Here is a 56439-nt window from a genome sequence, read left to right as displayed (position 1 = left end):
AGGCAGGTCACCATCGGCCCCATGAACGAGCGCGAGTTACGCGACGCCATCGAGAAACCGGCGCTCAAGGCCGGCGTCGAACTCGAAAAGGGCCTGGTCGAGCTGGTGCTGCGCGAGGTCGCGCCACCCGGCGGCGGCAACGGCGAGGCGCACGAGGCCGGCGCCCTCCCGCTGGTGTCCCACGCCCTGTGGTCCACCTGGCGCAAGAGCCAGGGACGCAGGCTGACCATCGCCGCGTACCACGAGGCCGGCGGCATCGACGGCGCCGTCGCGGAGACCGCCGGCAAGGTCTACAAGTCGCTGACCGAGCCGCGACAGGCCCTGGCGCGGCGGCTGTTCCTCACCCTGGCCCACATCGCCCCCGACACCGCGATCACCCGCCGCCGCCTCCGGCTCCCCGAACTGCTCGCCGAGCTGCTCCCGGGCCCGGACGACGGCGCGCAGGCCGCCGAGATCGAGGACGTGCTCGACCGGTTCGTCGCCGAACGCCTGATCACGGCCGACGCGGAGAGCGTGCGGATCAGCCATGAGGCGCTGCTGTCCGCCTGGCCCGAGCTGAGATCCTGGCTGGAGGAGGACCGGGCCGGGCTGACCGTCGGACGCGACCTCGCCGCCGCCGCGTCCACCTGGCACCGGGCCGAACGAACGCCCGACGTCCTGTACCGGGGGACGCGCCTGGCCGTCGCCCGCGAATGGGCCGAACGCGTCGGCGGCCACACCGCACCCGGCCGGCTGGCCCGCGAGTTCCTGGCCGCCTCCCTGACCCTGGAGCGCGCGCAGGCGGACGCCGAGCGCCGCGGAGCCCGCCGCCTGCGCCTGCTGGCCGCCGTCCTGGCCGTGCTACTGGTCCTCACCGGCACCGCCGTCGTGGTCGCGGTGCGCCAGCAACTGCTGGCGGGCCGGCAGCGCGACACGGTGCTGTCGGGCAAGGTGGCCGGCGACGCCGTCGCGCTGCGGGCCGGCAATCCGGCGCTGGCCGCACAGCTCGCCCTCGCCGCCCACCGGGTCACCCCGACCCCCGAGTCCCGCGGCGCCCTGCTCAGCGCGCTCGGCAACCCGTACGCCACGGTGGTCGGCGAGCACACCGACGCCGTCTACGCGGCGGAGTTCAGCCCCGACGGGCGACGCCTGGCCAGCGTCAGCCTCGACGGGACGCTACGGCTGTGGGACGTCACCGACCGGCTCCGCCCGGCCGCGCAGGCCACGGCGACCGGCGATCCGGCCGGCCTCGCCGCGGCGGCGTTCAGCCCCGACGGCCGTACCTTCGTCACCGGCGGCAACGACAAGACCGCGCGCCTGTGGGACATGACCGCGCCCGGCGGCCCGGTGCCCGTCGCGACACTGGCCGGGCACACGGAGGGCATCATCGGCGTGGCCTTCACCTCTGACGGCCGCACCGTGGCGACGGTCGGTTACGACCGTACGGCGCGGCTGTGGGACGTCACGGACCCGCGCCGCCCCAGCCCGCTGGCCACGCTGGACGCCGGCCCCGCGCCCCTGTCCGCGGTGACCTTCAGCCCGGACGGCCGGACCATGGTCGTCACCGCCTTCGCCGAGCGGGTGTCCGTCTGGGACGTCGCCGACCCGCCCCGTCCGCGACGCCTGCCCGACCTGACCGGCCACACCGGCAACGTGCTGGCCGCCGCCATCAGCCGCGACGGACGGCTGCTGGCGACGGGCGCCTTCGACAACACCGTGCGCTTGTGGGACTTCAGCGACCCCCGGCGCGTCCGCCACCTCGCCACGCTGACCGGGCACGAGAACGGCGTCGTCGCGATCGCGTTCGGCCCCGACGGGCGCACGCTGGCCACCGGCAGCTACGACCGCACCGTACGGTTGTGGGACATATCCGACCCGAAGGGCGCGGATGACCGCAACTCCGCCGTGCTGGCGGGGCACTCCGGCACCGTCTACACGGTCGCCTTCCACCCCGACGGGGCCTCCCTCGCCACCGGCGGCGGGGACGACGCCATCCGGCTGTGGGATCTGCGCCGGCCGATCCTGGCCGGCCAGAACGGCCAGGTGGCGGCGCTCGCCTACCGCCCCGACGGCCGTGTCCTCGCCACGGGCAGCTACAAGAAGACCAGGCTGTGGGAGGTCTCCGGCTCCGGGCACGCCCGCCCGCTCGCCGTCCTGGACGCCCAGCCGAACAGCGTCACCGCCATTGCCTTCTCCCGGGACGGGCGGCTCATGGCCACCGGGAGCCTCGATTTCACCGTGGCCCTGTGGGACGTGGGCGATCCCGCCCGGCCGCGACTCCTGAAGCTGTGGGACGCCGGGACCCGCAACGTGTTCGCCGTGGCGCTCGCCCCCGACGGGCGCACTCTCGCCGTCGCGGGCGAGAAGTTCGACATCGGGCTGTGGAACATCGCCGACCCGGCCCGTCCCCACCTGCTCACCCGCGCCACCGGGCACGGCGACGCCGTCCACGCGCTGGCGTTCGCCCCGGGCGGCCGGGTGCTCGCCTCGGGCGGCGGCGATCACACCGTGCGGCTGTGGGACGTGGCGGACCCAGGGCGCCCGCGTTCGCTCGCCGCCGTACGGGCGCACGACAAGAGCGTGCTCGCGCTGGGGTTCCGCGACGACGGGCGTGTCCTCGCCTCCGGCGGCGCCGACCGCACCGCCCGGCTGTGGCGGGTGGACGACACCTCCCGCCCGGCGCCCGAGGCGGTGCTCGGCGCACACACCGACAGCGTGACGGGGGTGGCCTTCCAGGCCGGCGGGCGCGTGCTGGCGACCGGGAGCAACGACGGCACGGCCCGGCTCTGGGACGTGGCCGACCCGGCGCGGCCGCTCGCCTCGGCCGCGCTCACCGGCCATGCCGGCACGGTGAACGCGGTGGCCTTCGCGCCCGGCGGGGCGGTCCTGGCCACCGGCGGCGAGGACTCGACGGTCCGCCTGTGGGGCACCGACCCGGGCCGGGCCGCCCGGGACGTCTGCGCGCTGGTGTTCCCCGCGATCACGCAGGGGGAGTGGCGGCGCTACCTGCCGGACCTGGCGTACCGGCCGCCCTGCCGGTAACCCGTCGGCCGTACCGTCAAGTGCCTGGAGATCGAGACGGACGCGGTTCCTCACGGGCCTCCGGCCGGCAGGACCTGCCTGTGAGCAGGTTGGCGCCGGCGGCGGTGACGACGGAGTCGAGTCGTTCCAGGGCGTGTGTCAGATCGGTGATGCGCCGGCCGATGCGGTCGCGCTCCACGGCCAATCGCCTGAGCAGCTCGGGAGTGGCGCGGCCGTCGAGGACGCACGGCATGAGCTCGACGATCGTCTTGCTGGAGAGCCCGGCGGCGTAGAGCTGCTGGATGAGCTCGACCCGGTCGACCGCGCTCTCCGGGTAGTGGCGCTGGCCACTGGGGCTGCGCTCGGCGGCAAGCAGATGCTGCTCTTCGTAGTAGCGCAGCGCACGCACACTGACGCCGGTTCGGGCGGCGAGCTCTCCGACGCGCATCTTCTCCCCCTCGTGACGTACGTCACGCCCCTTGCCTCTGACGTCAACGTCAGGTTTTAGCGTAACCCACGGGCACCGACTCCCGCGGCCCCTTCGACCTGCACCACAACTGAAAGAAGCCCACTCATGACCGTTTTCGAGACGACCGGTCTCACGAGCCCCGCGTCCGCCCCGATCGTGTCGGTCAAGCCGATCGTGTTGCCCGCACCGCGACGCGGCGAGGACCAGCCCGTCCGCGTCTCCGCCCCGGTCACCGGACACGACCTGCCGATCGTCCTCTTCGCGCACGGGTTCGGCTCGAACCTGGACGGCTACGCACCGCTGGTCGACCACTGGGCCGCTCACGGCTTCGTGGTGATCCAGACCACCCACCTCGACTCCAAGAGGCTGCGCCTCGCCGAGGACGACGCCCGCAAGCCCCGGCTGTGGCGCTACCGCGTCCAGGACATGAGGCGCATCCTCGACCACCTCGACGCGCTGGAGGCCGCCGTGCCCGGCCTGGCCGGCCGGGTGGACCACGGTCGCATCGTCGCGGCCGGGCATTCCTTCGGCGGCCAGACGGCAGGCATCCTCGTGGGCCTGCGCGTCGTCGATCCGCGGACCGGGATCGCGCAGGACATGTCCGACCCTCGCGTCATGGCGAGCATCCAACTGGCCACGGCGGGCAAGGGCGGGGCCGACCTGACCCCCTTCGCCCACGACAACCTTCCCTGGCTGCGCGACCAGGACTTCTCACACATCACCGCACCCGGACTCGTCGTCGCCGGCGACAGGGACGAACTCCCCCTGTCCACCCGGGGAGCGGCCTGGACCATCGACCCGTACACCCTCAGCCGAGGGAACAAGAGCCTGCTCACGCTCTTCGGCGGCCGGCACTCCCTCGGCGGCATCTCCGGGTACGAGGTCACGGAGACCACCGACGAGAACCCTGAACGTGTCGCCCTGGTCCAGCAGGTCACCCTCGTCTACCTGCGCCACGTCACCGGCGTCGACAGCGGCGGCTGGGAAGCGGCCCGAACCACCCTCGCCGGCGATTCCCACCCGCTGGGGCGCCTGGAGTCGAAGTGACCCACCTGCGGCGCGACTCCACCAACAGCAGGCCGGAGCGTCGCCATTCGCGCAGGTCCCGGCCCACGCATTCGCCGCTCCTCGTCGGCGCCGGCGCATGGCGGGTATGGCCGGCGCCTCCACTCGATCTCAGGGATTCTGGAAGGTGACTTCAGGGTTGGCGGGGGTCGGGCCGTCCAGCAGGGGCCGGTGTGCGCCGTGTAGGTGCCGGTCGAAGAAGGCGCCCACGTACGCCGTGGTGATCTCGCCCGACCGCTTTCCCGACAGCGGTGCCTTGGGGTCGGTGATCCCGGCTTGTTCACCCAGGATGGGCAGGTCGATGAAGGTGAAGTGGCCGGAGTCGGCCACGGTCAGCCAGCGCTTCCAGCCGTCCAGACGGTTCCAGTCGCGGAGCCAGGTGGTGTCGGCGGAGCCGGGCGAGTGCTGGGCCTTGGTGCCGAGCATGAGAAAGGGACGCCTGCCGAGGCCGGAGACGGGAACCGGGGCGAAGAACGTGCCGTCCATGTCCACCCCGGCGCGTACGCGGGGGTCACCGGCCATGACGCTGGCTGCGGCGTTGCCGCCGAGCGAATGACCGGCGGCGCCGATCCGGCGGGGGTCGATCATCTGTCGGCGCTTCCAGGCGGCCCCCGCAGGGCGGGTCAGCCGGTCGATGACGAAGGAGATGTCGGCCGCCCGGTTGACGGCGGCCTTGGCCAGCAGCTCCTTCTCCGCCTCATCGGTGGGGGCCTTCTCCACCATCTCGCACGCGACGCAGGTCAGGGTGCGGCCGCCCGGGAAAGTCGTGCCGAACGACTCGTAGGCGTGGTCCACGAGTGCGACGACGTTGCCCTTCGAGGCGAGGTCTTCGGCGAGCGTGGTCAGGGTGGCGCGGTTGAGGGTGAAACCGGGGGAGAGCACGATCAGGGGGTGCCTGCCGCCGACGGGACGGGCGCCGACGCGTGCGTTCGTGCGGACGTCGGCGAGGCGTTCGGCCGGCAGGACGGTGTCGAGCTTCTGTCCCTTCAGGAGGAGACGGGCCTCGTCGACGCCCATGTACGGTGCGGCGCTCCCGCCGGTGCCGGCCGGGTAGTACATCGACACCATCAGCTCGCGCGCGCCGGCCGTGGGCACCCACAGGTCGCGGCGGTCGCCGTCGACGAGATGCAGGGTGTCGCGCCCGACGTCGTACCGCCCGGTGGGGCGAGGGATGGCGAAACGCACGTCGGACGTGCTCAGGAAAGCGGCGGTTGTAGCGGCCGCGGAGGCGGGCGACGATGTCGCGGCTGCCGACACAGGCAAGGAGAGCGTCAGGCTGAGAAGGACGGCCGCGGCGTCGCGGCGGGTTCTGATCATGGGCAGCACTGTAGGAACGACGCGGTTGTGCCTGACATGCCCGAAAGGCCAGCTCGCGCCCTTACTTTCGTCAGGGTTCGCGGGAAGCACCCGCATCACGACCGCCCGGGATGATCATCATCGGGCCGGCCAATCCGGGGCACTCGAGGTGGCGGGCGTGGCCCCGGCTACTCGTCGCCCTCGACGCAGAACTCGTTGCCCTCGATGTCGGCCATCATGACCCACCCGCCAGGATTGACGCCCCGGCGGTCGTCCACGATGCGTGCACCCAACGATTGGAGCCGGACGACTTCCTGATCCTGTGATCCGTCGTGTGGCATGAGATCGAGGTGAACGCGATTCTTGGTGCGCTTCGGCTCCGGCACCTCGACGAAGACGAGGTGAGGGTAGACGTCACCTTCGGGGCCCACCCACCAGAAGGGGTTGCCCGGCATCTCGACTTTCGAGCGGGGCCAGCGGGTGACCTCGCTCCAGAAACGCGCCATGGACTCGGCGTCGGAGCAATCGAACGTCACATTCAAGATCGAGGACCTGCTCACCCACGCCTCCTACGCTGAGCCCAACCCACAGCGGAGCCTCGCACGGGCGGCGCAACGTGGCAAAGCAATTTCCGGCCGGGGGAGCCGTCCCAGACGGCCTTCCACCTCCGGACGGCAGCCACACCACCGGTCGGGCTGCGGCGCGGGCACGCCCCGTTGGCCCAGCCCCGGCTGCCCTGGCCGGTGGACGCATCCCTTCCATGCCTTGATCGTTAGCATCTATGTGATCTTTCCCTTGCTCGCGCGTAGCATGCCGTGGACCACGATCCCGCGCCGGGGCAGGGGCCGGGCCCCGAGGGCTACAAGGCGCTGTTCGCCGAGATGCGCACCGCGTTCCCGGACCTGCACGTCGAGATCGAGCACCTGATCGCCACAGAGGACGAGCACACCATCAGCGGCACCCACCTGGGCGATCTCATGGGCCACCCCGCCACCGGCAAGAAGGTCGGTTTCCGCGGCATGCAGATCAGCCGCTTCGCCGACGGCAAGCCGGTGGAGCGGTGGGGGAGCAGCGACCAGCTCGGCATGCTGGGCCGGCTCGGGCTCCGCTGACCGTCTGGCCATGTGCCCGGGGAGAAGGTCGACTCTTCGACGCCTCCTGACGGTTGCCTCCACGCGGAGGCGATCACTACTCTGAAGGGAGCGTGCGAGGGCGCTGCCAGTCCGCGGGCAGGGATTTTCCCACCTCGACCAGCACGTCAGCGCACCGGACAGGACCCACCTCTTTCCGGCCGGGCAAGCGGACCTCGGCGACGAAGGAGGTCGCGATGTCCGATCGCCATTTCGAGCTGCCGGTCCATCCGAACCTGGAGTACTACCGCAAGCAGGCCAAACACCTGCATCACGCGTACGCGGCGGGCGACACGACGGCCGACACGACGGCCGAAGCCCGGGTCGCCGACGTGCTGGGCGGTCGAGCCGCCGAGCGGTTCCTGCTCAGCGACGCCCTGTTCGTCCTCGCCCAGGAACACGGATTCCGGACCTGGGCCGAGTTCCGCGTACACGTCGAAAGCCGCGGCACCACCGAAGAACGGCCGGTCTCCCGCCTCATGGGGGTAAGACCGGGCATCTACGCCGCGATGGCCGATGCCCTCCTCGTCGAGTTGCGCCGCGCCGACCCCCGCGCGCTGCGGCGGTTACGGGCTTACGTGCCCCGGCACGCCACCACGGCCACGACCGCCACCACGGCGGCGAGCACGGCCGCGACCGTCGAGCTTCGCGACGCGCGGCTGGTCATCGCGCGGGAGCTCGGCTTCCCCACCTGGCGGGAGCTCGTGTCGTTCACCGAGAAATCCCGGCGCGATCGCGGCGAACGCCGGGAGCGGCGGCGGCAGTTGCGCCGCGAGGCCGAAGCCCTGCTGGCCGGCGATGCCGATCGGCTGGCCGGTCTGACCGCGGAGCAGGCCGACACCCTGCTGCGCCTGCTCGCCGGCCCCGAGGCGATCCCCGGTGTCCGGCTCGACAAGGAGCTCGGCGTGCCGCGCGCCGCAGTCGAGGTCCTGCTCGGCAAGGCCACCGACCTGGATCTCCCGCTCACCTGGGCGGCCCGCTTCGACCGGCTCGCCTACGTGCGCCTGCTGCTCGACGCCGGCGCCGACCCTGGCGCCCGGAAATGGGGCATCACTCCGCTGGAGAACGCCGTCTACCACGGCAACACGGAGGTCGTCGACCTGCTCGCCAGGTACGGAGTCGTCCCGCAGGCGCTGTGGACGTATGCCGCCTGCGGCCGGCTGGACCTGGTGCGGGCCTGTTTCGACGCGGACGGCAGGCTCCGGCCGGACGCCGCCCCGGCGCGCCCCGACCTGGCCGACACCGGGGCGGGCTTTCCGTCTCGGCTGCCGCCGAGCGATGATCCGGAGGAGATCGTGGGGGAGGCGTTCGTCCATGCCTGCCAGCACGGCCGGACCGAGGTCGTACGCTGGTTCCTCGATCGCGGCGTCCACCCCGACGTCGCGCCCTACCTCGGGCGTACCGGCCTGCACTGGGCGATCCCGGGCGGTCGTCTCCCCGTGATCCGCCTGCTCCTGGAGCGCGGTGCCGACCCGACCATCCGCGACGATCTCCTCCAAGTCGACGCCGACGGCTGGCTGCGCATCACCTTCGCCGCTCGCCCGTACGATCCCGTGACTCAGCAGCTCCACGAGCTGATCGGGTCTGGATCGCACTGAGCCACCGCGGCCGGTCCGGCTGTCCACCGGCGTGTCGCATGAGGGGCGCGGGTCATTTCTGTCACTTCCTGCGTCCCAGCAACACGTCGAGGGTGACGACGCCGTGGGGGGCGTCCGGTTCGTGGTGGGCGCGGTACTGACCGAGTGTGGGCAGGATCTGCTGGTAGCCGCACAGGTCGCGGAGGAGGCGTTCGACACCCGCGTACCCCTCGTCCACGAAGAAGTCGGTCTCGAAGTGGGGGATCGGCTCCAGGAACCGGATCTCCATCACGGCCTCCTCCGGGTCGAGGAGGAACGCGGCGTAGAAGTCCTCGTGCGGCTCGGCGATCTGGCGCTCCAGAGGGCCCAGGTCATCCTCGATGGACGGCGGGAACCCCCGCACCTTGCAGATCCCGAAGCCCTTGATGCACCTCTTCTTCTTTCGCCCGAAGTACCCTTTGACGATCGTGATCCCGTCGACGTCGCCTTCCAGCACGACGCCGTTCACCACTGCCCTTGACATACGCGGCTTCCCTTTCGGTCCCCGATGGCGCTCGATGCGCACCTGTGGTCGGAGCATGCTCGGGCAGCGTGAGCACATCGTTAAGACCCAGGTCAGGCGGGTGCGTGGCCGGCGAGGCAACCGGCCACCGAGGGTAGGACCCGGGCGGCGGCGTCACCTCCAGGACCTCCACGGCCTCGTCCAGAACGAAGCCGTGTGATCCACGTCGGCGCTCGTGCGCCAGAGCGTCATGTCGACCGGTCGCCTCTCACGGACGGTCGGCACCATGACCGGCGGGCCGGCCGGTTGCCGAGGGAAGGAACGACGCTCACCACCCGGTCCAGGCGTTACTCGGCTCTTCTTCTCCCTTCGCGGAGGCACACCGTGCGAGCCCTCAGAGGGGCCGGTTCACCGATCTGGCGTTCAGGCCGCCTTCCACGCCGAGCAGTTGTTCCCCGACGGTCGCGCCTCGCCTCATGTCGGCTTCACCAGGCCATGGCAAGGTTCATCCTGATGCCGGAGCTCGCTCGGCGGACTGCGAAACACGCCACGGTAGACAGGCCCGTCAGGGAAGGGATGGGCGCGCGTCCAGATCAACGAGGTTGCGGCTCGGGTCGGCCGCGTCGTACAGCACGCGAACGCGGGTCTGGCCCCGCAGGCGCGGGCCCGGGTCGTCGCGGAGGTGGTCGCTGGTCGCGGTGTACGTCCGGCCGGTGCGCTCATCCTGCCACGTCGCATGGACGACGTAGGGGTGCCGGTTGGTCACCCGCACGGTGAAGTCGCGTCCCACGTGCTCGATCTCCGCCCACACCGGCCGGCCCTGCTCCCGGAGCCAGGCGCGCAACCGGGCGATGCGCCGCCCCTTGACGAACAGGACCGCCCCGATCGGGGTGAACACCGCGCCCAGCCCGCCGACGATCAGCGGAGCGAGGAACGCCGACCCGAACGACGCGATCCGCGCGTCGGACGGATCGTCCGGGTCGTAGGCGACGGGTACGCTCTCGCCCTCCTTGTGGGACGGCGGGTTGCCACCGGTGGAACTCACGAACGTGTACCGCCTGCCGCCGACGGCGAACTCCACGGTCGGGTAGTACGACGTGCCGCTGCGGGCATGGCCGTCGGACCCCCGGGTCGTGGTGGTCCGTGCGATCAGCGAGACCACGGTGCCGTCGGTCCGTTCGGCCGAGCCGAGGAAGCTTGCCGTGGAGGCGGCAAGCGCGATGCCGACGCAGAGCAGCACCAGCCCGATCAGACCGAAAATCCCGCCCACGATGGTGAAGAGTCGTCCGTTGTGCATAGGAGCAGTGTGCCAAGGCGGAGCAGTTCACGAGCGACGTCACGAATGCACCATGTGCCCACGGGCCAGGAGACCTGGGCCGGTCACCGTGCTGCCTCACCCCTCTCCTCCAGGGAGGTGGGGCGGACCGTGCAAAGATCTTGACCCATGGTCACGGTGACGGGCAAGATCTCGCATTACGGTCCTTGACCGCCATTCGGTGTGTCGCCGTACATCCCACCTGGGTGGGCGATCGGAGGAAATGTGCGGTTATCCAGCGTTGTGGTGACGGGTGTCATGCTGGCGGGCCTGGTGGCCGTCCCACCGCCCGCGTACGCGGCTCCGGGCGAGGAACTGCACGCCGTACGCACCGTCACCGGCCCCGACGGTGTCGAGCACATCCACCACGACCGCACCTACCAGGGATTACCCGTGCTCGGTGGAGACGTCATCACGCACGGGGACCGGGCTCCGGAAAGCCGTACCCTCTCTCCGCTGACCGCCCTGTCCACCACGCCCCAGGTGTCCGGCCCGGCCGCCGTGGCGATCGCGGCCAAGAGCTTCCCGTACGAGCCGAGCGGGTCACCGCGGCTGGTGATCGAGGGGATCGGCGACACCGCCGCGGCCCGTGTGCCCGCGCCGGCCTGGGACGTGCTCGTCACCGGCACCCGGCCGGACGGCCTGCCCACGGCCCTGCACGTGCTCGTGGACGCCGCGACGGGCGTGGTGCGCACCACCTACGACGACGTACAGGCCGACACCGGTCACGGTTTCCACTCCGGGGACGTGCCGCTCACCACCACCACGTCCGGCACGTCGACCCTGAGGATCCTGAAGGACCCGACGCGCGGCACCTTCGGCACCTACGACGCCGACACCCGGCGGTACTTCACCGACGCCGACGGCGACTGGGCCAACGGCAAGCCGAGCAATCCGCAGACGGACGGCGTGGACGTGCAGTGGGGCGCCGCGGTGACGTACGACTTCTACAAGCAGACCTTCGGCTACACCCTCGTCGAGAACTCCGACTTCTCGGATGGGCCGAGCACCCTGAACGCCGGGGTGCACGAAGGCGACAAGCTGTCCAACGCCTACTGGAGCGCGCAGTGCCACTGCATGCGCTTCGGCGACGGCAACGGGGTCACCACCAACCCGTACACCTCCCTCGACGTGGTGGCGCACGAGGCCACCCACTCGGTGATCGCGCGTACCGCCAAGCTCTTCTACACCGGCGAGTCCGGCGGGCTCAACGAGGCCACCGCCGACATCGCCGGCAACCTGGTGGAGTTCTTCGCCGCCAACCCCAACGACACGCCCGACTACCTGGTGGGCGAGAAGGTGTGGAAGGCCGCGCCGCTGCGCTACATGGACCGGCCCAGCAGGGACGGCGCGTCCCCCGACTGCTGGTCGCCCACCGTCGGCAGCCTGGACGTGCACCGCTCCTCCGGCGTCGGCAACCACGCCTTCTTCCTGCTCGCCAACGGCAGCGGCCCATCGGCCTGGGGCGACAGCCCGACCTGCGACGGCGCCACCGTCACCGGCGTCGGCCGCGACACCGCCGCCCGCCTGTGGTTCCACGCGCTGACCACGCAATGGACCTCATCGACCGACTACGCCGGCGCGCGCGCCGGGATGCTCGCCGCGGCGAGCGAACTCTACGGGCAGTGCGGAGCCGAGTACCGCGCCGTCCAGGCCGCCTGGTCGGCGGTCGCCGTGACCGGCGCCGACCAGCCCTGCCCCTGACCACCGCGCTGCCGCGGGCTACCCGGGGAAAGTCCGTGGCGGCGATGTGCGAGCGTCAGCGACGTCATGACATAGCCTGCAAAATGTCATGACAAGGCGGTGACGAGGCGCACTGCCGGACGAGTGCCGCGACGGCGGTGATCGACCAGATGAAAGGCTTACGCCGGGTACTGATGGGTTCGGAGCCGAAGGAGAAGATCGTTGCGCAGCAGTGAACTGGCCGCACTCGCCGGCGTCACCATCCGTACCCTGCGGCACTACCACCAGATCGGGCTCCTCGAAGAACCCGAGCGCTCGGTCAACGGCTACCGCGACTACGACGTACGGCACGTGGTCCGGCTGATGCGGATCACCCGCCTGACCGAGCTCGGCCTCCCGCTCGCCGCGCTGCCGGACATACTCGACGATCCCCAGGCCGCCGAGGCGCTGCTCGACGAGCTGGACCGGCAGGCCGCCGCCGAGATCGAACGGCTCACCAGCCGGCGGGAGGACATCGCCCGGCTCCGCCGCCACGGCGCGATGCCCGACCTGCCGCCGGAGATGGCCGCCTACGGACCCACCCTCAGCGCCGTCGCCGACATCGCCCCCGACACGGCGCGCCACGAGCACGAGCAGCTCGTCCTGATCTCCCACCTGATCGGCGAGAGCGACACCTCCACCCTCGCCGGCGCCCTGAAGCGGCACGCCATCTTCACCCCGGCCACCACCGAGCTGCTCCGGCGCTACGCCGAACTCGGCCCGGACACCCCGCAGGAGGCCATCGAACAGCTCGCCGACGACATGGTGACGCAGTACCGGCCCCTTCTGGAGAACTGGCCCGACATCGAGTTCGGCGCCGACGTCTCCTCGATGCTGGTCGCCTACGGCGAGCGCCATCTCAACGACCAGCAGCACCTCGCGAACCAGCTCTTCACGGACCGGTTGATCAAGCAACTGACGAACGGCAACGTGCCGGCGCCCTGACGAATTCAGCTCAAGACGCGAAGCGCCCCCATGGGGGCTTGGACGACTGCGCGGGCACGCATGTCCACGTGAGGATCTGGCCCGTGTTGACAAGCGCTTGACCCATGTGGTCGCAGTCGCTCTCGTACACGTAATACGAATGCGTATACCACACGGCAAGCGAGCTGCGGGTGTCGGACGTGGCCGCGCCGGCCACACCGGTCAATCCGGGCCGAACGCGGAGGCCCATCAGAACCGAAGCGAACAGTTTGCCTTTCATGCTTTCCCTAGCCCTCGAATCGCCAACGACGATTTCGTTTGCTTTTGAGTCGCCTCTGCCAGCGAAATGCCAGGCTGATCACGCGCCGACCCCGTCAGTTCAAGGCGCGAAGGTCCCATGGGTGATTCGCAGATACGATTCCACGCAGGTTCACGCCTTAGTAGTTGTAGTGGGACCACACTGCCGCGCCGGCGGTACCGGTCAATCCACAACTCAGCGCGCGCTTCTGCCGTTCATTGCGCTCCCCGGACGGGGCCATCCTGTGGACCTCGGGCGTCCTGCCGGGCCGATGCGCCGTTCCGTACGCGAATTGACTCGGACGCGACGTCATAGTTTTGGATGTTCTCCATGCGCTTCGGTGCGCGGCGGGTGGATGTGCCCAGCCGTCCGCGACTGCCGGAACCCAGGGGAGGCGCAGCCGGCGGTCGCGTCGCGAGCCGGCCGAGCATCCGTGGCCGGCCGGCCTGGAGTCACGCGTCCTGATTCCAGCGCGTCCACGCCCTCCGCGGTGCCGCGTACCCCTGGTCGATCATCACCTCCGACGACAGGAGAAAGCACATGTCATATCGCAAGAGATCGGCCGTCGTCATGGGCGCCGTGGCGTTGACGCTGCTGCTCGGCGCGTGCGCCGGCCAGGCCGCCGGCGCCGAGCAGGCCGCCGGGCGGGCCGTCCCGTCCGGCGGCGGTCTGGACCGCTTCTACGGGCAGAAACCGGTGTTCAAGCCGTGCGATCCGAAGCTGCCGCCGGGCGTACCGGCCGTCGAGGCCGAGTGCGCGCGGCTCAAGGTGCCGCTCGACTACCGGAATCCGAAGGGCAGGCAGGCGGAGCTGGCGCTGCTGCGGGTGCCCGCGCGTGGCAAGGATCCGATCGGGTCGCTCGTGCTGAACCCCGGCGGTCCCGGCTTCCCCGGTACGGAGCACGCGGCCCTGACCGCCGCCGTGTGGGCGAAATCGCCGATCACCGAGCGCTTCGACCTGGTCGGGTTCGACCCGCGCGGCGTCGGCGCCTCGACCCCGGCGCTCGACTGCTACACCGACGCCGAGCGTGACCTCGGCGCGAAGATCTCCTCGATCCCCGCCGGCCTGGACGACTGGACCGAGCGGGAGACCCGCCGGCTCCTCGAGCAGTGCGCCAAGCGTTCTGGCGGCGAGCAGGTGCTCGCGCACGTCGGCACCCGCGACGTCGCGCGGGACATGGACGTGCTGCGCCAGGCCCTGGGCGATGCGAAGCTGTCCTTCGCGGGCACCAGTTACGGGACCCGGCTGGGCGCCGTGTACGCCGAGATGTTCCCGAAGAAAGTCCGGGCGCTGGTGCTCGACGGGGCCATGGACCCCCTCGCCGGCACCCACGAGCGACGCATCCAGCAGGCCACCGGGATGCAGGCCGCGTTCGAGCGCATGGCCGCCTCCTGCGCCGACAAGCAGAAGCAGGACTGCCCGCTCGGCACCGACCCGAAGCGCGCCACCAGGGCCTTCCAGCAACTCGCCCGGCCGCTGGTCGACAAGCCGGCCCGGACCTCCGACGGGCGCGGGCTGACGTTCGAGCAGGCGGTCGAGGGCGTGACGGCCGCGATGTACCTCGAGGCGATGTGGCCCACCGCGATCGCGGGCATGGCCGAGCTGAAGGCCGGCAAGGGCGACACGCTGCTGAAGCTGCGCGACGGCTACCACGGGCGGACCGCCGACGGCGGCTACCCCGACTCGCTCGAGGCCACGATGACGATCAACTGCCTGGACGAGGAGCGCCACACGCCCAAGCAGGAGACCGCGATGACCCGGGCGTGGTTCAAGGCGGCGCCGTTCACCGACCACGGCCGCCCGATCAAGGAGGCGCGCGACGGCTGCGAGCAGTGGCCCGTCAAGCCGACGCTCGGCTACCCGTACGCCACGAACATCAAGGGCTTGACCGATACGCTCACGGTCTCCGTCACGGGCGACGCCATCACCCCGCACGAGGGCGGCATCAACCTGGCCAAGGCACTGGGCGGCAGCCTGCTCACCGTCGAGGGCGAGCAGCACGGCGCCCTCCTGGCCGGCAACGCCTGCGTCAACGAGACCGTGGCCGCCTACCTCATCGACCTCAAGTCCCCGGCCGAAGAGGCCCGGTGCAAGCTCTGAACCGGTCAGGTGACCCATCGTCGGCGGCCACGTTGAGGACCCCTGACCCCAGAGATTCCTGAGGTCAACCGGCAAGCTCCTGCCGCTGCGCCATGGGCAGGAGCTTGCCGCCCATGGTGCCGTCCAGAGGCGTGCGGCGCGGCCGGAGAAGCCGCAGCCGCCGAGACGTTTTCCCGTGAACGAGATGGAGCCTGAAATGTTCAAGGAATGGCGCAGACGCCGGGCTGTGCAACGTGTCCAGCCCGGCAATGGGCGTCCGTTGAAGCGGTTTCGCTGGTGGCAGCCGCTTTCCCGGGCATTGTTCTATCTTCCGCTGAAGAGCGATGATGGCCGGCCGGTGGTCTACGCCATCGACGTACGCCATGTGCAGCGATTTCTGTCCGACGACGGCAAGGGCAGGGCCCATCTGTACCTCGACGGCAGGCATCACGCCGAGTCCAGGCTCCCCGCCGCCTTTCCCGTTCAGGGTGGCACGATCGAGGTGGCGCCGACGGCCTTCGGTCTCAAGCGCTGCCACTACGTGACCGCCGAGGGGACCGAGCACCGGCTCATCCCGGATCGCAGCTCCGGCGAAGGGCGCCGCGCGCACCTCGACCGCGAGCACCCCGCGCTGAGCCGCTGGATCGCCTTCTGCTCGCTGGTCTTGCTCGTCATCCCGCTGCTTCTCCTCATCCCGCAGCTCATCGAAGTGGTCTTCAAGCTGCCCCCGGTAAGTCAGCGCTTCGGGACGTTCACCTCGCCCGTCCGTCTGCCGGCATGGCTCAACCTCACGCTCACGCTCGGCGCCGCGGCGGCCGGCTGGGAGCGCGCACTGCGCCTGCGCTACAACTGGTTGCTGGACTCCATGGCCAGAGGATGACGGCGGCGCCCAGCCGGGTTTCATAAATGTTACGCCCGCCATGAAAGCCGATGATCTCATCACCGTAAATCGGCTGTCCGCCCACATTCGGAGAGCACCACGGAATTTCGTTTCCGGCCGTTGACAGCCATCCTGATACCGATCACAGTATGCATGTTCGTGCCGGATACCCGGACTGGTCGTGGTCCCGAGGCGGAGCGAAGGTGGAAGATGGCCGGCGTGCGAGAAAAAGCTTATGACTCGTTAACCGTCGAGAAGAAGTCAAACGGCCGGCGCGGGAAATTCGCTGCGTTCACCGCGCTCGCGGCCCTGATTCCCGGCCTGGCGGTGGTCGCCACTCCAGGCGTCGCGCACGCCACCGACTTCGGTCCGGTGATTCCGTGCCCCAACTACTCCGACATCGTGTGGCGGCAGACCACCGTCGGCCGCGTGGCCGTCTTCGAAGGGTATCGATACACCGCCGTCTCCGCGGTCTCGACGTTCAACGTCAGCGACGCCCGGGTGGTCGACAACACCCTCGACACACCGATCAACGCGACCTTCACCTCGTCGCAGTCGCGGACCTGGCGGGTCCAGATCACCACCACGGTGGGCACGGCCGGGGAACTGGCCAAATCCCTGCAGGCCAGCGTCAGCACCCAGATCGTGCAGGAACGGACCACGGCCATCGGTGTGGACGCCAGCCTTGTCGTCGCCCCGCGCAGCCGGGTGACCGGCCAGTACGGAGTGCACGCGTTCGACGTCGTCTATGACGTCCAAACGGTGCGGGCCTGGCCGGCGATCCCGAACCGGATCGAGCGATGCTTCGATCAGGGCGTCCAGCGGGGAGCCACCAACGCGCCGACCTTCTCCGAGGGCTGGCGGTTCATCGCGGGCTAGCCACGATGGCGCCGGTGGCTCAGCCGCTGAGCAGCTAGTCGCGGGCCCTCCCCAACGGGGAGACGCCGCCCCAACCCCAACGGCGCCACCGCCAGGTCCCGCCGTTCCCGTGTTGTGCCCGGTCACGCCGCCATCACCTCCAGCCAGGTGTACTCGCACCCGTCGCCGGAGCGGTTGAGGGCGGCCGTGGTGGCCGCCGGCGCCCCGTCCAGGGACGATGGCCAACGTCGCCCTGTGCTCGCCGTGCATCGAGAGGCACAGGGTCAGCGGCCGCCCGGTCTTCGGCCTCGCGAGGTTCCCGTCTGATCCCCGGCCCCTGAACCATTGGGACGTCCCACGGCAAGTACGGGTGTTCCCGAATTCGCACGGAAAGGCGGCCCATGACGGGACCAACCGCGACTGCAGACAGCGCGGACGCGGCCCTGCTAAGCCGGTCGTTACTCGAGCCGGAGGTCTTCGCCGAGATCTTCGACCGGTACGCCCCGGCGCTCCACCGCTTCGCCTCCCGCAGGCTCGGCGACGAGGCTGCCGACGACATCGTCTCGGAGACCTTCCTGACCTCCTTCCAGCACCGGCGCCGCTACAACGCCGAGCACGGCAACGCCCGCCCCTGGTTGTACGGCATCGCGACCAACGTCATCCACCGGCGCCGCCGTACCGAGCTGTCTCACTACCAGGCGACCATGCTCGACGGCGCCAGGCCGGCGTCGGCCGGGCTGGTGGAGGACGGGGTGACGACGCTGGCGGTGAACCGCCCGCTCCTGTCGGCGATCGCCGGGCTGAAGGCGGGTGATCGCGACGTGCTGTTGCTGGTGGCGTGGGCGGAGTTCACCTACGAGGAGACGGCCGGAGCGCTCCTCGCAGACAAGCCCGAACCGGACCGGCGGGACCTGGCGCCACTGCGCGTGTCCCTGCTGGAGGAGCGCTGGGAGCCCGCCACAGGCCCCAAGCCGTGGCTGATGCGCGAGCGCGAAACCAGCCGGGCGGACGCGCCGGGAATGCCGCGCGCCAAGTTCCCCCACACGAGCGAGGTGAGCGACCGTCTCTTCGAGACCGACTGCAAGCAGGCACCCAGCGGCGCGCTGACCTACGCCGGCATGGCCGGCGTCACCCCTGACCAACTGCGCAAGAAGGTCGCCGAGGGAGGGCCCGACGTCTGGAACACGATCAGCACGCTGATCCGCGCCGCCGCGGTCCGGCCAAGCGTGACCCCGGAGCTCTACAGGATCGCCGCCGAGGTCAAGGGCATCAAGCTGATCCCCGAGACGGTCGACGCCGTCGGCCGCCCCGGCATCGGGGTCGCGCTGGAGAGGGACGGCTCCCGCAGCGTGATGATCTTCGATCGCGAAACCTACCGTTACCTCGGCGAGCACTTCGAGGTGCTCGACCCGCGGAAGCACGCCGTCGAGGGACTCGACCTCGACGAGGAGACCGCGAACAGCCCGAAGCTGCGGCTGGCCGTCGTCGACTCCAGCGCGCTGGTCGCCGTGGACGTGGCCGACGGGCTCCCCAAGCTGTCGGCGAACGCATCCACGTCCAAGATCCCCTGCTGACCGGCGACCGGGTGACCGTCACAGCGAACGGCTGCCGGCCGAGGGTCTGCCGGACGAGCGGTTGTTCGACATCACGCGGTTGCTCGCGTAGAAGTACGGCGACGCCGACAAGGCGGAGATCCCGCTGATCGTGCAGTCCGCCGAGGGGAACGCGGCGAACGCCGCCATGACTGGACGAAAGGTTGCACCCGGCCGCGAACTCCCCGCCAGAGCAGCTCAGGAACCCTGGCGGGGGCCGCTGTGCCGAATGCCGAGATCAGCTTCCGAACCGGGCCTGCCGTCAAGGACCCGGCTTGTCGCCGTCGATGGCCGATCGCAGGACCCCGACCACCACGGCGAGCTCGGCGAGCAGGCCCGACACGGTCGTCCGGTCGCCCCCGTTGATCGACACCATGCGCAGCTCCTCCGGCTTGGGGAGCTTCGCCATGATCTCGGGCAGCAGCCCGATCAGCTTGGCCTGCAGGCTGGCCGGCGTCTGCTGGTTGTCGATGTCGGCCCGCAGCCGCGTCCGCTCCACGTCGAGCAGCGCCCGCTCGTGGTCGGCCAGCACGTGGGAGCGGGCCAGCTCCAGTTCGCCGTCGAGCTCCAGGCGCTTCAGCTCCCGCTCCCGCTCGATCCGGAGCCGGCCGGTCTCGGCCTCCTCGGCGTGCCGTTCGCGCTCCATCCGCAGCGCGTGCCGGGTCGTCTCGGTCTCCAGCTCCGCCACCGCCCTGGTGTCGTCGTGCTTGCGCTGGGTACGCCGCAGCCGCTCGGCGACCTCGGTGTCGAACTGCCATGCCTCGTTGCGGGCCCGCAGCTCGGCCAGCTCCCGCTCGTACTCCAGGCGCTGCGTCTCCTTGAGCCGCTCGGCCGCCATCTCGCGCTGCGCGATCGCCTCCTCCGACTCCAGCTCGGCCAGGCGGGCGACCTGTCCCTGCTCGGCCCGGTAGGGCTTCTGCAGGTTCTCCCAGAGCCGCGACGAGCTGACGACCGCCTCCTTGATCTGGACGGTGACGATGCGCAGCCCGAGCCCCTGGTCGGTGTTGTCCTCGCCCTCGGCCACCGCCCGCAGCCGGGCCGTCAGCTCCTCGATGATGGGCTGCTTGTCGCTGAGCACGTCGCGCACGCCCATGGTCGCGACCTTGTCCTTGATGGCCGCCTCCGCCTGCTCTCGCAGTTGCAGGTTGACCAGCCGCATCGGGTCGGCCTGGTCGCCGAAGTCCAGCTTCCGGTACGCGGTGGGAAAGGACTGGATGCCCCACTGCACGTATCCCTGGACCAGGACGCCCTGCAGCTCGCGGCAGATGCAGTAGGCGTTGATGAGGATCGTCTGCGTGGCCCCCGGCACGACCAGGAACGAGTCGGTGGCGGGGTTGAAGCGGAACGACACGCCCAGGCCGATGTGCAGGGGGTTCTCGCGGCCACGCCGGGTGTGGACCACGAAGGCGTTGGGCGGGACGAGCACGTTCTTCCAGCGCCAGAAACCGGTGATCCGCACGTCCACCGGGCCCGGCGTCGCCTTCTCGGCCACCGCCCCGCCCAGGGCTCGCTCGCGCTTGACCAGCGGGCCCGCCCCGGGCGGCGGCTCGCCGGGGGCGCCGCGGCGCGACCGCAGATCGTCCTCGAGTACGGCCTGCTGCGCGACGACCTGGTCCAGATAGGCGTTGCCCTTGCCAGTGGTGCTCATCGTCCCCTCCGGCCCACCTCACGACTGCCGATGAAGTCTCGCCTACGCCGCCGAGCCGCCGCAACCACCAGTTGATCGCCGCAACCGATCGCCCGATCGGGCATGCGGCGCGCGAGCGCGGGTAATGGGCGCCCCACCGAGTGGAGGATGGGTGGCATGGGATTGTGGATGAGGCTGAAGGGCCGGTTCGGACGGCAGGGGCGGCGGTTACGGGCCACGGCCCGGCGGAGCTTCGGCTGGCCGCGGTTGCGCCCGGGGCAGCAGGAGGCGATGGAACACCTGCTCAACGGGCGTGACGTGCTGCTCGTCATGCCGACCGGCGGCGGCAAGTCGGCGGTCTACCAGGTGCCGGCGCTGCTGCTCGACGGCCCCGCCGTCGTCGTCTCGCCGCTCATCGCGCTCCAGCGCGACCAGGTGACCGGCCTGCTCAAGGCCGACGCGGGCGGCGCCGTGGCGGTGAACTCGACCTCCTCCGTGGCGGCCGGGCTGGAGCGGGTGACGGCGGGCGACGCGGCGTTCGTGTTCCTGTCGCCGGAACAGCTCGCCAAGCCCGACGTCGTCGAACGGCTCGCGCAGGCCCGGCCGTCGCTGATCGCGATCGACGAGGCCCACTGCGTCTCGTCCTGGGGGCACGACTTCCGCCCTGACTACCTGCGCCTCGGGAAGGTCATCGAGCGCCTGGGGCATCCGCCGGTGGTCGCGATGACCGCCACCGCCGCGCCGAACGTCCGCGAGGAGATCGTCCGCTCGCTCGGGCTGTCCGCGCCGGTGGAGATCGTCAGGGGATTCGACCGGCCGAACATCTCGCTGGAGGTCCGGCGCTTCGTCCGCGCGCAGGACAAGAGCCAGGCCCTGATCGAGTACGCCGCCTCCCGCCAGGGCCTCGGCCTGGTGTACGTCGCCACCCGCAGGGAGACCGAGGAGTACGCGGCCGAGCTGGCCGCCATGGGACGCCGGGCCGAGCCGTACCACGGGGGCATGCGCTCCGCCGAGCGCACCCGCGTACACGATCTGTTCACCGCGGGCGACGTGGACACCATCGTCGCGACCTCGGCGTTCGGGATGGGCATCGACCGGCCGGACGTGCGTTACGTACTGCACGCCGCCCCGCCGGAGTCGCCCGACGCCTACTACCAGGAGATCGGCCGGGCGGGCCGGGACGGCGCGCCGGCCTCGGCGGTGCTGTTCTACCGGCAGGAGGACCTGGGCCTGCGCCGGTTCTTCACCGGCGGCCGGGCCGACGCCGACGCGCTGCTGCGGGTGGCGACGCTGGCCCGCGAGCACGCCGGCAAGGTGCCCGCGAGCGAGCTGGCCGCGCTGCTCAAGGTGAGCACCTCCCACCTCACCCGGCTCGTCAACCTGCTGGAACGCGCGGGCGCCCTCTCCGTGTCCGGCGACGGCGACCTGCGGTACACCGCCCGCGCGCTCACCCCGGAGCAGGCCGTCGCGCGGGCGGTCGAGCTGGACGAGGCGCGGCACCGCGTGGACGACTCCCGCATCGACATGATGCGCGGCTACGCGGAGACCCGGGGCTGCCGCCGCCGGTTCCTGCTCGAATACTTCGGCCAGCCGTACGCCGGGCCGTGCGGCTCGTGCGACACCTGCCAGGACGGCGAGCCGCCGGAGCCGGCCCCCGAAGGTGGCGAGTTCCCTGTGCAGGCGAAGGTGACGCACACGATGTGGGGGCCGGGGACGGTCATGAGCCGTGAGCACGACCGGATCACCGTGCTGTTCGACTCGGTCGGCTACAAGACCCTGTCGTTGACCGTGGTGGACGATGTCCTGCGCCAGTCGTAGCCGGCCGGGACGTGGGGCGTGCTCACGGTCACTTGTAGGTCCACTCGGCCTTGCAGCGATACTTGCCGTCGAAGAACGTCGTACGGTAGGTGTGGTTCTTCCTCAGCGGGACACCACGGCTGTAGTGCGTCTGGCCGGAGCCCTTGTTGACCGACTCGCTCTTCATCCCGACGCCGTTCTTCAACTCCTTGAACTCGCCCGTGCGCCCCTTGGTCATGCGGCCCCAGGCGGCCGACGGTATGCCGGACGACGCCGGGGCTGCGGGCGCGGGCCGATCGCGCGGCGCCCGCCCGTGGGCCGTCAGTGGCCCCCGGCGGCGCGTCGCCAGGCGGCGTCGCGTAGCAGCCGCAGCCCGTTGAGGCCGACGATGACGGTGGAGCCCTCGTGACCGGCCACGCCGAGCGGCAGCGGTAGGTCGCCGAACAGGTCCCAGGCCACCAGCACGGCGATGAAGGCACCGGCGATGACGAGGTTCGCGACGACCAGGCGGCGGGCGCGGCGGGCCAGGGCGAGCACGGCCGGGACGGTGGCCAGCTCGTCGCGGGTGATGACCGCGTCGGCGGCGTCCAGGGTCAGGTCGGCGCCGGTGCGGCCCATCGCGATCCCGGCATGGGCGGTGGCCAGGGCGGGAGCGTCGTTGACGCCGTCGCCCACCAGCGCCACCCGCGCCTGGCGCCGCTGCAGTTCGCGTACCGCGTGCACCTTGTCCTCGGGCAGCAGGCCGGCCCGCACGTCGGTGATCCCGGCGTGGCCGGCCACCCGGGCGGCCGCGCCGGGGTTGTCGCCGGTCAGCAGGATCGGAGTCGTGCCGGTCAGGCCGGTGAGCTGCGCGACCGCGGCGGCGGCACCGGCCCGTACGCGGTCGGCCAGGCCGAACACCGCGACGGGACGCCCGTCCAGCAGCATCAGTACGGCGCTGTGCCCCTCCTGTTCGAGCTCGGCCACCGCCGCGCGCGCCCACCCGGCTTCACCGCCCGCGTCGCCGGACGCGGTCTCCGCCAGCAGATGGGCGGGGCTGCCGATCTCGACCACCTGGCCGCCGACCTGGGCGCGCACGCCCCGCCCCGGCAGAGCGGCGAAGTCGCCGGCCGGGGGGAGCGGCACGCCCTGGTGGTGAGCGGCGGCCACGATGGCGCGGCCCAGCGGATGTTCTGAGCCCTGTTCGGCGGCGGCCGCCAGCGCGAGCAGCCGCTCGGCCCGTGCGCCGCCGTCGTGGCCGCTCCCCGAGCCTCCCGCCGGGGCCGCCGGGGCCGCCGGGGTCGCCGGGGTCGGCAGGACGCGCAGGTGGGCCAGGTGCGGGCGGCCTTCGGTCAGGGTGCCGGTCTTGTCGAAGGCGACGTGGGTGACGTCGGCCAGTCGTTCCATCACCACGGCCGATTTGACCAGGACGCCGTTGCGGCCGGCGGTGGCGATGGCGGCCAGCAGCGGCGGCATGGTGGCCAGCACCACCGCGCACGGGGAGGCCACGATCATGAACGTCATCGCCCGCAGCAGGCTCTCCTGCACCGGCGTGCCCCACAGCAGGGGCAGCGCGAACAGGGCGAGGGTGGCGGCGACCATCACCACGGAGTAGCGCTGCTCGACCTTCTCGATGAACAACTGGGTGCGCGCCTTGGTGGCGCCGGCCTGCTCGACCAGCGCGACGATCCGGGCGATGACCGTCTCCGACGCCGGCCGGGTGACGCGTACGCGCAGCGCGCCGGAGCCGTTGACCGTGCCGGCGAACACCTCGTCGCCCGCCTGCTTGTCCACCGGCAGGCTCTCACCGGTGATGGTGGCCTGGTCGACGTCGCCGGCCCCGGCCACCACCTGGCCGTCGGCACCGATGCGCTCGCCCGGCCGTACCAGGATGACGTCGCCGACCCGCAGGTCGGCGGCGGCCACGACCTCCTCCCCGCCGCTGTCGCCGATACGGGTGGCCTGGTCCGGGGCCAGGTCCAGCAGGCCGCGCACGGAGTCTTCGGTGCGTTTGGTGGCGAGGGCCTCCAGCGCGCCGGAGGTGGCGAAGATGACGATCAGCAGGGCGCCGTCGAAGACCTGCCCGATCGCCGCCGCGCCGATCGCCGCGACGACCATCAGCAGATCGACGTCCAGCGTGCGCTCGCGCAGCGCCTTGAGCCCGGCCAGGCCCGGTTCCCAGCCGCCGGCGGCGTAGCAGCCCAGATACAGGCTCCACCACAGCCAGCCCGGCGCGCCGGCGAGCTGGGTCAGGCCGCCGGCGGCGAACAGCGCGGTGGCGGCGATCGCCCAGCGCACCTCCGGCAGCGAGCCGGCGCCGGAGCGCCACCAGCGCACCGGCCGGGAACTCGCCGCCGGAGGTGCGGCGGCTTCGGGCGTTCTCAGGTCTGTAATCACCGAAGCATCGTATATGCGTACATACGCAGATATGCAAGTAGCGAGGTTCGGGGATATGCTGATCCCATGCACAGCTCGCTGCCCGACTTCGACATGCCGAACGAGGAACAGGTGCACCTGGCCGCCGAGTCGTTCCGGCTGCTGTCCGACCCCACCCGCATCAAGATCCTGTGGGCGCTGCTGCAGGGGGAGTCATCGGTGGCCTGCCTGGCCGAGCTCGCCGACGCCGCCCCCACCGCGGTCAGCCAGCACCTGGCCAAACTGCGCCTGGCCGGGCTCGTCAAGGGCCGGCGCGAGGGCACCTTCGTCTACTACACCGCCGCCGACGAACACGTGCGGAAACTGCTCGCCCAGGGCCTCTTCCACGCCGATCACATCGACCGCGGCCAAGCCGATCAGGCACCCGCACACGCCGCTCCCTGACCAGGGCCGGCCCCGCCTGTCACGAAGCCGCAGCCCGACGACCGACTACCGGCGCGGGACGCCGGAGGCGGGTGTTCCGGGGCCGGTCCAGGCGATGTCGTCAACCGCCAGGAACGGCTCGCCGGCCACGGTCGCGGGAGTGACCCCGGTGAACGCCATGACGTCCCGATGCAGGTGGGACTGGTCGGCGTAGCCGCCGTCGGCCGCGACCCGGGCCGCGTCCTGTCCCGCGACCAGGCGGTGGGCGGCATGGTCGAAGCGGACCAGCTTCACGGCGCGCTTGGGCGGCAGGCCGATCTGCGACCGGAAGCGGGACCACAGCCGCTTGCGGCTCCATCCGAGTTCGGTCGCCAGCCGGTCGACCCGGACCAGGCCGCGGCCACCGACGATCCGGTCCCAGGCCCAGGCCACCTCCGGGTCTACCGGCGGCCCCGCCTCGCAGCGGCGGGCGAGCAGCGCGTCCACCAGCGCGAAGCGATCCTGCCACGACGCGACCTCGGCCAGCCGTTCACGGATCCGTGACACCTCCCGGCCCCACAGGTCGTCGAGGGCCACCACGGTGCCGTCCAGCTCGGCGGGGGAGGCGCCCAGAACCGCGCGTGCGATCACCGGGGACAGCCGCACCTGCACGCACTCGACGTTCTCACCCCGCGCCCAGACCGCGCCTCCGGACCCGAGCCCGGGCCCGGCGACGACGCTTCCCCGCTGCCGCCCCGCGGCACCGTCAAGGACGGGGGAGCCGGAGCCGAACTCCAGCAGCAGCGTCACGGCCGGGTGCGGGACCATCCGGAGTGCGTCCAGGTCACGGACACGGAACCCGGCCATCGTGACACCGGCCACCCGGCTGGGCCGCTGCGGGCACGCGACACCCCACACGGCCTCACCGTGGACGAACGTCCGCACGACCCCATGCTACGCGAGCCCGCTGAGGGAACATTCGTCCAATCCACCACCGCGCACCGGCCGCGACAGTGGCCTCATGACCATTTCTGACGGCGGACCGTACGTGAGCGACGGCGCCGAGACCACCGAGAGCTCGATCCTGTCTCTGGACGACGGCACCATCCACGTGTGCCAGGACGGCCCCCGCGACGCACCCGCACTCCTGCTCATCCACGGGTCCGCCGCCTCGGCCCGCTCGTGGGACCCGCTGGTTCCGCTGCTGACCGGATCGCATCGTGTCATCCGGATCGACCTGCTCGGCCACGGCCGGTCCGCCAAACCGGCCGACCGCAGCTACGAGATCCCCGACCAGGGACACCGGGTCGGCGCGGCACTGGACCGGCTCGGCGTCGAGCACGCCATCGTGGTCGGCCACTCCTCGGGCGGCTACACCGCCACGGCCCTCGCCGAGCAGCGGCCCGACCTGGTGACCGCGCTCGTGCTCATCAACACCGGACCCGGTCTGGGCGCCTACATCGCGCCGGAGTCCGCCGCCATCGGACCGTCGCAGTGGCCCCCGACCGACGAGCAGATCCGCCAGTTTGCGAGCACCGGTTTCAGCCGCCCGGGCTACCGGATTCCCCAGGAGCTCCTGGACGAAGTGCGCACGATGACCTACCACACCCTCACCATGACCATGAAGGCGTCCCTCGGCTACCTGGGGCGGCAGGAGCTCCCGGACCGGCTGAGGCCGCTCGGCAAGCCGCTGCTGGTGATCTTCGGCGAGGACGACCGGAGGTGGCGGTCCTCGTCGGCCGCCGACTACCGCACCGTTCCGGGCGCTCGGGTCGAGCTGCTGCCGGGCCTTGGACACTCGCCCATCCTGGAGGATCCCGCGCGGACCGCCGTACCCCTGCTGGCCTTCGCCGCGCAGGCGGACTGAGCGGTCAGAGACAAGGGCATGCTGATGCGGATACTCGTCTCCGGTGCCGGTGCCGGTGCCGGTGTCGCCGGTCCGGTGCTGGCGTACTGGCTGACCAGGCAGGGCTTCGCCGTCACCGTCGTCGAGCGCGCGCCGGCTCTGCGCAAGACCGGCGGCCACGCGGTGGACCTGTTCCGGCCCGCGATGAACATCTCGGCGAAGATGGGCGTGCTCCCGCGCGTCGAGGAACGGGCCACCGGCACGAGCCGGATGACCCTCCACCCGGAGGGCGCACGCCGTCCGTCCGGGTGGACCTCTCCAAGATCTTCGGCGACGAGTCCCGCCTCAGCGCCTTCATCGGGGCCCACCTCGGGGTGCTGACCCTGCCCAACGCCGCCGGCCTCGACGGCGAGCTCCTCGGCGTCGGCCGTACGGCCGGCATGTACGGCGCACGGCACCTCGGCGACGCGCGGGCGTTGTTCCTGTTCCGGAGCGAGCGCGAGCTCGACCACCACCACCGCGACGTGATCCCCACGTCCCGCCTCGGCGTCACGGGGCTGGCGCAGGGCGCCCGCCTGATCTCCGCCCTGCCCGCGGGACCCGGCCGCGCCCTCCTCCGCCTCACCACCAAGAGCGCCCGCCTGTGCAACTCCATGACCGTGGACGACTACCCGCCATCACCCCTCGCACCAGTGAGCGGGAGCTCGGTGTGAAGCTGTTCGCCCGCAGCCGGAGGGCACCGTCTTCGAGGAGCCGAGCTCCGCCGAGCGCCAGGTCGGCGACCTGCCCAGGACGGATCGGCATCATCCGGAGCGCCCGGGGATCGACCCGGTCGTGGCAGGCCGCCGGTGCGCTCCGGTCAGGAACTGGACAGCGAATGGCCTGGGAATCGGTCAGGCGAGGAGACGACACTCAGCAGGCCCTGCGACGGCGGACACCCCACCGCCGGCGGTGCCGTCTCCGTGCCCCTGAGAAAGACCGAGGAAGGCTGATCGATCGTGACTGAACGCGTGCGCGTGGCCGTGCTGGCGGGCGGCCCGTCCGCCGAGCATGAGGTGTCGCTGCAGTCGGCGCAGGCCGTGCTCGACGCACTGCCGAAGGATCGGTACGAGCCCGTCGCCGTCATCATCGACCGCCAGGGCAGGTGGCCGATGGAGCTGCGACGCGATCGGGCGGACGTGGTCTTCCCCGCGCTGCACGGGCCGTTCGGCGAGGACGGCGTCGTCCAGGGGCACCTGGAGACGCTGGGCATCCCGTACGTGGGCTGCGGCGTCCTGGCATCGGCCGTGGCCATGAACAAGGTCGCGATGCGGCGCACGTTCCTGGCGGAGGACATTCCGGTCACCCCCTATGTGTGGTTCACCGAGCACGAATGGCGCACCACCACCGACCCCTGGGGGCTGGTGAAGTCGCTCGACTGGCCGATGTACGTCAAACCGGCCGGCATGGGCTCCTCCATCGGCATCTCACGCGTCACCTCCATGGAGGAGCTGCGCGCGGGCGTGGAGCTGGCGCTGGCCCACGACCGGGTGGTCATCGTCGAGCAGGGCGTGACCGCGCGCGAGCTCATCTGCGGCGTGCTCGGCGGCCACGACACCCCGGACGCCTCGGTGCCCGGCGAGCTCATCGTGCCCGGCGACTGGCTCGACTACGAGGCCAAATACCTCAGCCAGGCCGAGATCGCCATCATCCCCGCCGAGCTGCCGGACCGGGTGGCCGAGAACGTGCGCGAGCTGGCGCTGCGCGCCTTCCGGGCGATCGACGGCTACGGCCTGTCCCGCGTCGACTTCCTCTACGAGGAGGACACGGGACGCCTGTACGTGCTGGAGATCAACACCATGCCCGGCTTCACCTCCCGTTCCGTCTACGCCAGGGCCTGGGCCGCGAGCGGGATCCCGTACCCGGACCTGCTGGGCCGCCTCATCGACCTCGCGTTCGCCAGGAGCGGCTCGTGATCCCCATGACGCTGAACGAGATCGCGCAGGTCGTCGGCGCGAGCCTGCATGACGTACGCGACCCGCGGGCGCTGGTGACGGCGCCCGCGGCGGTCGACTCCCGCGAGGTGGTGCCTGGCGGCCTGTTCGCCGCGACGGCCGGCGCCCGCGTCGACGGCCACGACTACGCGGCCGGCGCCATCGCGAGCGGCGCCGTCGCCGTGCTGGCGTCGAGGCCCGTCGGCGTGCCCGCCCTCGTGGTCGAGGACGTCCAGCTCGCGCTCGGCCTGCTGGCCAGGCACCTGCTCGAACACATCAGCCCGGCCGTGATCGGCCTGACCGGCTCCGTGGGCAAGACCACGACCAAGGATCTGCTGGCCCAGGTGCTCGAACGGCACGCCGCGACCGTCGCCACCGACAGGTCGTTCAACAACGAGCTCGGGCTGCCGCTCACCGTGCTGCGTGCCGACGCCACCACCCGATACCTGGTGCTGGAGATGGGGGCGGGCCGTAAGGGCGACCTGACGTACCTGACCGGGCTCGCGCCGCCCCAGGTCGGGCTGGTGCTCAATGTCGGCACCGCACATGTGGAGCGCATGGGGGCCGGGCCGGCCGACGTGGCCGCGGCCAAGGGCGAGCTGGTCGAGGCGCTTCCGGCGGACGGGTTCGCCCTGCTCAACGCCGACGACCCGTACGTCATGGGCATGGCCGGCCGCACCAGGGCCCGGATCCTGCTGTACGGCCGGTCGGCGGAGGCGCGGGTGCGGGCCGAGGACGTGCGGCCGGCGGGCCGCGCGCGAACCGCGTTCGAGCTGGTGACGCCCTCCGGCCGTGCCCCTGTCGAGCTCGACCTCATAGGCGAGCACCAGGTGAGCAACGCCCTGGCCGCCGCCGCCGTCGCCACCGCACTCGGCCTGGGCGTCGCCGAGATCGCCGAAGGGCTGACCGCCGCACGAAGGCGCTCGGCGGGCCGGCTGGAGATCGTCGAACGACCCGACGGCATCACCATCGTCAACGACGCCTACAACGCCAGCCCCGAATCCATGCGGGCCGGGCTGCGGGCGGTGACGGCCCTGGCGGGCGACCGCCGTACCGTCGCCGTGCTCGGCGCGATGGGGCAGCAGGCGGGCGCCTCCCGCGCCCGGCACGCGGAAATGGGCCGGCTCGTCGCCGACCTCCGCTTCGACGTGCTGATCGCGGTCGGAGCAGGAGACCCGCTCGCGATGGCGGAGGCGGCGGAGTCCTCGAACCAGGGCGTGGCCGTGCACACCGTCGAGGACGTGGCCGGGGCCACCCGGCTGGCCGCCGCGCTCGCCGAACCGGGAGACGTGGTGTTCGTCAAGGCCTCCAGCGAGATCGGGCTCGGCGCCTGCGCCCGCGCGCTGGCGGCGCCGCCGACCTGAGCGAAGCGGCAGCCGTTCCGGCGGAGGGAACGGCCGGACGGCCTCTGGTCTTCGACATGAGCAGGACCTCCGCCTGGCCTGCCCGCACAAGCTCACGAAACGGACTTCCATGCGCACTATCGGTCTCATCGGCGGGTTGAGCTGGGAATCGACGGTGATCTACTACCAGATCATCAACCAGCGGGTACGCGAGCGACTCGGCGGCAGCCACTCCGCCAACAGCCTCATCTGGTCGGTCGACTACACGACCGTCGAGGACCTCATCTTCGCCGACCGCTGGGACGAGGTGAGCACGCTGCTGACCGACGCGGGCGGGAAACTGGCGGATCTCGGCGCCGGCCTCCTGCTCATCTGCAGCAACACCTTCAGCCGGGTGAGCGACGACGTGGAGCGGGCCGTGAGCGTGCCCGTGCTGCACATCGCCGACGCCGTGGGCGCGGAGGTCCACGCCAGGGGGATGCGCAAGGTCGGTCTGCTGGGCACGCGCTTCACCATGGAGCAGCCCTTCTACCGCGACCGGCTCGCCGCGCACGGCTTCGACGTGGTCGTCCCGCGCCGTGAGCAGCGGGACCTGGTCCATCGCGTGATCTTCGACGAGCTGGTGCGCGGGGTGATCCGGGAATCGTCCAGGGACGCGTACGCCCGGATCATCGAGGACCTCGCGGACGACGGCGCCGAAGGCGTCATTCTCGGCTGCACGGAGATCGAGCTGCTGATCAGTGACAAGGACAGCGCCATCCCGGTCCTGCCGAGCGCCCGGCTGCACGCGGAGGCGGCGGCCGGGTTCGCGCTGGCCGGCTGACACACGCCCTCGGTCTGACGGCTCAGGTGGACCGGTACGCGCCGTACAACTCCCGGTGCCACAGGTCGGCGCAGACACGTTCGATGCCGGCGCTCAGATGGCGGCGGTAGGTGGTGAAAGGGAGGCCGAGCCGTTCCGCGGCCAGCTCCTGGGTGGGCGTGCCGCGGAGGAACGTGACGGACAGCGCCCGGTGGGACTTGACCGAGCGCGGATCCGCACGCAGGTCGTCGATCGCCTGACGGAGCAGGTCGCCCAGTGCCGTGGCCGGGTTCTGCCCGGCCCGCTCGGCGATCAGCCTGGTGCGCGTCAGCGGGGAGGCGGCCAGCGCGTCCGGCCGCGGCAACTGGCGCAACGCCTTGCGTACCGCCTCGGCGAACTCCGCCTGGGACAGCACCGCCAGCCGCGCGGCGCCCGGACCGCCGTCGGGGCCCGCGGCGCGCAGGTGGTGCGTCCGCTCCAGCCACGCCCGCGCCGGCACCGCACGCCAGTCATGAACGAGCAGGGTGTACGCGTCAGCCCCCGGCCGTGGTCGCGCGGAGATGTCACGCATCCCGTACCTTTGCCGCGCCTGGCCGGGATGCCGTACCTCGATGTACGACCATGCCAGCCGCTCGGCCCGCAGGCAGTCGCCGATCGCCCGCCACCGGATCACGTCCATCACCGGCGAGTTCCCGCGATACGGCGGCAGCACCCACTGCCGGCCGACCGCCAGATGCTCACCGGCGCGCAACGGCGTGGTGGCCCGCGCATGCGCCCACGCCGTGGCCACGACGGGATCGGCGGCCAGCTCCTCCTCGTCGAGCTCCGCCAACCGCAACCACGCGGTGAAGGCCACGGGCTCACCGGTTTCGGCCCGCCGATACAGCCGGAACGCCTCCGGCCGACGCTCCGCCCAGAAGGCGGCGCCCTCCGCGTCCTCCTCCGCCGCCGCCACCCGGAGCAGCGTGCCGAGGTCCTCCTGCCGCCACCCCTCCTCCTGGAACTCGCCCTCGTCGTGGCGGCCGTGGGGTGTCCCGTGGTCGCGACGCAGGTGGAGCAGCGCCGCCACCGCGCCGGGCACGTCCGTGTCGCTCGCCGTGCGCACCCTGTCCGCCAGATGCGCATGAACGCGGTCGTGCATCACCGTGTACCCCTCGGGATCGCGCCAGCGCAGGTCCACCTCCAGCAGCTCCCGCACCACGTCATGCGGGAACAGCCCGAGACGGCTCGACTCCACGAACGGCAACCGCCGCAACCACCGGAACAACGTCCCGGAGTCCTCCGGCAGGACCGCCCGCAGCAGGTCCTCCGTCGTCATGTACGCATGCGCGCAGATCTCCAGAGCACGCCGATGCGCCGCCGAAGGCGACTCGCCCACGAGCTGATCCAGCAACGCGGCCACCACGTCCTGAGGCGGTCTCCACCGCCTGCCGGCCGCGCCGTCCTTCACCGCCACGGCCGCCCCCAGGAGCAGCGCCAGCGGATGACCACCGGCGAAGGCCAGCAGCGGCCCGCGCGACTCGGCCGGCACCCCGCAGGTGTCCATCAGGGCCTGCGCGTCTCCGGGCCGCAGGTCGCGCAGCGGCAGCACCTCCAGCGCCCCGGCCCATCCCGGATCCGCCTGCCACCGCATGTCCGGCGGGTTTCGCCCCGCGATCACCACCAGCGCCCCCATGGGCACCCGCGGCAGGAACCGCTCGCGCAGCCAACCCTCCAGGCCCTGAACGCGTTCGAAGTCGTCGACCAGCAGCACCGCGTCCGCATCGCCAAGCACCGGCCCGGCCTCGGACGCCGCCGGCGACGGCTCCAGCACGCGCCCGTCCACCATGGACACCGGCCGCCCCGCCACCGCGGCCTCGTGAGCGAACCGGCGCAACAAGGCCGACTTCCCGATGCCGCCGGGGCCGTGCACGTACAGGACGCTGCAGCCGCCGCCGTACAACGCCGCGCTGAAAACCGCGAGCTCTTCCTCCCGCCCCACGAACGCCGTCTCGCGCGCTGCCTGCAGCCGCCAGCCCAGCGATCCGGGCTCGCCGGCACTCCCCGACGACATACTCCTGACCTCTCTCCGAACGCCTGAACGCCTGAACGTCTGGTCGAAACCGCTGGAGAACGCCCGGTCCGGGCTACGGCCGGTCCCCGTTCCCGATGACGTGGCGCACGCCGGGGTGGGGCCGTCGTGGTGGTGGCGTGCCGCGGCTGCCGGGGCGGTGTTCGAAGTGCCACCACTCGTTGTCGTAGATGCGGTAGAGGTCGTGGCGGGCGCCGTGTTCTTCCAGCCAGCGGGCGCCTTCGTGGGGGCGTACGTCGAGGGCGATGCCTTTGACGTGGCTGGATTCCGCCGGAGGGAGCACGAGCATGCGTGCCAGGCTCGGGGAGCCGGTGCGGCGTACCTCGTCGTCGAACATCCGTTGCTGGACGTGAGGGTCGCGGTAGCCGGAGGTGAGGCCGATGAGCTGGCCGTGACGCCAGAGCGCCTCGGTGCGCGCGGCGGTGAACGCGGCGAGGGCGCCGTCGGTGAGCCCGGTGAGGTCCTCGGCGGGGAATCGCATCCCCAGCGCCCAGTGGCAGGCCAGTTCGCGGGCGCGGCGGGGGTGGCGAACGAACGCCGCGGGCAGCAGGAGCACGGCGAGCAGCAGGGTGAGTGCGGCGTACAGCCGGTCTCGGGGCCGGGGTGGGATGGTGCGTGGTTCGTCCATGGCGAACCACGATCGGCGTCGAATGTGCGCGCGTCGTCCGCCGCATGTCACCGTTTGTCGACGGCCGCCACCGGCGCGAGCGACGGCGTGGCCGTGACACAACCATGACATGGCGCGGACGAGGCGGGGACACGGTCGGCCTACAGTGGATGAGGTTGACCGGCGGGCGAGTTACGGAGCGTGCGGTGAAACTCGGCGGCGTGTCGCGAGTGTTGTTGATCGAGGACGACCCGGCCGTGCGGGAGGGTCTTGAACTGGCCCTGACCCGGCACGGGCACCGGGTGTGCGCGGCGGAGTCCGGCGAGCGAGGGCTGGAGCGGCTGCGGGCGGACCTTCCCGACGTCGTCGTGCTCGATCTGATGCTGCCCGGTATCGACGGGTTCGAGGTCTGCCGCCGCATCCGCGCCGCCGGGGAGATCCCGATCATCATGCTGACCGCGCGCGGCGACGACATGGACGTGGTGGCCGGGCTGGAGGCGGGCGCCGACGACTACGTGGTCAAGCCGGTGCAGCCCAGGGTGCTCGAGGCGCGCATTCGCGCGGTGCTCCGGCGGACCGGCCGGGACCAGGCGGAGCTGGAGCGGCACGGAGACCTGACCATCGATCGGGCCGGGCTGGTGATCGCCAACCGCGGCGTACCGGTCAGCCTCGCCCCGACCGAGCTGCGCCTGCTGCTCGAGCTCTCCGGCACGCCGGGCCGGGTGCACAGCCGCCAGCAGTTGCTGGAGTCGGTGTGGGAGCACGGCTATTTCGGCGACTCGCGTCTCGTGGACGCGTGCGTGCAGCGGTTGCGCGCGAAGATCGAGGACGACTCGGCGGCGCCCGTCTACGTGCAGACGGTGCGTGGGTTCGGCTACCGGTTCGGGCCGCTGTGAGCGGCTGGTGACGCCTGAGCCGAGCCTGGGGCTGCGCGCCCGGCTGTTGTTCGCGTTCGCCCTGCTGTGTGTGGTCACCGCGGCGGCGGTGGCCGGCGGGATCTACGTCCAGGCCCGTAACGACATCCTGCAGCGGACCCAGGACGCCGCGGTGCACGCGATGAGGAGCCGCCTGGAGGTGCTCTTCCCGTTGCGGAATCCGGCGCCGGGCCCGGCCGAGCTCGGCGACATCGCCCGCACGGTGGCCGACGGGAACATCTTCGCGATCGCCTTCTACCAAGGGGCGCGCTCGCCGAGCCCCGTCGATCCCGGGCTGATTCCACGGGAGCTGCGGCGGAAGGTGGGCGACGGCGTCATCGCGTGGCAACGCGTGCTGTGGCGAGGCGCGCCCTTCCTGGTCATCGGCACGCCGTTGCTGATCGCCGAGCCGGGCCAGCCGACGCGGGCGTCCGGCATCGAGGTCTACACCGTGCGCAGCCTGCATGCCGAACAGCTCAGCATCGACGGGCTCGCCGAACGCGCCTGGCTCACCGGCGGGGCGGCCCTGGCGTTCGCGGTCGTCCTCGCGTTGCTGGCCACCCGCGGCGTGCTGCGCCCGGTGCGCGAGCTCGGCCGGGCCGCACGCCTGCTGGGCGAGGGCGAGATGGGCACCAGGATCGCGGTCAGCGGTTCCGACGAGCTGGCCGACGTGGCCCGCACGTTCAACAACACCGCCGCGGAGCTGGAACGGCACGTCAAGCAGCTCCGCGAGATGGAGGCCGACGCCCGCCGGTTCGTGGCCGACGTGTCCCACGAGCTGCGCACCCCGCTGGCCGCGCTCGCCGCGGTCGCCGACATCCTCGACGAGGAGGCGGCCCGGCTGCCCGAGCCCGCCGGCAGGGCCGCCAGGCTGGTCAGCCAGGAGACGCTCAACCTCACCGGGCTGGTGAACGACCTCATCGAGATCAGCAGGTTCGACTCCGGCGTGGCGGCCCTCGTGCTGAACGAGGTCGACGTGGCCGAGCTGGTGCGCTCGACCCTGCGTGCCCGGGGATGGTCGGAGCCGGTGCACACCGAACTTCCGGCCGCGGTGACGGCACGGCTGGACCCGCGCCGGGTGGACGTCATCCTCGCGAACCTGGTCGGCAACGCCCTGCGGCACGGCGAGCCACCGGTGTCCGTCCGGCTTTCCGCCGACCCGCACTGGATCGCCCTCGAGGTCCGCGACCACGGACCAGGGCTGCACGAAGCGGTGCTGCCGCACGTGTTCGACCGGTTCTACAAGGCCAACGAGGCCAGGACCAGGTCCGAGGGCAGCGGCCTGGGCCTGGCCATCGCGCGGGAGAACGCGCGCCTGCACCGAGGCGACCTCACCGTCACCAACGCCCCCGACGGTGGTGCCATGTTCACGCTGCGCCTGCCACGCTGGGCGCACGATCCGGACGGAGGCCCCGAATGAGGCTGCCCGGGCTCTCGCGCCGCGTGCTCGCCGCGTGTCTCGTATCGCTGGCCGCCGTGGCCGGCTGCGGGGTGCGACCCAGCGACGCCATCTCCGCGGGCGACCCGCCGAGCGGAGGCGTCGCGCCGACCATGATGATCACCCTCTACCTGGTCAAGAACGGCCGGCTCGACGCGGTGACGCGGCCCGGTGGCCGGCTCCTGTTCCGGGCCGACCTGCTCGCGCTGCTGGCAGACGGACCCACCATGAGGGAACAGGCCCACGGATTCAGCACCGAGGTCCCGCCCGGAGCCGACCCGTTCTCGGTGACCGCCAAGCCGGGCGGCCAGGTGGTGGTGACCCTGTCCACTCCGGCGGGCGAACTGTCCAGCCTGGCCGTCGACCAGATCGTGTGCACGACCGCCGCCACGGAACCGGAAAGCCCTCCCCAGGTCACCGTCGTGGGTGAGGGGCAGAGCGTCGGCCCCCGAAAATGCCCGGGATAGCGACCTGGCACGGCGACGGCTCGCCGCCGGGCCGCTCTTCGTCGAGGATGGCCGAGCTGTTTCAGAGGTGGTGGAGCGTGTATTCCGCGCCGGCGAACGCGCCGCCCTGCGGATCGTGCCCCGCTGCATCCCCTTCCGCCGGAATGCGCGATGCGAAGGCTTCCGCGTCGTCCACGGGCGTGTACCCCAGAGCCGACCCGGCGGCCAAATCCCAGAACCGGCGCGTGTTGGCGGAAACGGCATAGACGGCCGCGAAGTCGACGTCGGAGGCCGTGAGAGCGGCGCGGACGAAGCCGAGGCAGTCGCGCGGGCTCAGCCAGGTGGCCAGATGACGTCGGTCGGCCGGCGCGTCCTCAAAGCTCCCGATGCGCAGGCACACCACGGACAGGCCGAACTTGTCCGCGTAGAGACGCCCCAGTGCCTCGACCGCCACCTTGCTCACCCCATAGAGACCGTCCGGACGCGGCGGCATCTCGGCCGTGACGGTCGTCGAGACCGGATAGAAGCCGGTGAGCCGGTTGCTGCTCGCGAGCACGACCCGCCGCACCCCTTGCCGGCGCGCGCCTTCCAGCACGTTGTGCGTTCCCAGAACATTGCCCTCCAGCAGGTCCGGCAGCGGCGCCTCATCCGGGACCCCGCCCAGATGCACCACCGCGTCCGCACCCTCCAAGGCCGCCGTCACCGCCTCGGCGTCGCGCAGGTCGAACCGCCGCACCTCCTCGGCCGGCGACTGAGCGGCGAGGCCGACACGATCGACGAGCACCAAGCGTTGCGCGTCACCACGCAGACCGACCCGCACCACCGACCCGATCCGCCCGGCCGCACCGGTGACCACCACGGTTCCAAGACTCGTTCCCATGACGGCTACTCTGCCTCACGCCACCGACAACCTGGCCGCGGAAGGCCGCCGCCATGGGCAAGCTCCGCTGGAGTGGCTCGCCCTGCCTCACGGATGGTCTTTGCTTCTACAGTGGAGTCCTCGGGTCGTCCGCAAGGGGTGCTGCGCTATGGATCCAATCGTGCTGGCGGCGGCCACTGCCCTGGTCGGGGCGATGGCCACCGACGCCTGGCAACAGACCCGGACCGCGGTGGTGGCCTGGTGGCGCAGGTCGCGGCCGCAGGAGGCGGAGACGGTGCAAGCCGAGCTGGACGAGTCGCAGCCGCGGGTGCTGGCGGCCCGCCGACAGGCCGACGCGCACACCGAGCAGGCCCTGACCGGCCAATGGCAGTTGCGGCTGCAACGCCTGCTCGACGAGGACCCCGCGCTCGGCCCGCAACTGCGGCAACTGCTGGACGAGCACCTGGGCCCGGCACCGGCCGGCGACGAGGGCGCCCGCGTCCAGCACATCGTCATCAACGCCGAGGCTCGCGACAACGCCCGGCAGTACATCGCCGGCCGGGACCAGCACTTCGACCAGCGATGACGGCCGCCGCCGACGGACCGGACCAAGGGCCGGATGCGGGAGGCGCGGAGCGGACGCGCATCGACGCCGACGCCCGGGATCACGCGCAGCAGTACATCGCCGGCGAGAACCAGTACTTCCACACCACGACCGTGCTGCCGCCCCGGCCGCCGGCGCCGCCGTCGCGTCCGATCCGGCTGGCGCCACGACCGCCCCAACTGGTCGGCCGCGACGCCATCCTCGACCGCCTGCGCGAGCGTCTCACGGGCGCGGCCGACCTGCCGTGCCAGGTGGTCGTGTACGGCCTGGGCGGCGTGGGCAAGACCAGCCTGGTCCTGGAGTACGCCCACCGGTACCAGCACCACTACGGGCTGGTCTGGCAGATCACCGCCGAGGACGCCACGCTGGCCTCGATGTCCTTCGCCGCCTTGGCCGCCGTGCTCGGCGCCAGAGGCCGGGAGGACGCGAGCGACCCGGTTCATCAGGTGCACGCGCTGCTGGCGGCCCGCGGTGATCCCTGGCTGCTCATCCTCGACAACGTGCCCGACGCCGCGGCGCTGAGCCCGCTGCTGCCGCCGGGCGGCCCTGGGCACGTGCTGGTGACCAGCCGCGCGTCCAACTGGCCGCCCGGCCGAGGGCTGGAGCTGCCCGTCCTGGAGCCGCAGCCCGCGTCCGCGTTCCTGCTCGGCCGTGACGACCTCGGCCGCGACGATTTCGGCCGTAACAACCTCGGCCGTAACAACCTCGGCCATGACGATTTCGACCGTGACGACCTCAGCATGACCGACGAAGCCGCCGCGCTCGCCGCGTCGAACGCCGTGGTGACCGCACTGGGCGCGTTGCCGCTGGCGTTGGAACAGGCCCGCGCCTACATGGCGGCCACCGGCAGCAGCCTGACCGGCTATCTCGAGCTGTTGCACGACCGGCAGGCGGAGATCCTGGCACAGGGGGAGCCGTGGGGGTACGCGGCGCGGGTGGCCTCCGCGTGGCAGCTCTCCTTCGACCGGCTCACCGAGACCAGCCCGCAGGCGATCGCGCTGCTGCGGCTGCTCGCCTGCTACGCCCCCGACGCCATCCCCTACAGTCTGCTGCTGGCCGGCGACCACGACCACGGGGAGGCCGGCCTGGCGCGTGACCACCTGCCGCGCGGGCAGCTCGAGGTCAACGCCGCGGTCAGCGCCCTGCGCCGCTACAGCCTGATCGGCCGGCCTCGCGCCGGGCTGGTCTCGGTGCATCGCCTGGTCCAAGCCGTCACCCTGAACCAGCTCACCCCCGGCGAACGCGACCGCTGGCACCGGCACGCCGCGGCGCTGGCGGAAGCGGCCCTCCCCGCCGATCCCGACGACGCGCGCGACTGGCCGCGATTCGCGCAGCTCCTGCCACATGCCCGCAAGCTCCTGGACGCCCACACACCGGGCTTCCGGCTGCTGGCGTTCTACCTGGGAGCGAGTGGTGACTACCGCTCCGCCGGCCTGCTCTACCGGGAGGTCGCCGCCGAGCTCACCGCCCGCGCCGGTGCCGACCACCCCGACACCCTGTCCGCCCGCCAGGCGGTCGCCTGCCTGACGGGAGAGGCGGGAGACGCGACCGCCGCCCGCGACCGGCTCGCCGTCCTGCTTGCCATCCGCGACCAGGTGCAGGGGTCCGAGCACCCCGACACCCTGAGCAACCGGCACGACCTCGCCTACTGGACCGGGGAAGCGGGTGACGCGACCGCCGCCCGCGACCAGTTCGCCGCTTTGCTGCCCCTCTGCGAACGGGTCCGCGGGCCGGAGAACCCCCACACCCTCATCGCCCGGCACGAACTCGCCCGCTTCACCGGCGAGGCGGGTGACCCGGCCGGGGCCCGCGACCAGCTCGCCGCCCTGCTGCCCGCCGAGGAGGCGGCCCTGGGCGCCGAACATCCCGTCACACTGATCACCCGCCACGACCTCGCCCGCTTCACCGGCCAGGCGGGTGACCCGGCCGCCGCCCGCGACCAGCTCGCCGCCCTGCTCCCCGCCGAGGAGGCGGCCCTGGGCGCCCAGCACCCCCACGCGCTGATCACCCGGCACGAGCTGGCCCGCTTCACCGGAGAGGCGGGTGACCCGGCCGGGGCCCGCGACCAGCTCGCCGCCCTGCTCCCCATCCGCGAGCACGTGCTGGGCGCCGAACACCCGCACACCCTGCTCACCCGGCGCGAACGGGACGACTGGACGGCGGCGCACAGTCAAGGCACAGACGGCCGTTCCTGAAAGCCTGGTCGTCCCGGCCATCGCCGGCCCTGCGGCGGGCCCGTGTCCGCTCCGGGAAGCCTCAATCGGGCGCGACGGCGCGCCGCACACACTCGCGGAGCAGGGCACGGCGCTGGTCATGGACGTCGGAGGGTTCCCCGGCCGTCGCCGCGTAGACGTTGCTGACCGGTGACCAGGCCATGGACATGGCGATGACCATGGCCATCACGTCGAACGGGTCTCCCTTGCGCACCCGGCCGGCGGTCTGGGCTTCGGCGATGGCACGCAGTTTGTGATCGTCGAGCCGGTCATGGCCCTCCACGAGGTGGCCGGTCGGCCGGCGTTCCAAGCGCGCCCAGGTGGCCAGCCGGATGAGGTCGGGACGGCGGAGGTATTCGTCGTAGAGGCGTACGGCCCAGTCCGCGAGGTCGTCGGCGTCGATCGGGACGACATTGACGATCCGCTCCAGCGAGCCGAAGAAGATCGCATCAAAAAGCTTCTCCTTGTTGCCGAAGTAGGCGTAGAGCTGGGCCTTGTTGGTGCTCGCAGCGGACACGATCCGCTCGATGCGCGCTCCGGCGATGCCGTATTGGGCGAACTCCCGGGTTGCCGCGTCAAGAATGCGCTGGTAGGTCGCGGCTCCGCGCGTGGTCAGGGGCTGGTCCGCCATGCTGACGAGCGTACCAAACAGAACAGTTGGTTTGCCGAACAGGTGACGCCATGCCTAGACTCGAAACAAACCGAACAGTCTGTTTAAGGAGAGATGTAGTGAGGACCACGACCGGGTGGCAGGCGGACGGCACGACGGCGATGCTGCGGCGCACACAGTTGGCGCGTCGCGACCTGCGCCCCGACGATCTTGCGGTCCAGATCGACTACTGCGGCGTCTGCCACAGCGACCTGCACGCGCTCAGCGGCCACGACGGCGAAACCGGGCATCCCCTGGTGCCGGGGCACGAGTTCACCGGCGTGGTGACCGAGACCGGGCCCGCGGTCACCCGCTTCTCCTCCGGCGACCGGGTGGCCGTCGGCAACATCATCGATTCGTGCGGCGAGTGCGCCATGTGCCGGGGCGGCCAGGAGAACTTCTGCCACGCCTTCCCCACCCTGACCTACGGCGGCACCGACCGGCAGGACGGATCGACCACCCTGGGCGGGTACTCCCGCGAGTACGTCGTCCGCGACCGGTTCGCCTACCCGCTGCCCCCCGGCCTGGACCCGGCCGGCGCCGCCCCGCTGCTCTGCGCCGGCATCACCGTCTGGGAACCCCTGCACACTCTCGGCGTGGGGCCCGGCAGCCGCGTCGCCGTGGCAGGGCTCGGCGGCCTGGGGCATCTCGCGGTCAAGATGGCGGTGGCTCTCGGCGCCACGACGTCGGTCATCAGCCGCTCGCCGGGCAAGGCCGACGACGCGCGCCGGCTGGGCGCCCACGCTTTCGTCGTGTCCACGGATCCGGACCAGATGGCCAGGGCCCGAGACGGGTTCGACGTCGTCATCGACACCATCTCCACCCCGCACGACCTCGGCCCGTACCTGCGGCTGGTCGCCATGGACGGCACCCTCAGCCACCTCGGGCATCTCGGACCCGTCACCGTGGAGACCATGGACCTGCTCGTAGGGCGCAAGAAACTCAGCTCCGCGGGCAGCGGCGGCCGCCCTGCGACCGCCGCCATGCTGGACTTCTGCGCCGCCAAGGGCATCACCGCCGAGATCGAACTGCTCCCCTCGGCGCGGGTGAACGAGGCCCTCGACCGCCTGCGCCGCAACGACGTCCGCTACCGTTTCGTCCTCGACATGTCCGACCTGGGTTAGGGACGGCCGCGCCCGATCCCGGTTGTGCCCCACGTGCCTCCACGCGTGGCCTGGGTGAACCGGAGAAGGTTCCCGGAGGGGTCGAGGAAGGCGCAGTCGCGGGTTCCCGGACGGTCGATCGGTTCCTGCATCACCTCGGCGCCCGCGGCTTCCAGGCGCTCGAAGACGGCGTCGCAGTCGTCGGTCGCGAAGACGAGGCGGCGCACGAGGTCGTCCGCGACCGTCCAACGCTCGGTCGACGGGTCCGCGGGGCGTGGTACGAGGAGGATCCGCATGTCCGGCTGCTGCGGCGGTGCGACGGCCCGGCACGGCGGCTCCCGGAAGGCGTGGTCGTCGTTCACCTCGAAGCCGAGCACGTCCCGGTAGAAGGGGAGCGCCAGATCGAGGTCGTCGACGGCCAGGGCGCAGGACGAGAGCCGCGGGCGCAGGCCCGCGGCGCGAATCGGCCGGACGCTGTCGCTCATCACAGCCCTTTCGGGTGGGAGGGCAGGAAGATGACGTCGAGGGCGCGGAGCCGGTCGGGATCGGCCTCAACGGCGATGCGGGTGACGTGGGACCCTTCGATGGTGAAGGCGATGACGGCCTTGGTCACGCCGTGGTGGGTCCAAACGGCCGCGGGCTCGCCGTCGACGAGGGCGAGGCGGGCGGCCTGGGCCCGGCCCGCGAAGAAGGACGCCACGGCTTCGGCGCCCCGGAACTCGCCGACCGCCACCGCGTCGGGATCGAGAAGGTCGAGCAGGGCGTGGAAATCGCCGCCACGCGCCGCCGCGAGGAACGCCGCCACGATCTCCCGCTTCGCCGAACGCGCGGCGTCGGACGCCTCGGCGGCGCCCTGCACACGCCGCCGCGCCCGGCTGGCGAGCTGCCGAGCCGCCGCCGGCGACCGGTCGATGATGGAGCCGATCTCCCCGAACGACACCGCGAACACGTCGTGCAGGACGAACGCGAGCCGCTCGGCGGGGGTCAGCATGTCCAGCACCACCATCAGCGCGACGCCCACCGAGTCGGCCAGCAGCGCCTCGTCCTCGGGATCGGCCCGGCCGACCGGATGGACGCGCGCCTGAGGCGTCCGCGGCTCGGGCGGCAGCGCCCCGGTGGCGTCTTCACGCCTGCTCCGGCGCGCCTCCATCGTGTTCAGGCACACCCGCGCGACGACGGTCGTCAGCCACCCGCCGGGGTTCTCCACCTGACCGGTGTCGGCGCGGCCGACCCGGGCCCACGCCTCCTGCACCGCGTCCTCGGCCTCGCGGACACCCGTAAGGACACCCGCCACTTCGTCTCGTCCCACCTGGGGGAGGGGTACCCGCGGCTCGCCCTCCACGAGTGGGACGCCGCGGCCAAGGACGCCGGCGTCCCGCCCGAGGGATCCGGATTTCGAGGAGCCTCCTTCCACCTGAACCCCGATGCGCGGGACGCCGTGGACGAGACGATGCGCAAGGCCGTCGCGGCCGGCGGCAGCGTGGTCAGGAAAGCGGCCCCGCCCGGTGGGGGGGTTCAGCGGAAGACGCCGCTGTAGGCGTTGAGGGCGGGCTGGCCGCCGAGGTGGGCGTACAGGACGTTGGCGTCTCGGGGGATGTCGCCGCGGCGGACGAGGTCGATGAGCCCGGCCATCGACTTCCCCTCGTAGACGGGGTCGATGATCATGCCCTCCAGCCGCCCGGTGAGCCTGATGGCCTCGACGGTGGACGGCACGGGGATGCCGTAGCGGTCGCCGGCCCAGCCTTCCAGCACCGTGATCTCGTCGTCGCGCAGGTCCCGGCCCAGGCCGATGAGTTCGGCCGTGGCACGAGCGATCTTCTCCACCTGGGCGCGGGTTTCGGCGAGTTTGGCGGAGGCGTCGATGCCCAGCACGCGTCGCGGACGGTCCTGGCCGGCGAAGCCGGCGATCATGCCCGCCTGGGTGCTCCCGGTGACACTGCACACCACGATGGTGTCGAAGAAGACGCCGAGCTCGCGTTCCTGCCGCTGGACCTCGTAGGCCCAGTTGGCGAAGCCGAGACCGCCCAACGGGTGGTCGGACGCCCCGGCGGGGATCGGGTACGGGCGGCCCCCGGCGGCCGTGACCCCGTCCAGGGCTTCGCGAAAGCTGTCCTTGAGCCCGATCCCGAAGCCGGCCTCGACCAGGCGGACGTCGGCGCCCATGATGCGCGACAGCAGGATGTTGCCGACCTTGTCGTTGACCGCGTCGGGCCAGTCCACCCAGCTCTCCTGGACGAGGACGGCCTTGAGCCCGAGCCGGGCGGCGACCGCGGCCACCTGCCGGGTGTGGTTGGACTGCACCCCACCGATGCTGACCAGGGTGTCCGCGCCCTGGGCGAGGGCGTCGGGGATCAGGTATTCCAGCTTCCGGGTCTTGTTGCCGCTGTACGCCAGCCCGCTGTTGCAGTCTTCGCGCTTGGCCCAGACGCGGGCGCCGCCGAGGTGCTCGCTGAGCCGGTCGAGGGGGTGGACGGGGCTGGGACCGAAGAGCAGGGGGTAGCGCTCGAAATCGTCGATCGACATGTACGGGCTCCTAAGACGGGTTCTCGTCGGCGGCGGGCATGGTGTCGAGCAGCGGGGCCAGGGTCTGCCAGTTGGCCCGGACGGCGAGCGCCGCCTGCTCCACGTCCGAGGCCGCGCACAACTCGATGATCCGCTCGTGCTGCGCGACCGACCCCCGGCCGCTCAGAGACGAGAACCGCAGCCGTTCGAGGCGCCGCAGCACCGGCGTGAACTGGTCGAGGACGGTGCGAATCGCATCGTTGGCGGAGGCGACCACGGGGATGTCATGGAAGGCGTCGTCCGCGGCGAGCGCGGCGTCGACGTCGTCGCGGCGCAGGGCGTCGGCGAAGCGCGCGTTGGCCTCGCGCATGGCGTCCAGTTCGCCGGCGGACAGATTCGGCAGCGCTTCCCGGACGGCGAGCTCGTGCATGGCCGCCGTCACCGACTGGGCGGCGCGCACGGCCCGGACGTCCACCGTGCTGACGATGGTGTAACGACCGGGTTTGGTCCGGACCAGCCCGGCCTGCTCCAGACGCGCCAGCGCCTCCCGGACGGGTGTGCGGCTCACGCCCAGCCACCGCGCCAGATCGCCGTCGTTGAGCCGCTCTCCTGGGGTGAGGGTGCCGTCGACGATCGCGTCGCGGATCGCGCGATAGGCGTCCTCCCGGAGAAGGGACCGGGCGACGAGCCCTCGGCTCTGGGGAACAGGCATGCAATATATTGCATGCTACATGTCGCCACTCGTCAAATCGGGCCGGTCACCGGGACCCTGTCGGGTGGACGGAACCCCCATCCGCGAGCACCGCGAAGCTTGTCAGGCTGGATTGACAGAGGTGGCCTGTCAATCTAGCCTGACAAGCATGCGAACCATCACACCGCCCAGCCCCGCTCCCGGGGCGCCGATGGCGGAATACCATGACCGGACGACGAAACGGTTACTACGCTGCGGCGCGATCGCGGGCCCGCTGTTCGTCGTCACGTTCCTCGTCCAGGGCGCCGTCCGTGCCCACTACGACCCGCTGCGTCACCCGGTCAGCTCGCTCGAACTGGGCGAACACGGCTGGATCCAGGCGGCCAACTTCATCGTGGCGGGCCTGCTGACGCTCGCCTTCGCCGTCGGGCTGCGACGGGCGCTCAAGGATGCGTTCTGGGGGCCGGCCCTGGTGGGGCTCTGGGGGCTCCACCTGCTCGGCGCGGGGATCTTCACCACCGACCCGATGAGCGGATATCCGCCGGGCACCCCTGACCTGCTGCAGGAGTACAGCAGTCTGTCCGCGGAGCTGCACGACCTGATCTCGCTGCCGGGCTTCGCCGCCGTCCCCGTCGCGTGCGCGGTGTTCGCGGTGCGGTTCGCCCGGACCCGGGAGCTCGGATGGGCCGTCTACTCCGCCGCCAGCGCGGTGGCGTTCGGGGCCGCCTTCGTCCTGTGCACCATGGCGTTCGCCCAGAATCCGTCCCTGGTCGCCTACGGCGGGCTCTTCCAGCGGATCGCGGTGACCATCTGGTGGGCCTTCCTCGCCCTGCTGGCGGTGCGGCTGGTCCGGCGGAGTCCAGCGGCAAGTCAGCGCCGCTGAAAGTCACCACGGCCGGGGCCGTCCTGCCGCGGTGCTCTCCGCCCGCCCCGGCGATGCGCCTCACCGGCCGCCGGCCTGCCGGAGCGCGTCGCCCAGCGCCTCGGTGCTGGTCACACCGACGATCAGCGTGCCGTTCTCGAAGACGAATCTCGGCACGGTGGTGACGCCTTCCCGCCGTGCCGCGGCCACCTGCTCACGTACCTCGGCGCCTCCCTCCTCGGTGGCGAGAAAGCCCCGCACCCGGCCGCCGTCCAGGCCGGCCCGCTCGGCCAGCCCGGTGAGCCGCGTGTGGTCGGCGACGTTCACGCCGTCACGGAAGTACGCGTCGAACAGAGCGGTCGCCAGCGTGGCCTGCACCGCGGCACCGTGCTCGTGCAGGGCGAGCCACAGCAGCCGGTGCGCGGTCAAGGTGTTGACCGCCACCGCACGGTCGAACCGGTACTCGATCCCTTCCCCGGCGCCGAGCCGGGTCATCTCCCCGAGCATCTCCTCGGCCTGCCGCGGACCGAACATCTCGGCCACCGCGTCCATCAGCGGCCGGGGTTCCTCGGGCGCGTCGGGAACGAGCTGGTACGGACGAAGGACGAGCTCGACGTCCGCTTCCGCACCGGCCGCGGCCACCGCGCGGTGGAACTGGTGTGTGCCCAGGCGGCACCACGGGCACGTGATGTCGACGTACGCCTCAACGTTCATAAGGGCTTCCTTCTCGTGTCGGGGTGTCGGCGGAGTGGAGCGCGTGGGTCAGGTCGGCCCGGGCCGGGAGGCGGCGCCCGCGGTGGGGTCCCGCAGCACGCGCAGGGCGCGGGACCAGGCCAGGACTTCGTCCAGCATGAGAGTCAGGGCGGTTTCCTGGCGTTCGCCGGGGGCGCAGACGCCGGCCTGGGAGCCGGTGAAGTCGAAGTCGTGGTACGGGTTGATCGCGACCTGGGCGTGCACGTCGGCGATCTTGATCTCGGCCATGGTCTGCCGTAGTTGCTCGGCGGCGCGGGTGCCGCCGAAGACCCCGTAACTGACGATCCCGGCCGCCCACCGGGCCACGTCCTCCACGCGGCGCCCGGGGCGGGTGCTGCCCAGAATGATCGCGATCTGGATCATGGGCCTCCTCCTGGGTTCTGTCTCGGTCGGGGCATGAGCTCCTTTTCCGGAGCGCGTTCTCACCGTCGGTGAAGGTGCCCAGGCTGAGAGCGTCGCAGGGCTGGGCGTGTCCGGGCCAGGCTGCGGTTTTCCTAGCCCTGGCAGGGCCATGCTCGCCGCGAATACAATCGCCGGTGATGACGGAGACAGAGCTGGGCGCGTTCCTGCGCGCGCACCGGGAGGCGGTCCCGCCGGCCGCAGTCGGGCTCCCGAACGGGAACCGGCGCCGCACACCCGGGCTGCGCCGGGCCGAACTCGCCACCCTCGCCGGCGTCAGCGTGGACTACCTCACCCGGCTGGAGCAGGGGCGCGACCGCAGCCCGTCCACCCAAGTGCTCGCCGCGCTCGCGGAGACGCTGGGTCTGACCCGTGACGAGCGGATCCACCTGCACCGGCTGGCGAAGAGCAACGGCGGCGGCGCGTGCGAGGGGGCCGCCGCGACGCGGGCCCGGACCGTACGCCCGACCGTGCGGGCACTGCTGGACCAGCTAGAGCCCGCGCCGGCGCTGGTCGTCGACCGGTCCGGCGACGTGCTCGCGTGGACGGCCGGCTTCGCGCGGCTCGCCGGCCCGACCGGGCTGCTGGAGGCCGAGCCGCCGAACCTGGCCCGGTACGCGTTCACCGACCCGAGGGCACACGATGCCCACCCCGACTGGGCCGCGGTCGCCGGCGAGCGGGCCGCCGCGCTGCGGGTCGCGGCCGCGCTCGGCGATCCGCACGCGGCACTGCTCGCCGAGGAGCTGACGATCACTGCGGACGCCCGCTTCCGCGACCGGTTCGAGGGCTCGGCCGCACTGCCGGCGCGCACCGGGGTCGAGCGGTGGGCGCATCCGGAGGTGGGGGAGTTGCGGCTGGCGTACGAGAGCCTCGAACTGCCCGGCCCCGACGAGCAGCAACTCGTGGCCTACCTCGCCTCCGACGAGGCCACCGCCGCCGCCCTCGCCCGCCTCAACGACCGTCACCCCGCCGCCGACCACGGTCCACGAGCCCATCGCCGACAGGCAGGTCCGGGGTCGGGCAGGATCTCACGCATGGTCTCGATAGTGCAGAACGTAGCGATCGACTGTTCGGATGCCTATGCGCTGGCCCGGTTCTGGAGCGAGGTGACCGGCTGCCCGCTGCACCCAGAGGACAGGCCGGGAGACAGGGAAACCCAGGTGATGCTGCCGCAGGGCCCGGTTCTGTACTTCAACCAGGTGCCGGAGCCCAAGACGGTCAAGAACCGGGTTCACGTCTGCCTTCGCCCGGAGACCTCGCGCGAGGAGGAGGTCAAGCGGTTGCAGGACTTGGGCGCCACCTTGGTCGCCGACCACCGGAACCTCGACGGCTCGGGCTGGGTCATCCTCGCCGACCCTGAAGGAAACGAGTTCTGTGTCCTGCGCAGCGAGTCCGATCGCGCCGGGACGACTTCCTGACCTGACCTGTCCCGGCCGGCCGAGCCGGCGGCCATACTCGCGACATACCAACGCCTGCTTGGCTATGGGCCACCGCCGAGCTCCAACGAGCGGAAGAGCAGGACTCCGGAAGAGAGATTCGTCTGTGAAGAAGAAAATCGCCGTGCTACTCGCCACGGCAGCGGTCTCGATGACCTTCGTGGCGGCACATGCCGCTCCGGCACAGGCAAAGTCATGGCATTGGTATGGGCCTGTGAGCAAGACGGTGTGCGTCACCGAAGCCGCCGTGAAGCGGACCAAGGGATACCGGGCAGAGTGCAAGTGGACGCCCTACGGGTACTACTGGGGCTACTACTCCTGAAGCAGCCGAGACGGCCCAGTGAGCCGACCGCGCCGAGCGTGGTCGGCTTCTGCCCGTCACGAGAAGGCGTGGCGGTCGGTACCGTCGAATGCCGGTCCCTCGCGGGCACATTCCTCTCATGCCCGATGAGCCCCTCGAACTCGGCGAGATCGCGCCCTCCGACTACCACGTCCACCGCGCCACCATGGCCGAGGCCGGTTTCCTGGCCATCGCCAGGCGGCTGCCCTCACTCATCGTTCAGGCGTTGCGCATGGCCTGGGAGGCCAACCCGCGCGACACCGTGACCACCGTCTCGCTCAACCTGCTCGGCGGGGTCGTCACCGCGTTCGGGCTGCTGGCCACCACCGGCGTGCTCACCGCCCTGTTCAGCGAGGGGCCGACCCCCGACCGGGTCCTGGCCGCGCTGCCCAGTCTGGTCCTGGTCGGCGCCGCCGCGGTGGTCCGCACGCTGCTCCAGGCGGGCGCCGGCTGGGCCGAGGCGCGGCTCAGCCCGCAGATCGAGCGCGCCTCCGAGGAGCGGCTGTACTCCGTGACCAGCCGGGTCGAGCTGGTCGCCTTCGACGACCCCGAGTTCCACAACGCCCTCGAGCGCGCCGGGGGCCGCGGCGCGGGCATCGCGAGCTGGGTGGTGTCCGCGGCCGTCGACGTGGTCACCTCCCTCATCAGCCTCGCGGCGGCGCTCGGCGTCCTCGGCGTCCTGCATCCGGTGCTGCTCCCGCTTCTCCTGCTGGCCGTGCTGCCCGACGCGTGGGCCGCGGTCCGCAGCGCGCGCCAGCGCTACTCGACCGTGTACGGGCTCGGCCCGGCCCGCCGCCGCAAATGGATCATCGCCCAGCTACTGGCCGACCGCGAGCCCGCCGCCGAGGTCCGTGCGTTCACCATGCGGCGCTTCCTGCTGCGTGTGTACGACGCGGTGGCCCGCGCCGAGCAGGAGGAGATGCTCAAGCTGGTCAAGCGGCAGACGCTCACCCGGCTCGCCGGCAACGCCCTCGGCGGCATCGGCACCGCCATGGTCTACACGGCCCTCGGCATGCTGCTGATGCTCGGCGCGATCCCCCTCGCCGTGGCCGGCACCGCCGCCCTCGCCATCCGTTCGAGCAAGAGCTCCCTGTCCAGCCTGATGTTCACCACCAACACCCTGTACGAGCAGGGCCTCTACTTCACCGACTTCCTGCAGTTCTGCGCCGACGCCGAACGCCGCCTGATCCCGCCGCGCCCGCTGCCCGCACCCGAGGGCTTCGACCGCATCACCGCCGACGACCTGACCTTCACCTACCCGGGGGCGGATCAGCCCGCCCTGCGCGGGGTGTCCGTCGAGATCAAGCGGGGCGAGATCGTCGCCTTCGTCGGCGAGAACGGCTCCGGCAAGACCACCCTGTCCAAGATCCTCGCCGGCCTGTACGAGCCCGACATGGGCACGGTCCACTGGGACGACACCGACCTGCGCCAGGTCAGCCCCGAGGACCTGCGCACCCGTACCGCCGTCATCGCCCAGGACCACACCCGCTGGCCCCTCACCGCCCGCTACAACATCACCATGGGCACCGACAAGGGCGAGCCCGCCCTGCTGTCGGCCGCCGCCGTCGCCGGGGCCGACAAGGTCGTCAACGCCCTGCCGCACGGCTACCGCACCCTGCTGGACCGCCGCTTCACGGACGGCTGCGAACTGTCCGGCGGCCAGTGGCAGCGCATCGCCGTCGCCCGCGGCTTCCATCGCGACGCCGACCTGCTGATCTGCGACGAGCCCACCGCGGCCCTCGACGCCCGCGCCGAGCACGCCCTGTTCGAGCGCATCCGCACCCACGCCGACGGCCGCACCGTCCTGCTCATCACCCACCGCCTGGCCAGCGTGCGGCACGCCGACCGCATCTACGTCCTGGAGCACGGCAAGGTCGTCGAACAGGGCGACCACGACACGCTGCTCACGCACGGCGGCCTCTACGCCGACCTCTACACGCTTCAGGCCAGCGCCTACCGGTGAGGGACGGCAGCGGGCTGAACGAAGGAGCCGCCCGGCCGCCGGGCGGCTCGGCGAGGTCAGTTTCCGAACCAGCCGGAGAGCGCCTCGCGCAGCGCGGGCGAGGCGGTGCCGGCGGGTTCGTCGATGGTCGCGGCCCAGGCGATGTGGGCGTCGGGGCGGATCAGCAGCGCGTCGGCCGGTCGCTGATCGGTCTTGGCGGTACGGATCTCGACACGAGACCGCCGGTCACGCGCGACCTCGCGGAGGTCCGGGCGGTCGGCGAGGTCGAGGAGGATGGGCCGGGCCGGGCGCATGAGCTCCGCGACGCTGGTCATGCCCTGGTCGGTGTGCAGGGTGAGGTCGGGGGCGAAGGTGCCGGCCAACGGGTGGTGGTCGGAGCCGGGCATCGGGTAACGGATGTCGATGCCGGCGAGCAGGGCCCCCATGCGGCGCAGCGGCTGCTCGTCGGCGAGCGGTTCCTGGAAGACCTCCCGGAGGAGATCACCCCGGTCGGTGGTCAGCGCGAAGGCGCCCAGCACGGCGACCGCGGCGAGGTACGCGAACGCGATCAGGGCGGCGATCCTGCCGAAACGGTGGCGACGCATGGCCATTTCCCGGGGGGCGAGCGGACGAAGCGCCCAACCTTAGCGAGCCACCACGAAGTTGATCAAGCTGTGCCGCGCAGAGACAGATGGCCGGACCGTGATCCCCGATCGGGGGCGGGTTCTCAGCGGCTCACGGTGGTCTCCTGTTCGATACGCGATAGCTTCTCCGGATTGCGCACGTGGTAGGCGCCGGTGACGTAGCCGTTCTCCATGCGTACCGCCACCACGCCGTCGATCTCGCCGTCGACCCGGACGAGCAGCCCCGGGCCGCCGTTGATCTGCACCGGCTCGACCGACCTTTCCGCGTCGCGCTTCCACCAGCCGACGGCCAGCAAGCGGGCGACGTTGCCGGCCCCCACGATGGGCCGCAGCAGGGCGTGCTTGACGCCGCCGCCGTCGCTCAGGGCGACGACGTCCGGCGCGAGAATGTCGAGCAGGCTCTGCAGCTCGCCGGTTTCGACCGCCCGTTGGAAAGCCTGGAGAGCGGCTCGGTGCTCGGCGGGGGAGCCGGTGCCGCGTGGCCGACGCGCGGCGACGTGCGCCCGTGCCCGGTGGGCGATCTGGCGTACCGCGGCGGGGGTCTTGCCGACGGCCTGGGCGATCTCGTCGTAGTCCAGATCGAACACCTCACGCAGGACGAACACCGCCCGCTCGGTCGGCCCGAGCGTCTCCAGCACCAGCAGCATCGCCATCGAGACGCTGTCGGCCAGCTCGACGTCCTCGGCCACGTCCGGCGCGGTCAGCAGCGGCTCGGGCAGCCACGGCCCGACGTAGGTCTCCTTGCGCCGGTCCAGTGTGCGCAGTCGTTTCAGCGCCTGCCTGGTGGCGATCCGGATCAGGTACGCGCGCCGGTCCAGCACCGTGCCGAGGTCGACGCCCGCCCACAGCAGCCAGGTCTCCTGCAGGACGTCCTCGGCGTCGGTGGCGGAGCCGAGGATCTCGTAGGCGAGGGTGAACAGCAGGTTGCGGTGGGCGACGAACGCCTCGGTGGCCGCGTCCATGCGACCGCCATGAGCTGGGGCCGTCGGCTGCTCGGTTGGTTCGCCCATCGCCGGTTCCTGCCTGTTCGTTCGCGACCGTGCCATGTCCATACGATCCCGGCGCCGCCGTTTTGTGACACCGACGGTCGGTGGCCTATGTCACACCCGTCCCGCTGTCACACGGAGGGCGCCACCGGGATCTCTTGCTCGTCACGACGCAACCCCACGAGTAAGGAAGGCCCAGCATGGCCACACCCACGACGACCGGCCTCCGGTCGCGCATGCCCAACCCTCTCCCGTTCGTCCCCGAGATGGCGGAGGTCGCCGCGGGTCTGCACAGGGTCATGAAGAACGGCTCGATTCCGCAGACCACCGTCCACCTGCTGCAGTTGCGCGCCGGGCAGATGCTCGGCAGCACGTACTTCACCATCAGGGAGACCGGCGACCTCCGCCGGGCAGGGGAGTCGGAGGAGCGCATCACCGCCGTGGCGACCTGGCGGGACGCCACCTGCTTCACCGACAGCGAGCGGGTGGCGCTGGAGTTGGTCGAGGCGGTCCTGTCGCCGAACCCGTCCGGGGAGCGGGTCCCCGACGCGCTGTACGCCAAGGCGTCCGCGCACTACGACCACAAGGCGCTCTGGACGCTCATCATGGCGATCGCCCACATCGGCTTCTTCACCCCCGCCGCACTCATCGCCAAGCCGATCCCCGGCATGCCCCCCGGCCAGAACTACAGCGAGTAAGAAAGGCACGAGCATGAGCATCAGCAAGTTCGCGGTGGCAGGAGCGACCGGGCGGCTGGGACGCCACGTCGTCGACGTCCTCACCGAACGAGGGCACCAGGTCGTGCCGATGTCACGGGCCACCGGGGTGGACGTCATCACCGGTGAGGGCCTGGCCGAGGCGCTCACCGGGGTGGACGTCATCGTCGACGTCGCCTCGTGGCACGCCTCCGAGCAGGAGGCGGCGACGGAGTTCTTCCGGACGTCGGCCCGCAATCTGCACGAGTACGGTCAGAAGGCCGGGGTCGCCCGGATCGCCGTGGCCTCCATCATCGGCGTCGACAAGGCCACCGCCGGTTTCATCGTCGCCAAGAGGGTGCACGAGGAACTCCTCCTGTCCGGCCCGCTCCCTGTCCGCATCCTGCGGGCCGCGCAGTTCCACGAGTTCGTCGGTCGGCTTCTGGACTGGCGGCAGGGCGACGTCGCCTACATCCCGGCCCTGCCCACCCAGCTCGTGGCCTGCCGCACCGTGGCCGGGGAACTGGCCGACCTGGCCCTCGACCCCGGCGAGCCCACTCCAGGAACGCCGATCCCCGAGATCGCCGGCCCCCGCAGGGAGATCTTGGCGGAGGCGGCCGCGCTCCTCGGCGCCCGCCGGAGCATCAAGGTCGTCGGCGTCGACGGCTCGGGGATGCCCGATGCCGAGATCGCCGCCGAGGGCGGGTTCCTGCCGAGCCCGCACGCCAAGCTCGCCGGCCCGACCTTCCAGGAGTGGCTCGACGGGAGGGTCAGCAGGTGACCGTCTTCTGGTAGCTCGGGAACGCGTGGGGCGGGATGAACGACCAGTACCGGCGCTGCTTGTTCCGCAGCGTCCAGCACGGGCTGTCCGCGCCCCGCTTCACGATCACCTTGACGCGCATCGTCTTGCCGCACTGGTTGCGGACATAGATGCCGACCCGGGACCACGGCGGTATGCGGTAGCGCTTGATGCAGGCCGGGGCGGTGCCCATCGCCGTCGAAGCCGTCGTCACCGCCGTGGAGGTGGCCTGGCCGGTGGGTGCGGCGGTGGCGGGGGTGCTCATCAGGGTCGTGACCACCGCCGCGGCGGCCAGCGCGCCGGCCATCGTCGTCGTGTGTCGCATGGTGTCCCTCCTTGGTGAAGGTTGCTGGAGGGCAACGGTAGGCAGGCCGGTGTTGGGAACCTGTTGAGGCTGCGTTGAGCGCCCTTGCCTGCCGGGCCCTGCTGGACTCGCTGGCGGAGCTCGGCCTGGTGCCGGCCGGCGTCGCCGGCCATTTCCCCGCAGGCCAGAGTGTGATGGTCTCGTCTTTCGCGCGTGGACCGGCTCTCCCTGGCCGGCGCGGCTACGGTGTGCCGCGGCCGGTGATCGCGGTGAGGGCCTGGCGGACGGTGGCCTCACTCGGCGGGCCGTCGTGCCAGCGGGCGCCGACGTGGCCGTCAGGCCGGATGAGCAGCGCGCCGTGCGGGGTGAGGCCGCAGAGGCCGGCATGCTCGCCGGGAAGGGCCTCGACGCGAAGCGGCCAAGGCGCCTGGTGCGTCCACGCGGCTGGGTCCGGGGTGAGCAGGGTGAACCATTCTCCGAACGTGTCCAGCGTCGAGCGGTCGCGGGTCAGCCAGAGGTGTGGCATGCGACGGCCTGGCTCCGTGCCGGGAACGTAGTCCGTGCCCGGCGGCTCCGGCTGGGAGTCGCCGCCGGACAGGACGGCGCCGGAGCGATAGGTGACGCCGAGCACCAGCCCGAGCTGGGCGAAGTACCGCTCCGACCAGGGGAGTTCGACGTGGGCCGGTACGGCCCGCCCGGTGCGGAGCTGCTCGCGGCGCCGGTGCTGCACGTCGAGCATGAGCTCGGTGTTGGTCACCGCCTGCCGGAGCGTCCAGCAGGCGACGGGCCGCCGCTCCGCCTCGTACGTGTCCAGCAGGCTCGGACCGGCCCACCCCCGCAGGACGCCCGCCAGTTTCCAGCACAGGTTGTGCACGCCGGCGATGCCGGCGTTCATGCCCAGACCACCGACGATGGGCATCGCGTGCGCGGCATCGCCGCTCAGCAGGATCCGGCCGTGCCGGAAGCGCTCGGCGACGAACGCGTTCATCACCCAGTGCTGGATCCGGACGACCTCGGCTCGTACGTCGGGGCCGAGGGCGCGCGAGAGGAGGCCGGGCCAGTCGGCGTCCGCGCCGTCGCCGGGCGTGGGGACGATCCAGGCGTGGCCGCCTTCGGGATACAGCGGCGCGAACAGGCCGTGCGCGGTGAAGTAGACGCCGGCGGGCTGGTCGGCGCACCAGCGGCGCAGGTCGCCGTCGAACACGACGGTGGTGAATCCTCCGATCCTCCCGGGGCCGGCGGTGCCGATTCCCAGCAGCCGCCGGACGGTGGAGCTCGCGCCGTCGGCGGCCAGGACGTAACGGGCCCGGACACGGGTCTGCTCACCGCGCCCACCGCGCCCACCGCGCCCACTGTGCTCACCGTGACGGCGCCCGGCGAGCAGGGCCACGACGCTGCCGGCCTCTTCGGCCAGGTCGATGAGCTCGACACCGAAGCACGCCGGAGACCTCGCCGCGGCGAGCAGCGTGGGCTCCAGGCGGTCCTGCGAGGTGACCACGCCGGCCACCGGGCTCTCGGGCACCGGCGCGTTGATCCCGGCCATCGCCGCCGTGGCGAAGTCGTGGCCCTGCAGGGTGTCACGGAAGCGGACGCGGCCGTACTCGGGGGCGAACGCGTTGGCCGTGATCTCGGCGGCGAGCCCGAGCCGGCGATAGATCTCCATCGAACGCACATTGACCAGCCGGGACCGTGGAAAGGGCGACAGCTCGCCCTGCCTTTCGACCAGGAGGACCCGCACCCCCCAGCGTTCCAGCAGCGCCCGGGCGGTGAGCCCGACCGGCCCGCCACCGACGACCAGCACCGCCACCTCGTCGTCCGCCACGGGCACGCTCTGCAGCCGATCCACAGCTCATCGTAACCAGCGGACGGCGGGGCCCGGATCACGTACATCGCCGCCCTTGCCGTCGGCCGCCAGTGGGCAGACGGTCGAGCGTACGAGTGAGGGCGGCGCGACCTCGCGTCCTCGGAGTCACAGGGCTTGACCCCGTTCTCGGTGGCGACTCCGGTTCCGGCGTCGAGCGGCCGGACGCGGGCCTCTTCAGCGCTCTGTTCACCGCGCAGGAACAGCACGTCTTCGAGCACGGAGACCTCGCCCATCAGGCGGCGGGTGACGGCGGGCACACCGTAGGCCGGAACGGATGATCTGATCAGGAGTGTCCGTCGGTTCGTTCGCTGCCGGTCGGGTGTCAGGCGTTCGCGCGGCGGAGGCGTTCGGCTGCTTGCGTCCAGAGTGCCTTGCCGGACACCGCGGTGTAGCCGTGGAGTGCTTCCCATCGGAGGTCGTGGGGGGGGGCGCCCCGGGAGGACGCCCCCCGGCGCGGCGTGGGGTT

The 56439-nt window shown here is 71.7% G+C and carries 53 protein-coding genes and 1 pseudogene (1 of these 54 only partly in view); 30 read left to right on the top strand and 24 right to left on the bottom strand.

Annotation, left to right across the window (positions count from 1 at the left end; translation table 11 throughout):
• Positions 1–3021, top strand: partial view of a helix-turn-helix domain-containing protein gene (locus AB0I15_RS38000; protein ID WP_358106799.1) — the 3' portion only. Its footprint begins 774 nt before the window's first position; 3021 of the gene's 3795 nt are visible here — the last part of the coding sequence; its start codon lies off the left edge, out of view; the stop codon is at positions 3019–3021.
• 16 nt (positions 3022–3037) lie between these two features.
• On the opposite strand, the gene AB0I15_RS37995 is transcribed toward AB0I15_RS38000, so the two are convergent.
• On the bottom strand, positions 3038–3448 hold the full coding sequence (locus AB0I15_RS37995) for a MerR family transcriptional regulator (protein ID WP_358106796.1): 411 nt from the start codon (positions 3446–3448) through the stop codon (positions 3038–3040).
• 126 nt (positions 3449–3574) lie between these two features.
• Here AB0I15_RS37995 and AB0I15_RS37990 point away from each other — a divergent pair, with 126 nt between their 5' ends.
• Positions 3575–4516: a chlorophyllase gene (locus AB0I15_RS37990; RefSeq protein WP_358106793.1), complete on the top strand. Its 942-nt coding sequence runs from the start codon at positions 3575–3577 to the stop codon at positions 4514–4516.
• 129 nt (positions 4517–4645) lie between these two features.
• On the opposite strand, the gene AB0I15_RS37985 is transcribed toward AB0I15_RS37990, so the two are convergent.
• A complete protein-coding gene (locus AB0I15_RS37985; RefSeq protein ID WP_358106790.1) occupies positions 4646–5851 on the bottom strand; it encodes an alpha/beta hydrolase in 1206 nt (401 codons plus the stop codon).
• 167 nt (positions 5852–6018) lie between these two features.
• Positions 6019–6390, bottom strand: a complete 372-nt coding sequence (locus AB0I15_RS37980) for a VOC family protein (RefSeq protein ID WP_358106787.1) — start codon at positions 6388–6390, stop codon at positions 6019–6021.
• A gap of 255 nt (positions 6391–6645) precedes the next feature.
• Here AB0I15_RS37980 and AB0I15_RS37975 point away from each other — a divergent pair, with 255 nt between their 5' ends.
• Both AB0I15_RS37975 and AB0I15_RS37970 read left to right on the top strand, forming a co-directional pair.
• Positions 6646–6942 carry an ester cyclase gene (locus AB0I15_RS37975; protein WP_358106784.1) on the top strand — a complete coding sequence of 99 codons (297 nt, stop codon included), beginning with the start codon at positions 6646–6648 and terminating at the stop codon, positions 6940–6942.
• A 215-nt stretch (positions 6943–7157) separates the two neighbouring features.
• Positions 7158–8558 (top strand): ankyrin repeat domain-containing protein, encoded by a 1401-nt coding sequence (locus tag AB0I15_RS37970; protein WP_358106781.1) that lies wholly within the window; start codon positions 7158–7160, stop codon positions 8556–8558.
• A gap of 61 nt (positions 8559–8619) precedes the next feature.
• On the opposite strand, the gene AB0I15_RS37965 is transcribed toward AB0I15_RS37970, so the two are convergent.
• Positions 8620–9060: a hypothetical protein gene (locus AB0I15_RS37965; protein ID WP_358106778.1), complete on the bottom strand. Its 441-nt coding sequence runs from the start codon at positions 9058–9060 to the stop codon at positions 8620–8622.
• 544 nt (positions 9061–9604) lie between these two features.
• Positions 9605–10336, bottom strand: a complete 732-nt coding sequence (locus tag AB0I15_RS37960; RefSeq protein WP_358106775.1) for a DUF3592 domain-containing protein — start codon at positions 10334–10336, stop codon at positions 9605–9607.
• A gap of 264 nt (positions 10337–10600) precedes the next feature.
• Here AB0I15_RS37960 and AB0I15_RS37955 point away from each other — a divergent pair, with 264 nt between their 5' ends.
• From AB0I15_RS37955 to AB0I15_RS37930, 6 genes are all read left to right on the top strand, one after another.
• Complete coding sequence (locus AB0I15_RS37955) at positions 10601–12058, top strand: M4 family metallopeptidase (protein WP_358106772.1); 1458 nt, start codon at positions 10601–10603, stop codon at positions 12056–12058.
• Between the two features lie 201 nt (positions 12059–12259).
• Positions 12260–13021, top strand: coding sequence for a MerR family transcriptional regulator (locus AB0I15_RS37950; protein ID WP_358106769.1), 762 nt, complete (start codon positions 12260–12262; stop codon positions 13019–13021).
• An 817-nt stretch (positions 13022–13838) separates the two neighbouring features.
• Positions 13839–15398, top strand: a complete 1560-nt coding sequence (locus tag AB0I15_RS37945; RefSeq protein ID WP_358106766.1) for an alpha/beta hydrolase — start codon at positions 13839–13841, stop codon at positions 15396–15398.
• 196 nt (positions 15399–15594) lie between these two features.
• Positions 15595–16257, top strand: a complete 663-nt coding sequence (locus AB0I15_RS37940) for a hypothetical protein (protein WP_358106827.1) — start codon at positions 15595–15597, stop codon at positions 16255–16257.
• Between the two features lie 210 nt (positions 16258–16467).
• Positions 16468–17136: a hypothetical protein gene (locus AB0I15_RS37935; protein ID WP_358106763.1), complete on the top strand. Its 669-nt coding sequence runs from the start codon at positions 16468–16470 to the stop codon at positions 17134–17136.
• 380 nt (positions 17137–17516) lie between these two features.
• Complete coding sequence (locus AB0I15_RS37930) at positions 17517–18689, top strand: sigma-70 family RNA polymerase sigma factor (RefSeq protein ID WP_358106760.1); 1173 nt, start codon at positions 17517–17519, stop codon at positions 18687–18689.
• 18 nt (positions 18690–18707) lie between these two features.
• Here the strand turns inward: AB0I15_RS37930 and AB0I15_RS37925 are convergent, their stop codons facing one another.
• The gene (locus AB0I15_RS37925) at positions 18708–18857 is read right to left on the bottom strand and encodes a hypothetical protein (RefSeq protein WP_358106757.1); all 150 of its coding nucleotides are present in this window, start codon (positions 18855–18857) and stop codon (positions 18708–18710) included.
• Between the two features lie 112 nt (positions 18858–18969).
• Complete coding sequence (locus AB0I15_RS37920) at positions 18970–20355, bottom strand: SPFH domain-containing protein (protein ID WP_358106754.1); 1386 nt, start codon at positions 20353–20355, stop codon at positions 18970–18972.
• 156 nt (positions 20356–20511) lie between these two features.
• Here AB0I15_RS37920 and AB0I15_RS37915 point away from each other — a divergent pair, with 156 nt between their 5' ends.
• On the top strand, positions 20512–22152 hold the full coding sequence (locus tag AB0I15_RS37915) for a RecQ family ATP-dependent DNA helicase (RefSeq protein WP_358106751.1): 1641 nt from the start codon (positions 20512–20514) through the stop codon (positions 22150–22152).
• A gap of 28 nt (positions 22153–22180) precedes the next feature.
• On the opposite strand, the gene AB0I15_RS37910 is transcribed toward AB0I15_RS37915, so the two are convergent.
• Positions 22181–22369, bottom strand: coding sequence for a hypothetical protein (locus AB0I15_RS37910; protein ID WP_358106748.1), 189 nt, complete (start codon positions 22367–22369; stop codon positions 22181–22183).
• 83 nt (positions 22370–22452) lie between these two features.
• Positions 22453–24447 carry a heavy metal translocating P-type ATPase gene (locus AB0I15_RS37905; RefSeq protein WP_358106824.1) on the bottom strand — a complete coding sequence of 665 codons (1995 nt, stop codon included), beginning with the start codon at positions 24445–24447 and terminating at the stop codon, positions 22453–22455.
• A gap of 126 nt (positions 24448–24573) precedes the next feature.
• Between AB0I15_RS37905 and AB0I15_RS37900 the strand changes: the two genes are divergently transcribed.
• Complete coding sequence (locus AB0I15_RS37900) at positions 24574–24930, top strand: metalloregulator ArsR/SmtB family transcription factor (RefSeq protein WP_358106745.1); 357 nt, start codon at positions 24574–24576, stop codon at positions 24928–24930.
• Between the two features lie 45 nt (positions 24931–24975).
• Here the strand turns inward: AB0I15_RS37900 and AB0I15_RS37895 are convergent, their stop codons facing one another.
• Positions 24976–25833, bottom strand: a complete 858-nt coding sequence (locus tag AB0I15_RS37895) for a helix-turn-helix domain-containing protein (protein ID WP_358106742.1) — start codon at positions 25831–25833, stop codon at positions 24976–24978.
• Positions 25834–25909: 76 nt separating this feature from the next.
• Between AB0I15_RS37895 and AB0I15_RS37890 the strand changes: the two genes are divergently transcribed.
• The 6 genes from AB0I15_RS37890 (at position 25910) to AB0I15_RS37865 (ending at position 30873) form a co-directional block, all read left to right on the top strand.
• A complete protein-coding gene (locus AB0I15_RS37890; RefSeq protein WP_358106739.1) occupies positions 25910–26755 on the top strand; it encodes an alpha/beta fold hydrolase in 846 nt (281 codons plus the stop codon).
• An 18-nt stretch (positions 26756–26773) separates the two neighbouring features.
• Entirely contained in the window at positions 26774–27115 is a 342-nt protein-coding gene (locus AB0I15_RS37885; RefSeq protein ID WP_358106736.1) for an FAD-dependent monooxygenase, read from the top strand.
• The gene (locus tag AB0I15_RS37880) at positions 27043–27447 is read left to right on the top strand and encodes a hypothetical protein (protein ID WP_358106733.1); all 405 of its coding nucleotides are present in this window, start codon (positions 27043–27045) and stop codon (positions 27445–27447) included. Before AB0I15_RS37885 ends, AB0I15_RS37880 begins: the two co-directional genes overlap by 73 nt.
• 285 nt (positions 27448–27732) lie before the next feature.
• Positions 27733–28689 carry a D-alanine--D-alanine ligase family protein gene (locus AB0I15_RS37875; protein ID WP_358106730.1) on the top strand — a complete coding sequence of 319 codons (957 nt, stop codon included), beginning with the start codon at positions 27733–27735 and terminating at the stop codon, positions 28687–28689.
• A 5-nt stretch (positions 28690–28694) separates the two neighbouring features.
• The gene (murF, locus tag AB0I15_RS37870; protein WP_358106821.1) at positions 28695–30071 is read left to right on the top strand and encodes a UDP-N-acetylmuramoyl-tripeptide--D-alanyl-D-alanine ligase; all 1377 of its coding nucleotides are present in this window, start codon (positions 28695–28697) and stop codon (positions 30069–30071) included.
• A gap of 109 nt (positions 30072–30180) precedes the next feature.
• Positions 30181–30873: an aspartate/glutamate racemase family protein gene (locus AB0I15_RS37865; RefSeq protein WP_358106727.1), complete on the top strand. Its 693-nt coding sequence runs from the start codon at positions 30181–30183 to the stop codon at positions 30871–30873.
• A gap of 22 nt (positions 30874–30895) precedes the next feature.
• Here the strand turns inward: AB0I15_RS37865 and AB0I15_RS37860 are convergent, their stop codons facing one another.
• Both AB0I15_RS37860 and vanY-N read right to left on the bottom strand, forming a co-directional pair.
• Complete coding sequence (locus AB0I15_RS37860; RefSeq protein ID WP_358106724.1) at positions 30896–32905, bottom strand: ATP-binding protein; 2010 nt, start codon at positions 32903–32905, stop codon at positions 30896–30898.
• A gap of 73 nt (positions 32906–32978) precedes the next feature.
• A complete protein-coding gene (gene vanY-N / locus AB0I15_RS37855; protein ID WP_358106721.1) occupies positions 32979–33551 on the bottom strand; it encodes a D,D-peptidase/D,D-carboxypeptidase VanY-N in 573 nt (190 codons plus the stop codon).
• Positions 33552–33751: 200 nt separating this feature from the next.
• On the opposite strand from vanY-N, the gene AB0I15_RS37850 reads away from it, so the two are divergent.
• From AB0I15_RS37850 to AB0I15_RS37840, 3 genes are read left to right on the top strand one after another with little or no spacing between them, the layout of a single operon-like run.
• Positions 33752–34426 (top strand): response regulator transcription factor, encoded by a 675-nt coding sequence (locus tag AB0I15_RS37850; RefSeq protein ID WP_358106718.1) that lies wholly within the window; start codon positions 33752–33754, stop codon positions 34424–34426.
• 7 nt (positions 34427–34433) lie between these two features.
• Positions 34434–35864 (top strand): HAMP domain-containing sensor histidine kinase, encoded by a 1431-nt coding sequence (locus AB0I15_RS37845; RefSeq protein WP_358106715.1) that lies wholly within the window; start codon positions 34434–34436, stop codon positions 35862–35864.
• Positions 35861–36349, top strand: coding sequence for a GerMN domain-containing protein (locus AB0I15_RS37840; RefSeq protein ID WP_358106711.1), 489 nt, complete (start codon positions 35861–35863; stop codon positions 36347–36349). Before AB0I15_RS37845 ends, AB0I15_RS37840 begins: the two co-directional genes overlap by 4 nt.
• A gap of 61 nt (positions 36350–36410) precedes the next feature.
• Here the strand turns inward: AB0I15_RS37840 and AB0I15_RS37835 are convergent, their stop codons facing one another.
• Positions 36411–37208 carry an NAD(P)-dependent oxidoreductase gene (locus tag AB0I15_RS37835; protein WP_358106708.1) on the bottom strand — a complete coding sequence of 266 codons (798 nt, stop codon included), beginning with the start codon at positions 37206–37208 and terminating at the stop codon, positions 36411–36413.
• Between the two features lie 148 nt (positions 37209–37356).
• Between AB0I15_RS37835 and AB0I15_RS37830 the strand changes: the two genes are divergently transcribed.
• Positions 37357–37773: a hypothetical protein gene (locus tag AB0I15_RS37830; protein WP_358106705.1), complete on the top strand. Its 417-nt coding sequence runs from the start codon at positions 37357–37359 to the stop codon at positions 37771–37773.
• Entirely contained in the window at positions 37770–39986 is a 2217-nt protein-coding gene (locus AB0I15_RS37825; protein ID WP_358106702.1) for a tetratricopeptide repeat protein, read from the top strand. The genes AB0I15_RS37830 and AB0I15_RS37825 overlap by 4 nt, the downstream gene beginning before the upstream one ends.
• Positions 39987–40047: 61 nt before the next feature.
• Here the strand turns inward: AB0I15_RS37825 and AB0I15_RS37820 are convergent, their stop codons facing one another.
• Positions 40048–40635: a TetR family transcriptional regulator gene (locus AB0I15_RS37820; protein ID WP_358106699.1), complete on the bottom strand. Its 588-nt coding sequence runs from the start codon at positions 40633–40635 to the stop codon at positions 40048–40050.
• Between the two features lie 98 nt (positions 40636–40733).
• Here AB0I15_RS37820 and AB0I15_RS37815 point away from each other — a divergent pair, with 98 nt between their 5' ends.
• Positions 40734–41777, top strand: coding sequence for an NAD(P)-dependent alcohol dehydrogenase (locus AB0I15_RS37815; RefSeq protein ID WP_358106696.1), 1044 nt, complete (start codon positions 40734–40736; stop codon positions 41775–41777).
• On the opposite strand, the gene AB0I15_RS37810 is transcribed toward AB0I15_RS37815, so the two are convergent.
• The 4 genes from AB0I15_RS37810 to AB0I15_RS37795 all read right to left on the bottom strand — a co-directional run bounded on the left by AB0I15_RS37810 (position 41774) and on the right by AB0I15_RS37795 (position 44970).
• Positions 41774–42241 (bottom strand): VOC family protein, encoded by a 468-nt coding sequence (locus tag AB0I15_RS37810; protein WP_358106693.1) that lies wholly within the window; start codon positions 42239–42241, stop codon positions 41774–41776. The two genes, AB0I15_RS37815 and AB0I15_RS37810, sit on opposite strands and share 4 nt — an antisense overlap.
• Positions 42241–43050, bottom strand: coding sequence for a sigma factor-like helix-turn-helix DNA-binding protein (locus AB0I15_RS37805; RefSeq protein WP_358106689.1), 810 nt, complete (start codon positions 43048–43050; stop codon positions 42241–42243). The genes AB0I15_RS37810 and AB0I15_RS37805 overlap by 1 nt, the downstream gene beginning before the upstream one ends.
• 221 nt (positions 43051–43271) lie before the next feature.
• The gene (locus AB0I15_RS37800; protein WP_358106686.1) at positions 43272–44279 is read right to left on the bottom strand and encodes a 1-aminocyclopropane-1-carboxylate deaminase; all 1008 of its coding nucleotides are present in this window, start codon (positions 44277–44279) and stop codon (positions 43272–43274) included.
• A 10-nt stretch (positions 44280–44289) separates the two neighbouring features.
• Positions 44290–44970: a GntR family transcriptional regulator gene (locus tag AB0I15_RS37795; protein WP_358106683.1), complete on the bottom strand. Its 681-nt coding sequence runs from the start codon at positions 44968–44970 to the stop codon at positions 44290–44292.
• Between the two features lie 148 nt (positions 44971–45118).
• Between AB0I15_RS37795 and AB0I15_RS37790 the strand changes: the two genes are divergently transcribed.
• Positions 45119–45832: a DUF998 domain-containing protein gene (locus AB0I15_RS37790; RefSeq protein WP_358106680.1), complete on the top strand. Its 714-nt coding sequence runs from the start codon at positions 45119–45121 to the stop codon at positions 45830–45832.
• Positions 45833–45892: 60 nt separating this feature from the next.
• Here the strand turns inward: AB0I15_RS37790 and AB0I15_RS37785 are convergent, their stop codons facing one another.
• Together AB0I15_RS37785 and AB0I15_RS37780 are read right to left on the bottom strand one after the other, a co-directional pair.
• Positions 45893–46525: a DsbA family oxidoreductase gene (locus AB0I15_RS37785; protein ID WP_358106677.1), complete on the bottom strand. Its 633-nt coding sequence runs from the start codon at positions 46523–46525 to the stop codon at positions 45893–45895.
• A gap of 48 nt (positions 46526–46573) precedes the next feature.
• The gene (locus AB0I15_RS37780) at positions 46574–46927 is read right to left on the bottom strand and encodes a hypothetical protein (protein ID WP_358106674.1); all 354 of its coding nucleotides are present in this window, start codon (positions 46925–46927) and stop codon (positions 46574–46576) included.
• A gap of 176 nt (positions 46928–47103) precedes the next feature.
• On the opposite strand from AB0I15_RS37780, the pseudogene AB0I15_RS37775 reads away from it, so the two are divergent.
• The 3 genes and pseudogenes from AB0I15_RS37775 to AB0I15_RS37765 form a co-directional block, all read left to right on the top strand.
• Positions 47104–47904, top strand: a pseudogene (locus AB0I15_RS37775) (helix-turn-helix transcriptional regulator); the annotation flags it as partial.
• A 93-nt stretch (positions 47905–47997) separates the two neighbouring features.
• The gene (locus AB0I15_RS37770; protein ID WP_358106818.1) at positions 47998–48381 is read left to right on the top strand and encodes a VOC family protein; all 384 of its coding nucleotides are present in this window, start codon (positions 47998–48000) and stop codon (positions 48379–48381) included.
• Between the two features lie 458 nt (positions 48382–48839).
• Positions 48840–50702, top strand: coding sequence for an ABC transporter ATP-binding protein (locus AB0I15_RS37765; RefSeq protein WP_358106672.1), 1863 nt, complete (start codon positions 48840–48842; stop codon positions 50700–50702).
• A gap of 56 nt (positions 50703–50758) precedes the next feature.
• Here AB0I15_RS37765 and AB0I15_RS37760 read toward each other — a convergent pair whose 3' ends face one another.
• Both AB0I15_RS37760 and AB0I15_RS37755 read right to left on the bottom strand, forming a co-directional pair.
• Positions 50759–51286: a hypothetical protein gene (locus AB0I15_RS37760; RefSeq protein WP_358106669.1), complete on the bottom strand. Its 528-nt coding sequence runs from the start codon at positions 51284–51286 to the stop codon at positions 50759–50761.
• Between the two features lie 122 nt (positions 51287–51408).
• Complete coding sequence (locus AB0I15_RS37755; protein WP_358106666.1) at positions 51409–52335, bottom strand: RNA polymerase sigma-70 factor; 927 nt, start codon at positions 52333–52335, stop codon at positions 51409–51411.
• Between the two features lie 176 nt (positions 52336–52511).
• On the opposite strand from AB0I15_RS37755, the gene AB0I15_RS37750 reads away from it, so the two are divergent.
• On the top strand, positions 52512–53009 hold the full coding sequence (locus tag AB0I15_RS37750; protein ID WP_358106663.1) for a carboxymuconolactone decarboxylase family protein: 498 nt from the start codon (positions 52512–52514) through the stop codon (positions 53007–53009).
• Positions 53010–53022: 13 nt separating this feature from the next.
• Positions 53023–53787 (top strand): NAD(P)H-binding protein, encoded by a 765-nt coding sequence (locus AB0I15_RS37745; RefSeq protein WP_358106660.1) that lies wholly within the window; start codon positions 53023–53025, stop codon positions 53785–53787.
• Here the strand turns inward: AB0I15_RS37745 and AB0I15_RS37740 are convergent.
• Both AB0I15_RS37740 and AB0I15_RS37735 read right to left on the bottom strand, forming a co-directional pair.
• Positions 53777–54130, bottom strand: coding sequence for a hypothetical protein (locus AB0I15_RS37740; RefSeq protein ID WP_358106657.1), 354 nt, complete (start codon positions 54128–54130; stop codon positions 53777–53779). The two genes, AB0I15_RS37745 and AB0I15_RS37740, sit on opposite strands and share 11 nt — an antisense overlap.
• A 220-nt stretch (positions 54131–54350) precedes the next feature.
• Entirely contained in the window at positions 54351–55955 is a 1605-nt protein-coding gene (locus AB0I15_RS37735; RefSeq protein ID WP_358106654.1) for an FAD-dependent monooxygenase, read from the bottom strand.
• Positions 55956–56439 lie beyond the last annotated feature (484 nt).

The sequence above is a fragment of the Nonomuraea sp. NPDC050643 genome, assembly GCF_040654715.1.
GTDB lineage: Bacteria > Actinomycetota > Actinomycetes > Streptosporangiales > Streptosporangiaceae > Nonomuraea.
Note: the sequence above shows the minus strand (reverse complement) of the source record. Positions and strands in the feature narration are given on the sequence as shown.

Coding starts and splice junctions, on each gene's coding strand:
- AB0I15_RS37995 (WP_358106796.1), bottom strand. CDS start 3,448: ATGCGCGTCGGAGAGCTCGCCGCCCGAACCGGCGTCAGTGTGCGTGCG.
- AB0I15_RS37990 (WP_358106793.1), top strand. CDS start 3,575: ATGACCGTTTTCGAGACGACCGGTCTCACGAGCCCCGCGTCCGCCCCG.
- AB0I15_RS37985 (WP_358106790.1), bottom strand. CDS start 5,851: ATGATCAGAACCCGCCGCGACGCCGCGGCCGTCCTTCTCAGCCTGACG.
- AB0I15_RS37970 (WP_358106781.1), top strand. CDS start 7,158: ATGTCCGATCGCCATTTCGAGCTGCCGGTCCATCCGAACCTGGAGTAC.
- AB0I15_RS37965 (WP_358106778.1), bottom strand. CDS start 9,060: ATGTCAAGGGCAGTGGTGAACGGCGTCGTGCTGGAAGGCGACGTCGAC.
- AB0I15_RS37960 (WP_358106775.1), bottom strand. CDS start 10,336: ATGCACAACGGACGACTCTTCACCATCGTGGGCGGGATTTTCGGTCTG.
- AB0I15_RS37945 (WP_358106766.1), top strand. CDS start 13,839: ATGTCATATCGCAAGAGATCGGCCGTCGTCATGGGCGCCGTGGCGTTG.
- AB0I15_RS37940 (WP_358106827.1), top strand. CDS start 15,595: ATGTTCAAGGAATGGCGCAGACGCCGGGCTGTGCAACGTGTCCAGCCC.
- AB0I15_RS37935 (WP_358106763.1), top strand. CDS start 16,468: ATGGCCGGCGTGCGAGAAAAAGCTTATGACTCGTTAACCGTCGAGAAG.
- AB0I15_RS37930 (WP_358106760.1), top strand. CDS start 17,517: ATGACGGGACCAACCGCGACTGCAGACAGCGCGGACGCGGCCCTGCTA.
- AB0I15_RS37925 (WP_358106757.1), bottom strand. CDS start 18,857: ATGGCGGCGTTCGCCGCGTTCCCCTCGGCGGACTGCACGATCAGCGGG.
- AB0I15_RS37920 (WP_358106754.1), bottom strand. CDS start 20,355: ATGAGCACCACTGGCAAGGGCAACGCCTATCTGGACCAGGTCGTCGCG.
- AB0I15_RS37915 (WP_358106751.1), top strand. CDS start 20,512: ATGGGATTGTGGATGAGGCTGAAGGGCCGGTTCGGACGGCAGGGGCGG.
- AB0I15_RS37910 (WP_358106748.1), bottom strand. CDS start 22,369: ATGACCAAGGGGCGCACGGGCGAGTTCAAGGAGTTGAAGAACGGCGTC.
- AB0I15_RS37900 (WP_358106745.1), top strand. CDS start 24,574: ATGCACAGCTCGCTGCCCGACTTCGACATGCCGAACGAGGAACAGGTG.
- AB0I15_RS37890 (WP_358106739.1), top strand. CDS start 25,910: ATGACCATTTCTGACGGCGGACCGTACGTGAGCGACGGCGCCGAGACC.
- AB0I15_RS37885 (WP_358106736.1), top strand. CDS start 26,774: ATGCTGATGCGGATACTCGTCTCCGGTGCCGGTGCCGGTGCCGGTGTC.
- murF (WP_358106821.1), top strand. CDS start 28,695: ATGACGCTGAACGAGATCGCGCAGGTCGTCGGCGCGAGCCTGCATGAC.
- AB0I15_RS37865 (WP_358106727.1), top strand. CDS start 30,181: ATGCGCACTATCGGTCTCATCGGCGGGTTGAGCTGGGAATCGACGGTG.
- AB0I15_RS37860 (WP_358106724.1), bottom strand. CDS start 32,905: ATGTCGTCGGGGAGTGCCGGCGAGCCCGGATCGCTGGGCTGGCGGCTG.
- vanY-N (WP_358106721.1), bottom strand. CDS start 33,551: ATGGACGAACCACGCACCATCCCACCCCGGCCCCGAGACCGGCTGTAC.
- AB0I15_RS37840 (WP_358106711.1), top strand. CDS start 35,861: ATGAGGCTGCCCGGGCTCTCGCGCCGCGTGCTCGCCGCGTGTCTCGTA.
- AB0I15_RS37835 (WP_358106708.1), bottom strand. CDS start 37,208: ATGGGAACGAGTCTTGGAACCGTGGTGGTCACCGGTGCGGCCGGGCGG.
- AB0I15_RS37830 (WP_358106705.1), top strand. CDS start 37,357: ATGGATCCAATCGTGCTGGCGGCGGCCACTGCCCTGGTCGGGGCGATG.
- AB0I15_RS37825 (WP_358106702.1), top strand. CDS start 37,770: ATGACGGCCGCCGCCGACGGACCGGACCAAGGGCCGGATGCGGGAGGC.
- AB0I15_RS37820 (WP_358106699.1), bottom strand. CDS start 40,635: ATGGCGGACCAGCCCCTGACCACGCGCGGAGCCGCGACCTACCAGCGC.
- AB0I15_RS37810 (WP_358106693.1), bottom strand. CDS start 42,241: ATGAGCGACAGCGTCCGGCCGATTCGCGCCGCGGGCCTGCGCCCGCGG.
- AB0I15_RS37800 (WP_358106686.1), bottom strand. CDS start 44,279: ATGTCGATCGACGATTTCGAGCGCTACCCCCTGCTCTTCGGTCCCAGC.
- AB0I15_RS37795 (WP_358106683.1), bottom strand. CDS start 44,970: ATGCCTGTTCCCCAGAGCCGAGGGCTCGTCGCCCGGTCCCTTCTCCGG.
- AB0I15_RS37790 (WP_358106680.1), top strand. CDS start 45,119: ATGCGAACCATCACACCGCCCAGCCCCGCTCCCGGGGCGCCGATGGCG.
- AB0I15_RS37785 (WP_358106677.1), bottom strand. CDS start 46,525: ATGAACGTTGAGGCGTACGTCGACATCACGTGCCCGTGGTGCCGCCTG.
- AB0I15_RS37780 (WP_358106674.1), bottom strand. CDS start 46,927: ATGATCCAGATCGCGATCATTCTGGGCAGCACCCGCCCCGGGCGCCGC.
- AB0I15_RS37770 (WP_358106818.1), top strand. CDS start 47,998: ATGGTCTCGATAGTGCAGAACGTAGCGATCGACTGTTCGGATGCCTAT.
- AB0I15_RS37765 (WP_358106672.1), top strand. CDS start 48,840: ATGCCCGATGAGCCCCTCGAACTCGGCGAGATCGCGCCCTCCGACTAC.
- AB0I15_RS37760 (WP_358106669.1), bottom strand. CDS start 51,286: ATGCGTCGCCACCGTTTCGGCAGGATCGCCGCCCTGATCGCGTTCGCG.
- AB0I15_RS37755 (WP_358106666.1), bottom strand. CDS start 52,335: ATGGGCGAACCAACCGAGCAGCCGACGGCCCCAGCTCATGGCGGTCGC.
- AB0I15_RS37750 (WP_358106663.1), top strand. CDS start 52,512: ATGGCCACACCCACGACGACCGGCCTCCGGTCGCGCATGCCCAACCCT.
- AB0I15_RS37745 (WP_358106660.1), top strand. CDS start 53,023: ATGAGCATCAGCAAGTTCGCGGTGGCAGGAGCGACCGGGCGGCTGGGA.
- AB0I15_RS37740 (WP_358106657.1), bottom strand. CDS start 54,130: ATGCGACACACGACGACGATGGCCGGCGCGCTGGCCGCCGCGGCGGTG.